This is a genomic window from Hymenobacter jeollabukensis (genome assembly GCF_005771675.1).
GTDB classification, from domain to species: domain Bacteria; phylum Bacteroidota; class Bacteroidia; order Cytophagales; family Hymenobacteraceae; genus Solirubrum; species Solirubrum jeollabukense.
Map to the genome: position 1 here is coordinate 1 of NZ_VAJM01000009.1, position 56,693 is coordinate 56,693.

General features: G+C 65.1%; 48 protein-coding genes, 2 tRNA genes and 1 riboswitch (1 of these 51 running past the window's edge). Of the genes, 29 read left to right on the plus strand and 21 right to left on the minus strand.

The genetic code is table 11. The features are described 5' to 3' along the window. Positions 1-823 (plus strand): T9SS type A sorting domain-containing protein (locus FDY95_RS16780; RefSeq protein ID WP_138079577.1); only part of this gene is annotated, 823 nt, incomplete at its 5' end. A 244-nt stretch (positions 824-1,067) separates the two neighbouring features. Here the strand turns inward: FDY95_RS16780 and FDY95_RS16785 are convergent. Continuing rightward, positions 1,068-2,480, minus strand: a complete 1,413-nt coding sequence (locus tag FDY95_RS16785; RefSeq protein WP_171025723.1) for a PQQ-dependent sugar dehydrogenase — start codon at positions 2,478-2,480, stop codon at positions 1,068-1,070. Positions 2,481-2,651: 171 nt separating this feature from the next. On the opposite strand from FDY95_RS16785, the gene FDY95_RS16790 reads away from it, so the two are divergent. The 3 genes from FDY95_RS16790 to FDY95_RS16800 all read left to right on the plus strand — a co-directional run bounded on the left by FDY95_RS16790 (position 2,652) and on the right by FDY95_RS16800 (position 7,934). Then, positions 2,652-4,292, plus strand: coding sequence for an amidase (locus FDY95_RS16790; protein WP_246074059.1), 1,641 nt, complete (start codon positions 2,652-2,654; stop codon positions 4,290-4,292). Positions 4,293-4,376: 84 nt separating this feature from the next. Next, complete coding sequence (locus FDY95_RS16795; protein WP_138079581.1) at positions 4,377-5,021, plus strand: HD domain-containing protein; 645 nt, start codon at positions 4,377-4,379, stop codon at positions 5,019-5,021. A 426-nt stretch (positions 5,022-5,447) separates the two neighbouring features. Further along, on the plus strand, positions 5,448-7,934 hold the full coding sequence (locus FDY95_RS16800) for a S9 family peptidase (RefSeq protein WP_138079583.1): 2,487 nt from the start codon (positions 5,448-5,450) through the stop codon (positions 7,932-7,934). Between the two features lie 21 nt (positions 7,935-7,955). On the opposite strand, the gene FDY95_RS16805 is transcribed toward FDY95_RS16800, so the two are convergent. Both FDY95_RS16805 and FDY95_RS16810 read right to left on the minus strand, forming a co-directional pair. Continuing rightward, complete coding sequence (locus FDY95_RS16805) at positions 7,956-9,350, minus strand: hypothetical protein (protein WP_138079585.1); 1,395 nt, start codon at positions 9,348-9,350, stop codon at positions 7,956-7,958. Between the two features lie 87 nt (positions 9,351-9,437). After that, on the minus strand, positions 9,438-10,268 hold the full coding sequence (locus tag FDY95_RS16810; protein ID WP_138079587.1) for a phosphatase PAP2 family protein: 831 nt from the start codon (positions 10,266-10,268) through the stop codon (positions 9,438-9,440). A 247-nt stretch (positions 10,269-10,515) separates the two neighbouring features. Between FDY95_RS16810 and metK the strand changes: the two genes are divergently transcribed. Further along, positions 10,516-11,781, plus strand: coding sequence for a methionine adenosyltransferase (gene metK / locus FDY95_RS16815; protein WP_138079589.1), 1,266 nt, complete (start codon positions 10,516-10,518; stop codon positions 11,779-11,781). Positions 11,782-11,877: 96 nt separating this feature from the next. On the opposite strand, the gene hpf is transcribed toward metK, so the two are convergent. The 4 genes from hpf to FDY95_RS16835 form a co-directional block, all read right to left on the minus strand. After that, positions 11,878-12,177, minus strand: a complete 300-nt coding sequence (hpf, locus tag FDY95_RS16820; protein WP_111478126.1) for a ribosome hibernation-promoting factor, HPF/YfiA family — start codon at positions 12,175-12,177, stop codon at positions 11,878-11,880. A 37-nt stretch (positions 12,178-12,214) separates the two neighbouring features. Beyond that, positions 12,215-13,102, minus strand: coding sequence for a tyrosine-type recombinase/integrase (locus tag FDY95_RS16825; protein ID WP_138079591.1), 888 nt, complete (start codon positions 13,100-13,102; stop codon positions 12,215-12,217). A 164-nt stretch (positions 13,103-13,266) separates the two neighbouring features. Next, positions 13,267-13,458, minus strand: coding sequence for a 30S ribosomal protein S21 (gene rpsU, locus FDY95_RS16830; protein WP_138079593.1), 192 nt, complete (start codon positions 13,456-13,458; stop codon positions 13,267-13,269). Between the two features lie 210 nt (positions 13,459-13,668). Then, on the minus strand, positions 13,669-14,808 hold the full coding sequence (locus tag FDY95_RS16835) for an acyl-CoA dehydrogenase (protein WP_138079595.1): 1,140 nt from the start codon (positions 14,806-14,808) through the stop codon (positions 13,669-13,671). A gap of 340 nt (positions 14,809-15,148) precedes the next feature. Here FDY95_RS16835 and FDY95_RS16840 point away from each other — a divergent pair, with 340 nt between their 5' ends. From FDY95_RS16840 to FDY95_RS16910, 15 genes are all read left to right on the plus strand, one after another. Further along, complete coding sequence (locus FDY95_RS16840) at positions 15,149-15,967, plus strand: polysaccharide biosynthesis/export family protein (RefSeq protein WP_171025724.1); 819 nt, start codon at positions 15,149-15,151, stop codon at positions 15,965-15,967. 50 nt (positions 15,968-16,017) lie between these two features. Next, positions 16,018-18,510: a polysaccharide biosynthesis tyrosine autokinase gene (locus FDY95_RS16845; RefSeq protein WP_138079599.1), complete on the plus strand. Its 2,493-nt coding sequence runs from the start codon at positions 16,018-16,020 to the stop codon at positions 18,508-18,510. A 12-nt stretch (positions 18,511-18,522) separates the two neighbouring features. Next, complete coding sequence (locus FDY95_RS16850; protein ID WP_138079601.1) at positions 18,523-19,278, plus strand: tyrosine-protein phosphatase; 756 nt, start codon at positions 18,523-18,525, stop codon at positions 19,276-19,278. 99 nt (positions 19,279-19,377) lie between these two features. Beyond that, positions 19,378-20,391, plus strand: coding sequence for an NAD-dependent epimerase/dehydratase family protein (locus tag FDY95_RS16855; RefSeq protein WP_138079603.1), 1,014 nt, complete (start codon positions 19,378-19,380; stop codon positions 20,389-20,391). A gap of 87 nt (positions 20,392-20,478) precedes the next feature. Continuing rightward, the gene (locus FDY95_RS16860; RefSeq protein ID WP_138079605.1) at positions 20,479-21,876 is read left to right on the plus strand and encodes a tetratricopeptide repeat protein; all 1,398 of its coding nucleotides are present in this window, start codon (positions 20,479-20,481) and stop codon (positions 21,874-21,876) included. A 140-nt stretch (positions 21,877-22,016) separates the two neighbouring features. Continuing rightward, a complete protein-coding gene (locus FDY95_RS16865; RefSeq protein ID WP_138079607.1) occupies positions 22,017-22,850 on the plus strand; it encodes a phosphosulfolactate synthase in 834 nt (277 codons plus the stop codon). A gap of 105 nt (positions 22,851-22,955) precedes the next feature. Beyond that, positions 22,956-23,861 (plus strand): SEL1-like repeat protein, encoded by a 906-nt coding sequence (locus FDY95_RS16870; RefSeq protein ID WP_138079609.1) that lies wholly within the window; start codon positions 22,956-22,958, stop codon positions 23,859-23,861. Positions 23,862-23,910: 49 nt separating this feature from the next. Further along, on the plus strand, positions 23,911-24,390 hold the full coding sequence (locus tag FDY95_RS16875; protein WP_138079611.1) for a hypothetical protein: 480 nt from the start codon (positions 23,911-23,913) through the stop codon (positions 24,388-24,390). A gap of 36 nt (positions 24,391-24,426) precedes the next feature. Next, positions 24,427-24,984: a GNAT family N-acetyltransferase gene (locus FDY95_RS16880; protein WP_138079613.1), complete on the plus strand. Its 558-nt coding sequence runs from the start codon at positions 24,427-24,429 to the stop codon at positions 24,982-24,984. A gap of 84 nt (positions 24,985-25,068) precedes the next feature. Further along, positions 25,069-26,001 carry an alpha/beta hydrolase gene (locus FDY95_RS16885; RefSeq protein WP_138079615.1) on the plus strand — a complete coding sequence of 311 codons (933 nt, stop codon included), beginning with the start codon at positions 25,069-25,071 and terminating at the stop codon, positions 25,999-26,001. 43 nt (positions 26,002-26,044) lie between these two features. Further along, the gene (locus FDY95_RS16890) at positions 26,045-26,683 is read left to right on the plus strand and encodes a hypothetical protein (protein ID WP_138079617.1); all 639 of its coding nucleotides are present in this window, start codon (positions 26,045-26,047) and stop codon (positions 26,681-26,683) included. Between the two features lie 61 nt (positions 26,684-26,744). Beyond that, positions 26,745-28,115, plus strand: a complete 1,371-nt coding sequence (locus tag FDY95_RS16895) for a PQQ-dependent sugar dehydrogenase (RefSeq protein ID WP_138079619.1) — start codon at positions 26,745-26,747, stop codon at positions 28,113-28,115. Between the two features lie 255 nt (positions 28,116-28,370). Further along, positions 28,371-28,565: riboswitch (cobalamin riboswitch) on the plus strand. A 159-nt stretch (positions 28,566-28,724) separates the two neighbouring features. Further along, positions 28,725-29,114 carry an acyl-CoA thioesterase gene (locus FDY95_RS16900; protein WP_138079621.1) on the plus strand — a complete coding sequence of 130 codons (390 nt, stop codon included), beginning with the start codon at positions 28,725-28,727 and terminating at the stop codon, positions 29,112-29,114. A 147-nt stretch (positions 29,115-29,261) separates the two neighbouring features. After that, positions 29,262-29,912 carry a DedA family protein gene (locus FDY95_RS16905; protein WP_138079623.1) on the plus strand — a complete coding sequence of 217 codons (651 nt, stop codon included), beginning with the start codon at positions 29,262-29,264 and terminating at the stop codon, positions 29,910-29,912. Positions 29,913-30,012: 100 nt separating this feature from the next. Beyond that, positions 30,013-30,756 carry a shikimate dehydrogenase family protein gene (locus FDY95_RS16910; protein ID WP_138079625.1) on the plus strand — a complete coding sequence of 248 codons (744 nt, stop codon included), beginning with the start codon at positions 30,013-30,015 and terminating at the stop codon, positions 30,754-30,756. Positions 30,757-30,962: 206 nt separating this feature from the next. Here the strand turns inward: FDY95_RS16910 and FDY95_RS16915 are convergent, their stop codons facing one another. The 5 genes from FDY95_RS16915 to FDY95_RS16935 all read right to left on the minus strand — a co-directional run bounded on the left by FDY95_RS16915 (position 30,963) and on the right by FDY95_RS16935 (position 38,914). Further along, positions 30,963-31,142 carry a hypothetical protein gene (locus FDY95_RS16915; RefSeq protein ID WP_138079627.1) on the minus strand — a complete coding sequence of 60 codons (180 nt, stop codon included), beginning with the start codon at positions 31,140-31,142 and terminating at the stop codon, positions 30,963-30,965. 328 nt (positions 31,143-31,470) lie between these two features. After that, entirely contained in the window at positions 31,471-33,972 is a 2,502-nt protein-coding gene (locus FDY95_RS16920; RefSeq protein WP_138079629.1) for a TonB-dependent receptor domain-containing protein, read from the minus strand. Positions 33,973-34,220: 248 nt separating this feature from the next. Beyond that, entirely contained in the window at positions 34,221-36,815 is a 2,595-nt protein-coding gene (locus FDY95_RS16925) for a TonB-dependent receptor domain-containing protein (protein WP_138079631.1), read from the minus strand. A gap of 354 nt (positions 36,816-37,169) precedes the next feature. Further along, a complete protein-coding gene (locus tag FDY95_RS16930; RefSeq protein ID WP_138079633.1) occupies positions 37,170-37,988 on the minus strand; it encodes an ABC transporter permease in 819 nt (272 codons plus the stop codon). Next, positions 37,988-38,914, minus strand: a complete 927-nt coding sequence (locus FDY95_RS16935) for an ABC transporter ATP-binding protein (RefSeq protein ID WP_138079635.1) — start codon at positions 38,912-38,914, stop codon at positions 37,988-37,990. Before FDY95_RS16935 ends, FDY95_RS16930 begins: the two co-directional genes overlap by 1 nt. A 256-nt stretch (positions 38,915-39,170) precedes the next feature. On the opposite strand from FDY95_RS16935, the gene FDY95_RS16940 reads away from it, so the two are divergent. Together FDY95_RS16940 and FDY95_RS16945 are read left to right on the plus strand one after the other, a co-directional pair. Beyond that, positions 39,171-40,316 (plus strand): sensor histidine kinase, encoded by a 1,146-nt coding sequence (locus FDY95_RS16940; RefSeq protein ID WP_171025725.1) that lies wholly within the window; start codon positions 39,171-39,173, stop codon positions 40,314-40,316. A gap of 59 nt (positions 40,317-40,375) precedes the next feature. Next, a complete protein-coding gene (locus FDY95_RS16945; protein ID WP_246074060.1) occupies positions 40,376-41,125 on the plus strand; it encodes a LytR/AlgR family response regulator transcription factor in 750 nt (249 codons plus the stop codon). 161 nt (positions 41,126-41,286) lie between these two features. Here the strand turns inward: FDY95_RS16945 and wrbA are convergent, their stop codons facing one another. Beyond that, positions 41,287-41,898, minus strand: coding sequence for an NAD(P)H:quinone oxidoreductase (wrbA, locus tag FDY95_RS16950; protein ID WP_138079639.1), 612 nt, complete (start codon positions 41,896-41,898; stop codon positions 41,287-41,289). A gap of 285 nt (positions 41,899-42,183) precedes the next feature. On the opposite strand from wrbA, the gene FDY95_RS16955 reads away from it, so the two are divergent. The 3 genes from FDY95_RS16955 to uvrB all read left to right on the plus strand — a co-directional run bounded on the left by FDY95_RS16955 (position 42,184) and on the right by uvrB (position 46,747). Continuing rightward, positions 42,184-42,870 (plus strand): RNA polymerase sigma factor, encoded by a 687-nt coding sequence (locus tag FDY95_RS16955; RefSeq protein WP_138079641.1) that lies wholly within the window; start codon positions 42,184-42,186, stop codon positions 42,868-42,870. Then, positions 42,851-44,509, plus strand: coding sequence for an outer membrane beta-barrel protein (locus tag FDY95_RS16960; protein ID WP_138079643.1), 1,659 nt, complete (start codon positions 42,851-42,853; stop codon positions 44,507-44,509). The genes FDY95_RS16955 and FDY95_RS16960 overlap by 20 nt, the downstream gene beginning before the upstream one ends. 198 nt (positions 44,510-44,707) lie before the next feature. Continuing rightward, positions 44,708-46,747, plus strand: a complete 2,040-nt coding sequence (gene uvrB, locus FDY95_RS16965; RefSeq protein WP_138079645.1) for an excinuclease ABC subunit UvrB — start codon at positions 44,708-44,710, stop codon at positions 46,745-46,747. Here uvrB and FDY95_RS16970 read toward each other — a convergent pair. Both FDY95_RS16970 and FDY95_RS16975 read right to left on the minus strand, forming a co-directional pair. Further along, the gene (locus FDY95_RS16970) at positions 46,744-47,196 is read right to left on the minus strand and encodes a hypothetical protein (protein WP_138079647.1); all 453 of its coding nucleotides are present in this window, start codon (positions 47,194-47,196) and stop codon (positions 46,744-46,746) included. The two genes, uvrB and FDY95_RS16970, sit on opposite strands and share 4 nt — an antisense overlap. 15 nt (positions 47,197-47,211) lie before the next feature. Continuing rightward, positions 47,212-47,736: a DUF421 domain-containing protein gene (locus FDY95_RS16975; protein WP_138079649.1), complete on the minus strand. Its 525-nt coding sequence runs from the start codon at positions 47,734-47,736 to the stop codon at positions 47,212-47,214. Between the two features lie 192 nt (positions 47,737-47,928). Here FDY95_RS16975 and FDY95_RS16980 point away from each other — a divergent pair, with 192 nt between their 5' ends. After that, positions 47,929-48,339 (plus strand): hypothetical protein, encoded by a 411-nt coding sequence (locus tag FDY95_RS16980; RefSeq protein WP_138079651.1) that lies wholly within the window; start codon positions 47,929-47,931, stop codon positions 48,337-48,339. Positions 48,340-48,455: 116 nt separating this feature from the next. Here the strand turns inward: FDY95_RS16980 and FDY95_RS26390 are convergent. From FDY95_RS26390 to FDY95_RS16995, 4 genes are all read right to left on the minus strand, one after another. Then, positions 48,456-48,569, minus strand: a tRNA-OTHER gene (locus tag FDY95_RS26390). Positions 48,570-48,743: 174 nt separating this feature from the next. Further along, a complete protein-coding gene (locus FDY95_RS16985; RefSeq protein ID WP_138079653.1) occupies positions 48,744-49,775 on the minus strand; it encodes a LacI family DNA-binding transcriptional regulator in 1,032 nt (343 codons plus the stop codon). Between the two features lie 444 nt (positions 49,776-50,219). Then, entirely contained in the window at positions 50,220-51,452 is a 1,233-nt protein-coding gene (locus tag FDY95_RS16990; protein ID WP_138079655.1) for an isocitrate dehydrogenase (NADP(+)), read from the minus strand. 262 nt (positions 51,453-51,714) lie between these two features. After that, a tRNA-Gly gene (locus FDY95_RS16995) sits at positions 51,715-51,787 on the minus strand. A gap of 156 nt (positions 51,788-51,943) precedes the next feature. On the opposite strand from FDY95_RS16995, the gene FDY95_RS17000 reads away from it, so the two are divergent. Genes FDY95_RS17000 through FDY95_RS17010 form a run of 3 tightly spaced genes read left to right on the plus strand, consistent with a single transcriptional unit; the run spans position 51,944 to position 53,842 of the window. Continuing rightward, positions 51,944-52,210 (plus strand): hypothetical protein, encoded by a 267-nt coding sequence (locus FDY95_RS17000; RefSeq protein ID WP_138079657.1) that lies wholly within the window; start codon positions 51,944-51,946, stop codon positions 52,208-52,210. 34 nt (positions 52,211-52,244) lie between these two features. Beyond that, positions 52,245-52,781: a GNAT family N-acetyltransferase gene (locus FDY95_RS17005; RefSeq protein ID WP_171025726.1), complete on the plus strand. Its 537-nt coding sequence runs from the start codon at positions 52,245-52,247 to the stop codon at positions 52,779-52,781. After that, positions 52,781-53,842 carry a hypothetical protein gene (locus tag FDY95_RS17010; protein ID WP_138079661.1) on the plus strand — a complete coding sequence of 354 codons (1,062 nt, stop codon included), beginning with the start codon at positions 52,781-52,783 and terminating at the stop codon, positions 53,840-53,842. The genes FDY95_RS17005 and FDY95_RS17010 overlap by 1 nt, the downstream gene beginning before the upstream one ends. A 9-nt stretch (positions 53,843-53,851) precedes the next feature. On the opposite strand, the gene FDY95_RS17015 is transcribed toward FDY95_RS17010, so the two are convergent. Continuing rightward, positions 53,852-56,167, minus strand: a complete 2,316-nt coding sequence (locus FDY95_RS17015; RefSeq protein ID WP_246074061.1) for a B12-binding domain-containing radical SAM protein — start codon at positions 56,165-56,167, stop codon at positions 53,852-53,854. Between the two features lie 343 nt (positions 56,168-56,510). Continuing rightward, positions 56,511-56,693: the 3' portion of a hypothetical protein gene (locus FDY95_RS17020; RefSeq protein WP_138079663.1), read on the minus strand. The gene runs 1,296 nt beyond the window's last position; the window shows 183 of its 1,479 coding nt (coding positions 1,297-1,479); its start codon lies beyond the right edge, outside the window; it ends in the stop codon at positions 56,511-56,513.

Below are 56,693 nucleotides of genomic sequence, written 5' to 3' on the forward strand. Positions count from 1 at the left end.
GACGAACCTGTCGCCCAACACGGGCTACTGCTTCTACGTCACGCAGGTGTGCTCGGCCACGGCCAACCCCAGCCCGGCGACCGGGCCGGTGTGCTTCACCACCACCGGCGCGGCCGGCCTGGCCAACGACGAACCCTGCAACGCCACCACGATGACGGTGGGCAGCACGTCGGCTTACGCTTCGGTGTCGGCGACGACGGTGGGGGCGACGACGACCACGCCCAACGGCTACCTGAACCCGGACTGCACCACGGCCGCCAACCCGCGCGACGTGTGGTTCAGCTTTACCGCACCGGGCAGCTCGGTGTGGCTGGCCACGACCGGCTCGGCGGCGGGCAACGTGCGCGTGTTCAGCGCCAGCGCCTGCGCCGGCCCCTTCACGCAACTCACCTGCCAGGCGGCGGCCAACAGCACCCAGTCGGTGGCCCAGTTCCAGGTGACGGGCCTGACGGCGGGCCAGCGCTACTACGTGCTGGTGGCGGGCCTGACCTCGGGCGCGGCCCAAGGCGCCTTCACCATCGGCGCTTCGAGCGTGCAGATGGTGCTGGCGGCTCGCTCCTCGTTTAGCGGGGAGTTGAGCGTGTACCCCAACCCGGTGGCGGGCGGCGCCTTCACGCTCAAGCTGAGCGGGGCGGGCAACGCCGCCGCGGCCGAGGCGGAGCTGCTCGACGCGGTGGGCCAGGTGGTGCGCCGCCAGACCCTGGCCCTGCGGGGCGGGGCCGGCGAGCAGGCCATCAGCACCCGCGGCCTGGCCGCGGGCCTCTACTCGCTGCGCCTGCGCGTGGGCGCGGAGCTGGTCGTGCGCAAGCTGGCTATTCAATAGCCCGCCCCGCGCCTGCCCGCACACAAAAAGCGGTGGTCCTCTCCGGACCACCGCTTTTTTTTGCCCCTGCCACAGCCGACAAAAAGCCAAGCACTATGTGTCTAAGCTGCTGAAATGACTAGTGCTAGGTGGAGAGTAAGCAATAGAATCTTGGCACTTCAACAAGCTCAGCAGGACAACTTAGAAGGCAACAGCCAACCATTTTGAGTTACCGTTTACAGATCCAGATTGAAAACGGAAAATATCAGCGTATAACCAGCCGGGCAGTTTGGGCAGTGCCACGTTCGTCGGATATCGTTAGAAAATAAAGGCCGGGTAACCAGCCAGCAACGGATAGTGTTGCGTCGGTCTGATTCGCCACAACCTGGGTAGTCAACACGTGCTGACCCATGGTATTCGTGACGCTGACATGGAACAGACGGGTGGTTTCGCTGCCAATTCTGACCAGAACCTGATCCGTAGCAGGGTTCGGAAACAACGTAGCTTGTGGCGAAGGCAGTCGGGTAGCGGCAGGCGTATAAGCCCGGTTTTCGAGCACGAAGACTCGGTCGTCGGTGGCGGCGGGGGCGCCGCGGCCGTCGCGGTTGGAAGTGGTGAGGTACACCCGGCCCTGGGGCGACACGCAGATGGCGCGTAGGCGGCCGTAGGTGCCGGCCCACAGGTCGGCCGGCGTGCCGAGCTGGTCCCCGCTGGCGTTGAGCGGCAGGGTGGTCAGGGCGCCGTCTTTCAGGCTGACGAGCAGCAGGGTATTGGCCCACTGCGGAATGGCCGGGTGGTTGTAGTAGGTCAGGCCGGCCACGGCGCGGGTGGGCGTCCAGGCTCTGAGGGGCTCCCGCACGTTGTTGGCCTGGCAGAAGGTTTGTTCGGCCGGCAGATTACAGAAGCCTTCCACGGTGGGCCAACCGTAGTTGCGGCCCGCCTCAATCAGGTTCAGCTCGTCGTCGTTGTTGGGGCCGTGCTCGGAGCTGTAGATGCGGCCTGTGGCGGCCACCCGCACCAGGCCCTGCGGATTGCGGTGGCCCAGCGTGTACACCAGGCTGCCGGCGGTGGGGTTGCTGGCCGGCACGGTGCCATCGAGGTTCAGGCGCAGGATTTTGCCGTTCAGGGCCTGCGGATTCTGGGCCAGGCTGGTGTTGGAGGCGTCGCCGGTGGTCATGAGCAGGGTACCGTCGGGCAGCAGGAGCAGGCGGGAGCCGCTGTGGACGTTAGCCGCGGGCAAGTCGCCGAGCAGCACCAGCGGGGCCGTCAGGCCAGTGGCGGGCAGGTAGCGGTAGCGCACCAGCTTTTCCTTCAGCGTGCCGGCGTTGGTGTAGTTGTAGACCACGTACACGGCCAGCTCGCCGGGCAGGGCTACGGGCGAGGGCCACGGGCCTACGGCTATGCCCAGCAGGCCGCTTTCCCCGGTCTGGGTGACGTCGGCAAGGGTGAGCAGCGGCAGCAGCTGCCCGGTACCGGGGTCGAGGCGGCTGATGCGGCCGCCGCGCTCGGTCAGCCACAGAAAGTCGTCGGGGCCCCAGAGCAGCTCCCAGGGCGTGTTCAGCCCGCTGGTGAGCGTGCTCAGCGTCAGGGTCGTGGTGCCTACCTGGTAAGTGGTCGGTTGCGCGACGACTTGGCTCCCGGCCAATAACAGGAGCATCATTGCGGCGAAACGTTTCATAAGCAAGGGGTTAAGGTTGGAAGCACGGATCAGTGGGTGTACGGAGGCGGGCCGCAGTTGGGTGAGGCTCGCAGAATGCGGATATTTCCGCCCGCCACTCCGCGCTGCCGCGGCCGGGCGCTGAGCTAGCCTTATGGAGTCACTGTATTCGTACCTGCTTAGCGGCGCGGCGTGTTTTGCGCTGGGGGCCCTCACCATGCGGGCCGCCGACGCGCCCGCCCCCATCACCGTGCCCGGGCTGCGGGCGGCCAGGAGCTGCTGGGTCTGCGCTTCACCGACGCCCAACTCGACTCGGCCCGCCGCGACGTGGGCGAAAACCGCGACAGTTACGAAGCCCTGCGCAAGCTGCCGCTGCCCAACAGCGTGGCCCCGGTGCTCGTCTTCGACCCGGTGCCGCTGCGCCTGCGCAACACCTACGCCAAGCACCGCATCGACGACAAGCTGCCCCGCATCGGCAAGGTGACGCTGCCCGCCAACCGCGCCGACCTCGCTTTCTACTCGGTGCGCCAGCTCGGGGAGTTGCTTCGCACCCGGCAAATCAGCTCCGAGGAGCTAACGAACTTCTTCCTGGCCCGCCTGAAAAAGTACGACCCCAAGCTGCTGTGCGTCACCACGCTCACCGAGGAGCTGGCCCTGCGCCAGGCCCGGCAGGCCGACGCCGACATCAAAGCCGGGCGCTACCAGGGGCCGCTGCACGGCGTCCCGTTCGGCGTGAAGTACCTCTTCAGCACCAAGGGCTACCGCACCACCTGGGGCTCGGTGCCCTACAAGGAGCAGACCCTCGACGAGGACGCGGCCGTGGTGACGCGCCTGCGCGACGCCGGCGCGGTGCTGGTGGCTAAATTCACCCTTGGCGAGCTGGCCATGGGCGACGTGTGGTACGGCGGCATGACGCGCAGCCCCTGGGACCCGACCAAGGGCAGCAGCGGCTCGTCGGCGGGCTCGGCTTCGGCGGTGGCGGCGGGGCTGGTGCCCTTCGCCATCGGCACCGAAACGCTGGGCTCCATCGTCAGCCCGAGCACGGCCTGCGGCACCACCGGGCTGCGGCCCACCTTCGGGCGGGTGAGCCGGGCCGGGGCCATGGCCCTGAGCTGGTCGATGGACAAGGCCGGGCCCATTGCGCGCTCGGCCGAGGACTGCGCGCTGGTGTTCAAGGCGCTGGCCGGCCGCGACCCGCGCGACCCGGCCACGCTGCTGGCCCGCGCCGACGAATTCTACTACGGATTCAACACCGACCTGAAAAAACTGCGCGTAGGTTATGTGAAGGCCGATTTTGACCGTAACTACCCCAGCAAAGCTAACGACCAGGCCAGCCTGGAAGCCCTGCGCAAGCTGGGTGTGCAGCTGGTGGAGCTGGAACTACCCAAGCTGCCCGCTTCGGACATGACCTTCCTGCTCACCGCCGAGGGCGCCGCAGCGTTCGACGACCTCACCCGCTCGGGCCGCGACGCGCTGCTGGTGAAGCAGGACCGCAACGCCTGGCCCAGTCTGTTCCGAGCCTCGCGCTTCGTGCCGGCCGTGGAGTACTTGCAGGCGCAGCGGGCCCGGCGCCTGCTCATCGAGGAGCTGGACGCCCGCATCAAGGACCTCGACGCCTACGTGGCGCCCTCGTTCGGCGGGCCCAACCTGGTCATCACCAACCTCACCGGGCACCCGGCCGTGGTGCTGCCCAACGGCATGCGCCCGAACGGGCTGCCGAGCACCATCACCTTCACCGGGCAGCTCTACGAGGAAGCCAAGCTGCTGGCCCTGGCCAAGGCTTTTCAGGACGCCACCGATTTCGACGAAAAGCACCCGCCACTGAATTTTTAAGCCGTCAGGCCGTTCTATTAAGTATACCCGCTGACGCGGGGCCTGCCCGGGCCCCGCCGTCCGCCGCCTTATTCGTTTGATTGCATGACTTTGACTTTGGAAGCGCGCTGGCAACAACTGCTGGCGCCGCTCACGCCTGATACCGACCTGCGCCGCCGCGGCTACCAGCAGCTGCACGACGCCTACTCGCAGTCGGGCCGGCACTACCACGCGCTGCCGCACATTCGCCAGATGCTGGAAGCCCTCGACGGCCGCCTCGCTACCCTGCAGGATGCGCCGGTGGTGCAGCTGGCCGTGTGGTTTCACGACGCGGTATACAGCCCCTTGCGCACCGACAACGAAGCCCGCAGCGCCGAGCTGGCCCGGCAGTTTCTGGCCCAGACCTCGCTGTCGGCCGCGCGCCGGGAGCGGGTCACCTTCCTGATCGAGCGTACCAAGGACCACACCCAGCCCCAGCCCGCCGCCGACACCGACCTGCACCTGCTGCTCGACGTGGACCTGCAGGTGCTGGGCGCGCCGGAGGCCGACTACTGGCGCTACGCCCGGCAGGTGCGGCAGGAGTACGCGCTGGTGCCCGACATCCTGTACCGCCGCGGTCGGCAGGAGGTGCTGCAGAAGTTTCTGGCCCTGCCCCGCGTGTACCAGACGGCCGAGTTCCAGCGGCTGGAAGCATCGGCCCGCCGTAACCTGGGTGCCGAGCTGGCGGCCTGGCAGCAAAACCGCTTTTAATGCGGAATTGAGCGTTTGAACTTCTTGCATATTTCCGCAGATTTCCCGGACCTAGCTGCCCCTGACCTGCGCTAAATTGTTGCTGACGTGGTCTTAGGACGTACTGACATGCTATAAATCTGTGCTGACGTGGTCTTAGGACGTACTGACGTGCTCTAAATCTGTGCTGACGTGGCCTTAGGGCTTGCTGACCAGGTCTAAATCGTCGCTGACGTGCTCTAAGCGGGCGCTGACTAGTTCTAACTACGTGCTGACGTGGTCTTAATGGTTGCTGGCGGCTGCTTAGGCGGAGCTGACCAGGGGGAAATCTGTGCTGACTGGGGCTGAAGATGGGGTGGGCGGCGGCGCAACGTGGCGGGCGGTGGGTGTGTCGTTGCGGGCCGGGTGCGTTACCTTGTGTGCCGCCTCTCCTGCTCATTCCCGTTCATGCGTTTTTACTCCGCTTTCCGTCTGCTGCCGTGCCTGTTGCCGGTAGCCGCCCTGGCCCAGAACGCGGCCGCGCCCGCCGCGCTGGCCCCGCTCACCGTCGATAAAATCATGCGCGAGCCGGCGCAGTGGCTCGGCGGGCTGCCCTCCAGCCCGTATTGGAGCGAGGACGGCAAGCGTATCTACTTCCAGTGGAACCCCGAAGGTGCCCGCCGCGACTCGCTCTACGAAACCACGCCCGGCGGCGGCACCCCGCGCAAGGTGAGTCTCGCGGCCCAGCGCCAGCTGCCCGCCCCGCGCGGGGAGTACGACGAGGCCCACGCCCGTAAGGTGTACGCCCAGGACGGGGACATCTACCTGCTCGACCTGAAATCGGGCCGGATTCGGCGGGTGACCAACACGGCTGAGCGCGAAACCGAGCCGGCATTTGCCCTGCAGGACCGCGTGCTGAGCTACACCCGCGGCGGCAACCTCTTCACCTGGGACCCGGCCACCGGCGAAACCGTGCAGCGCACCGATTTTCGGCGCGGGCAGCCGCTGCCGGGGCCGTCAGCAGATAAATCGGAGAAGTACCTGCGGGCCCAGCAGCTGGCCTTGTTCCAGGTGCTGCGCGGGCGCGAGCAGGACCGCCTGGCCCGGGAGCGGCAGCAAAAGGCCCTGGCCCGGCTGCGGCCCAAGGCCATTTACCTGGGCACCCAGACCGTGGAGAACCTGCAGCTCGCGCCCGATGGCCGCTACGTGACCTACTCGCTGGTGCAGGCCCCGGCCGCCGACAAGCAGGCCATGGTGCCGAACTTCGTCACCGCTTCGGGCTTCACCGAGGAGCTGAACACGCGCAACAAGGTGGGCGCCCCGCAGACGGCCTACCAGCTGGGCATTTACGACATCGGCCGCGACACCACCTTCGTACTCGGCTACAAGGAGCTAAAGGGCCTCGACGAGCAGCCCGCCTACCGGCAGGAGTACGCCCTGAAGGCCAAAGCGCCCACGCCCGCCCCGGAGGCCAAGCCGGCCGCCGACGGCAAAACCGCCAAGGAAAAGCCCGCCAATGAGCTGCGCCGCGTGGTGCCCTACGGCCCCTACTGGAACCGCGCGGGCGACCGGGCTTTCCTGGTCATCCGCTCGGCCGACAACAAGGACCGGTGGATTGTCAGCCTTGATCCGACCACGCAGAAAATCGGCCTGCTCGACCGGCAGCGCGACGAGGCCTGGATCAACGGGCCCGGCATCGGTTATGAGGCCGGCAACGTGGGCTGGCTGCCCGATGGGCGGCGCATTTGGTTCCAGAGCGAGGAAACCGGCTACTCCCACCTCTACACGGTGGACGTGCTGAGCGGGCAGAAAAAGGCCCTCACGAGCGGCAACTTCGAGGTGCAGCAGGCGCAGCTCTCGAAGGACCGGAAAACCTGGTTTATCACCGCCAACAAAACCCACCCCGGCGAGCAGCACTTCTACCGCCTGCCGGTGGAGGGCGGCCAGCTCACGCAGATTACCTCGCGGCCCGGCGCCCACGAAGTGGTGGTGTCGCCCGACGAGAAGACCCTGCTGGTGCGCTACAGCTACGCCAACAAGCCCTGGGAGCTGTTCGTGCTCGACAACAAGCCCGGCGCCAAGTACCGGCAGCTCACCCACTCTACCACCAAGGAGTTTGAAAGCTACCCCTGGCGCGACCCGGAAGTGGTGACCTTCCAGGCCCAGGACGGGGCCACCGTCTACGCCCGCCTGTACCGCCCCGCCCAGCCCGACCCGAGCCGTCCGGCCGTCATCTTCGTGCACGGCGCGGGCTATTTGCAGAACGCGCACAAGTGGTGGAGTCAGTACTTCCGCGAGTACATGTTCCACAACCTGCTGGCCGACCGCGGCTATACCGTGCTCGACGTGGACTACCGCGGCTCGGCCGGCTACGGCCGCGCCTGGCGCACCGGCATCTACCGCTATATGGGCGGCAAGGACCTTTCGGACCAGGTCGACGGGGCGAAGCTGCTGGTGGACAAGTACGGCGTCGACCCGCAGCGCATCGGCATCTACGGCGGCTCGTACGGCGGCTTTATCACCTTGATGGCCATGTTCACCCAGCCCGACGCCTTCCGGGCCGGCGCCGCCCTGCGCAGCGTCACCGACTGGGCCCACTACAACCACGGCTACACCGACAACATCCTCAACGAGCCCTACAACGACTCCCTGGCTTACGCCCGCTCCTCGCCCATCAACTACGCCGACGGGCTGAAGGGTGCCCTGCTCATGTGCCACGGCATGGTCGATACCAACGTGCACTTCCAGGACATCGTGCGCCTCTCGCAGCGGCTCATCGAGCTGAAAAAGGAAAACTGGGAGCTGGCCGTGTACCCCGTGGAAGACCACGGCTTCGTGGAGCCCGCCTCCTGGACCGACGAGTACAAGCGCATCCTGAAGCTGTTCGAAACCAACCTGCGCGGGCAGAGCGCCGCACCAGCCAGCGGGGCCGCCACCGGAGCGGGCAGCCGCTGACCGGCCGCGCCGGCAGCCGGGTTATTTGCGCTGGTCGGTGTCGCGGTTGAGCTGGTAGCTGACCACCAGCGCGGCGCTGATGGTGCGGGCCGTGTAGTCGTAGCCGAGGCTGTAGACCCGACCGCCCTGGGACTGGTTATGCAGCGTGGCCACCACCAGCGGGTCGTGGTAATACTCTTTGCCGTAGATGCGGCCGGTGAGCAGGACCGTCAGCCGTTCGCGCCGGATGCCGACTTCTACGTACGGCATTTTGGTGCTGGCAAAACCCAACTGGAAGGGTTGTTCGGTGCGCACCGATACGCCCCCGGCGGCCGGGCGCGAGGTTGTCGCGCCGGAACCATAGCGCAACGTGGCACCTCGTGCCCAGTACTGCGAAATTTCGGCGCCCGCACCCGCAAGCAAGGTATAATGCGTGCCTACCGGCAACAGGCCGCGCAGGCCCACTTGCCACACGGTAGCGGTGGCCCGCCAGTCCAGCGTACCGCGCCACTGCGCGGAGCCGTCGGGCGCGGCAATGTCCACCTTGCGGCCAACCTGGTAAGCGTACAGCGCCGTGTGTACGGCCAGGCGGCGGCCACCGTCCAGCAAGTCGAAGTACAGGCCTGGCTGCGGGTGCAGGCGGCCGTCGAGCTGCTGCCCGTCCAGGGTCCGGGGTTCCACGCCCGCCGGGTCGGTGGCCCGCACGAGCATGGAGGTGTAGCGCATGCCCAGCAGTGGCCCCACTTGCAGCTTAACGCGGCTGGCTTTGGGCGCTTCCACCTCAATTCGCCGGCCTGGCTGTCGGGTGGCCGAGCACCGCTCATTGTAGGCCTGCACCACCCCGATGATGTCCGGGGCTACGAATTTGGCCTGGCGGGCGGCCGTTAGGGCGGGGGTACAGTCGCCGAAATACAACCCCAGCTGGCCCTGGTAGTTGTTGCCGTCCCTGATCCGGACGTTGGGGACGTTGTTGTCGAGGTAGCGGCGCTCGGTCATCTCCAGCCAGGGGCGCTGTTCGCGCCGCACGAAGAAGTGCTGCACCTGGCCCCACACCACGCTCAGCAGCGTAGCTGGACCTTCCACCAGCACGTCGGCCAGCACCGAGTCGGGCTGCTGACGGATGATGAGGCCGTAGCCCAGCTGGCTGGCGTGCTTGACGGCCGAGTAGTCGATGGGCAGCAACTCACGCCGCAGCAGGCGCCCCGAGGTCAGCTGCACGGCCCGCAGCTGCGCCGCCCGGTACGAGGCCACCGCGGCCGTGGCCGCAGGGCGGAAGCGCACCGTTTTGGGCGGGTCGGTCCAGAAAGCGTTTTCCACTTCGCCGCGCAGAGTGTCGCCGCGGCTTAGTACTAAGTAGCCCGGCTCAAACACCTGGGCTCCGCACCACCGGCCCAAGGGACCGAGCAGCACCAACAACAGCAATACGCGGGAAATCAAACCTGGCATAAACAACGGCAGTAGCTAAATCAAAGCGCCAAAAATAGCAACTTGAACCGCTACTGCCGCAACGCCGGTCCGGGTGGGCTAGAGCTGCTTGCTCAGCAAGAATCCGCTGTACGCGTAGCCGTTCATGTTCACGCCCTGCAGCGGCACGAAGGACATGCGGCCGCCTTTGGCCTTGTGCAGCTGCGGCACCAAGATGCCCGATAGCGCCCCCACGGAATAGCCCACGATGTTGTCGGAGAGGAAGTGCTTGCCCGCCTGCATGCGGTTGTAGGCCACGGCGGCCGGCACCAGGGCCGCGGCCGTCCATACGTAGGGCTGGGCCGGCGAGTCGGGGTTGAAGTCGTGGAAGACCTTGGCGGCGAAGAACGTAGCCGCCGCCGTGTGCCCGGTATGCCCGGCGAAAAACGAGTTGGTGGCAATCTTGCTGCCGCGCTTGTTGGCCGGCCCCTTGTCGCCGTACACGAAGGGCCGGTAGCGGTACACGTTGCCCGCCGACAGCGTGAAGGCCGCATCGGACAAAGCCAGCGTCTGCACGTACAGCCCGAGCACCTGCCCGTAGCGGCCGCGTACGTTGTCGTTCAAGGCCAGCAGGCCCGGCGCGATGAGCAGGGTCGGGTAGCACAGCAGGTCACTGGCCAGCTGGGCGTTGTCGCTGTACTTGCCCGCCACCCACCGGTCGAACTTGGGAATGTCGTTTTTATCGAGAGCGGCCAGCTGGGCTTCGCTCAGGCCGTGCTTCTGCTGAATCAGGTAGAGCCCGGTGCCGGCCCCGGCGCCCAGGACGGCAGTAATGGGAAAGTCGACGGCAAAGCGGGTGCGGTAGGGCGAAGGCGCCTGCTGGGCCTGGGCGGCGGGCGCCAGCGTGGTCAGCAGCGTACCGGCAAAAAGGAGGGCGGAGGAGTGGTTCATGGCAAAATCCTAAGGCTCCTACAACGGCAGAGCTTGCGCGCGGGTTGGCGCGGGCCGGGCGGCGGATACGGCGACGCCGGAAAAGCTGAAAAATTACCGGGCATATAGCGGCGGAAAACCCACGGCAACCCGCCGGCGGCACAGACAACTGATAAGTAAAATCGTAGCTTTGTGCCCTACCTGTCACCGCTCTGCCGGGGCGTTTGGCGGGTACTGGTTTTCCGTAAACCGGCCCTAATTCAGCGCAATGCCCTATCTGTTTACTTCCGAATCGGTTTCGGAAGGCCACCCCGACAAAGTCGCCGACCAGATTTCCGACGCCATCCTCGACGAGTACCTGCGTCAGGACCCCACCGCGAAGGTTGCCTGTGAAACCCTGGTAACCACCGACTTCGCCATGGTCGCCGGTGAAATCAAATCCACGGCTCACGTCGAGCCCGAGCCCATCATCCGCGAGGTCATCCGCCGCATCGGCTACAACAAGCCCGAGTACCTCTTCAACGCCGACACCTGCGAAGTGATGAACCGCCTGCACGAGCAGTCGGCCGACATCAACCAGGGCGTGGAGCGCGCCAAGCCCGAGGAGCAGGGCGCCGGCGACCAGGGCATGATGTTCGGTTACGCCACCCGCGAAACCGAAAACTACATGCCCCTGGCCCTCGACCTCTCGCACCGCCTGCTGCGCGAGCTGGCCGCTATCCGCCGCGAAGGCAAGGAAATGACCTACCTGCGCCCCGACGCGAAAAGCCAGGTCACCATCCGCTACAGCGACGACCACCGCCCCGAAGCCATCGAAACCATCGTCGTCAGCACCCAGCACGACGACTTCGATGAGAACGAGCAGGTGATGCTCAAGCAAATCGAGCAGGACGTGAAGAGCATCCTGATTCCGCGCGTGAAAGCCCAGCTCAGCCAGGAGGTGCAGCAGCTCTTCACCGACGACATCAAGTACCACATCAACCCCACCGGCAAGTTTGTCATCGGCGGGCCCCACGGCGACTCCGGCCTCACCGGCCGCAAAATCATCGTGGATACCTACGGTGGCAAGGGCGCCCACGGCGGCGGCGCCTTCTCGGGCAAGGACTCCTCGAAAGTTGACCGCTCGGCCGCTTACGCCGCCCGCCACATTGCCAAAAACCTGGTAGCCGCCGGCGTGGCCGATCAGGCGCTGGTGCAGGTGGCCTACGCCATCGGCGTGGCCGAGCCCGTGGGCTTGTTCGTGACGACCTACGGCACCACCCACGTGAGCAACGGCAACGGCCAGAAGCTCACCGACGGCCAGATTGCCGAGAAAGTGCAGGGCCTGTTCGACCTGCGCCCCTACGCCATCGTGAAGCGCCTGGGCCTGCAGAATCCCATCTTCGCCGAATCGGCCGCTTACGGCCACATGGGCCGCCAGCCCGGCACAAAGGAAGTGAAAGCCGCCGACGGCTCGACCCGCACCGTCGAAACCTTCACCTGGGAAAAGCTCGACTACGTCGACCAGATCAAAAAGGCGTTCGGCCTGAACTAACAGGTAGCGCGAACTGAAATTTCGCGCTACAACGCCAAACGGCGCCCGTTCCAGCTGGAACGGGCGCCGTTTGCGTTACGGGGAAGTCAGCGGGCCTCAGTGTGCTACCTGCTTTTCCTTGTGGCGGATGATTTGCTTTTTGAGCTGGTCGGCGGCCGCGTCGGCGGCGGCTTCGAAACTGGCGGCGTCTTCCTGGCTGAAGAGGGTGGTACCCGGGACGAAGAGTTTGATTTCTACGGTTTTATTGTCAACGCCGTCGTTGTTGTTCAGGCGCATGATTACTTCGCCTTCCGTCACGCGGTCGTAAAACGTTTCCAATTTATCGAGGCGCTTCTGGATGAAGTCGAGCAACTTTTGATCGGCGGTGAAGTGCACCGATTGCATCTGTACTTTCATCGGTCGTAGGGGTTTGGGAGTAAGACAAAAATGGAACCTAGGCCTTTGGGTGGGCCTTTTCAAACACTGCTTTCAGTTTGTCGATGCTCAGGTGGGTGTACACCTGCGTAGCCGCCAGATTCGCGTGGCCCAGCAGCTCCTTGATGGCATTCAGGTCGGCGCCCTTGCCCAGCAAATGCGTGGCGAAGGAGTGGCGCAGCACGTGGGGGTGCTGCTGCCCGGGCGCCGAGGTAATCTGCCCGAGGTAATGCTTGACGGTGCGGTACACCAGCTGCGGATAAAGCGGCTTACCCTTATCCGTAACGAGCAGGGGCGCCGCGGCGTTGTCGGGCGCGCCGAACTCCTTGGCTTTCCGCTGCATATAATTGTCGAGCACCCCGATCAGCGAGGGGTTCAGCGGCACGATGCGCTGCTTGTTGCCCTTGCCCGTCACGCGCACGGTGCGCCCGGGCAGGCTCACGTCCTGGTGCCCGATGCCGATAAGCTCCGAGAGGCGGATGCCGGTGCCGTAGAGCATTTCCAGCATCAGCTGGTCGCGCCCGCCCGCGAAGTCTGGCGTGAATTCAAACGAGTCGAGCAAATGATTCAGCGGCTCCTCGGGCACGAAGTCGGGCAGTTTCTTGCTGGTCTTGGGCGCGGTGATGCGCAGCATGGGGTTGCGCGCTACCTGGCCGGTGTGCAGCAGAAACTTGTAGTAGGAGCGCAGGCAGGCAATCTTGCGGTTCACGGTGCGCGGGTCGCGCTGTTGCTCCATCAGGGTCACAATCCACGAGCGGATGAGCGTGTGGTCGGCCTCGGTCGGGTTGATTAGCTCATAGGTGGCCAGCAGGTAGTCGCCGAACTGCCGCAGGTCGGTTTCATACGAGAGGATGGTATGCGGGGAGTAGCGGCGCTCGAAGCGCAGGTAGTCGATGAAAGCTTCCATGCAAGGGAAGCCGCGGTGGCGGCGGGTGGATAGCCAATGTAGGAAACCCCGCCGATATTCAAAACATAAAAAAACGACCAGCCAGCCCACACGAAATGGGCTGGCTGGTCGTGAAGCTGATAGCGGGCTGAGCCTAAGCCCGCTCGCCTATCGGCGCGGCAGAACTAGTCCTGCTGGCCGTACATCGTCTGCTTGTAGGCAGCCTTGATCTTCTGCTTGCGCTTCGTAATCGAAGGCTTTTGGAAGAACGTGCGGCGGCGCAGCTCTTTCAGGACGCCCGTGCGCTCGAATTTCTTTTTGAAACGTTTCAGCGCGCGGTCAACCGACTCGTTCTCCTTGATTTGGACGATGAGCATAAAAAAGAAAGCGTGAGTTTCTGAGTTTTGAGGGCCGCAAAGATAGCCAGAGATTTTGACGAATGCACGGCTTGCGCCGTTTTTTTCGCTGCAACCACTTGGCAACCTGCCCAAAATGGCATCCGCGGCCGGGTGGCCGAACGATGATTACGGCCTTGCGACGGCGGCTGAAGCGGCCAATGCGGCCGAATCAGCCGCCGCCTGGGCACGTTATTTCAGGATGGTGCGGGCAATAACCAGCTTCTGAATCTCCGAGGTGCCCTCACCAATGGTGCACAACTTGGAGTCGCGGTAGAAGCGCTCGGCCGGGTAATCCTTGGTGTAGCCGTAGCCGCCGAAGATCTGCACGCCCTCGTTGGCCACGCGCACGCACACTTCCGAGGCGTAGAGCTTGGCCATGGCCGACTCGCGGTTCACGTTCAGGCCCTGGTCCTTCATATCGGCGGCGCGGTAGGTCAGCAGCGAGGCGGCTTCGATTTCGGTGGCCATATCGGCCAGCTTGAAGCTGATGCCCTGGAAGTTGCTGATGGGCTGGTTGAACTGGTGCCGCTCCTTGGAGTACTGCAGCGCGGCCTCAAAAGCGCCCTGAGCAATGCCCAGCGACAGCGCCGCGATGCTGATGCGGCCGCCGTCGAGCACCTTCAGCGCCTGCACGAACCCGTCGCCGACCTGGCCGATGACGTTTTCCTTGGGCACGCGGCAGTCGGTGAAAATCAGCTCGGTGGTTTCGGAGGCGCGCATGCCCAGCTTGTCTTCCTTGCGGCCGGCCTCGAAGCCCGGCGTGCCGCGCTCGATAATAAAGGCCGTCATGGCGCGGGAGTCGCCGACTTCGCCGGTGCGGGCAATGACCACGGCCACGTTGCCCGACTTGCCGTGGGTGATGAAGTTCTTGGCGCCGTTGAGCACGTAATGGTCGCCGTCGAGCACGGCGGTGGTGCGCATATTGCCCGCGTCGGAGCCGGTGTTGGGCTCAGTCAGGCCCCAGGCGCCGATCCACTCACCCGAAGCCAGCTTGGGCAGGTATTTCCGCTTTTGCTCTTCGGAAGCGTGCTGCAGGATGTGGCCGGTGCACAGCGAGTTATGCGCCGCCATCGAGAGACCGATGCTCGGGTCAATCTTCGACAGCTCGGCAATGGCCGTCACGTATTCCACGTAGCCAAACCCGGCGCCGCCGTATTCGGCGGGCACCAGCACGCCCATCAGGCCCAGCTCGCCCAGCTTGTGAAACACCGCCGCCGGAAATTCCTGGGTGTCATCCCATTCCCGCATGTGGGGCTTGATGTGGGCGGCACCGAAGTCGCGCACCATCTGGGCAATCATCGTCTGATTTTCAGTAGCTACCAGTTCCATGGCAGTAAAAGGGGTTGGTGGGAATGATGGGAAGAGCAGAACGAGAAAAACAAACGCTCGTTTGGGTTCGGCTAAGGTACGGATTTTGGCGGCTGCCCGGCACTGCCCGACCAGACCCAATTTTGAAAGCGCCCACGGATTGAGTTACTTTGAAGGTTTTTTAAGCGTTCTGACCTTGCCGAGCCGTACACCGTTGCGGTCCGTTTCTCCTTTCTTTCGGCTTATTCTAGCCTGCATGCACCCATCCGCTTCCCGTTGCCTGCGTCAGCTCTGGCTCCCGTGCCTACTCCTCGTTTTGGGCTTTTCCTCCTGCACCAATCGGGTTTACAACCAGCGGGTTATGTTTCGAACCGGCGAGGATGGGCAAATGGATACCACCAAGGTGCGCCGGGCCGTAAACCGGGCGAACCGGAACTATACCATTCAGAACAATGATTTACTGGCCGTGCGGGTGTATACCAATAACGGTGAGCGAATTATCGATCCGAACGGGGAGCTGCGCTTCGGCAGCCCGGCCGGGTTGCTCTCCACCGGCGCCAACGGCAGCCGGACGCTGAGCACCGTGGGCGGGCAGAGCAGCGGTACGGGCTCCGCGTCCTCGTCGGCCGGCGAATCGGAGTTTCTGGTGCAGACCGATGGCTACGTGAAGCTGCCGCTGGTGAACCGGGTGCGGGTGAAGGGGCTGACGCTGCTGCAGGCCGACAGCCTGTTGCAGGTACGCTACAGCGAATTTTATAAGGGCGTATTCGTGGCCACGCGGGTGACCAACAACCGCGTGGTGGTGCTGGGCTCGCCCGGCGGCAAAATCGTGCCGCTCGTCAACGACAACATGAACCTGCTGGAGGTGCTGGCCGCTGCCGGTGGCGTCGACGGGTCGGCGAGCGGTGCCGGCTCCCTGTACCGCTCGGGCGGCAAGGTGTCCAACATCCGTATTATTCGGGGTGACCTGAAAAACCCGCAGGTGGAGCAGGTCGACCTAACCACCATTGCCGGGATGCGCCGCGCCAACCTGCAGATGGAACCCAACGACATCGTATACATCGAACCGGTGCGGCGGCCCTTCTACGACGCACTTAATGACGCGGCCCCGGTGCTGGGCCTAGCAGGCCTGGTGCTCAACGCCAGCGCCATTCTCATTACCATCTTCCGCTTCAACTAGAACTGAACCGCGCGGAAGCATTCCTCTCTTGCATCGCATACCTGACCTAAATGGCCGTTAACGAAAACGCCGAACTGGAAGAACTCATTCGGAACGCCACCAGTGGCGGCGCGGCGCCGACGGCCCCGGCGGCCGAATCCGAAGACGACTCCGTGGGCGGCGGGCTGGACCTGCCCTTGCTGCTCTCGGTGGCGCGGCGCAGCCTGCCGTGGATGATTCTGCTGGTGCTGATCGGGCTGGCGGCCAGCTGGAGCTACCTGCGCTACACCAAGCCGCTGTACCGCTCCTCGTCCACCATCAAGATTGACGAGAAGCAGCAGGCCGGCGACCTGGGCTTGCTGTCCGCCGGCGCCCAGCCCGGCCAGCAGGGCATCAGTAAGCTGTCGGCCGAGGTGGCGCTGATTCAGTCAGACCTGATTTATACCCGGCTGCGCGATTCGCTGGAGCTGGACGTGAACTACTACACCGAGGGCACGGTGCTGGAAACGGAGCTGTACCGCACGGCCCCGTTCCGGGTGGAGTACACGGTGCGCGAGCCGCTGCAGTTCGGGCAGAAGTTCAACGTGGAAATCCTCGACCAGAACCGCTTCCGGCTGAGCTATGCCCAAGGGCAGGGTGAACAAGGCGGCGAGTACCGCTTCGGGGAGCCGCTGACCACGCCCGGCTTTACATTGAACCTGACGCGCACCCGCTTCTTCAACGAACAGACGCCGGAAACGAAGTATTTCTTCGTTGTCAATACGCCGGAAGCCATCAATAGCTACCTGGCGCAAAACCTGGCCGTGAGCATCATCAACCCCGATGCAAACACCATCGGTATTTCCTTTACTGACTACACGCCGACCAAAGCCCGCGACATCGTCAACAAGATTGACTCGGTGTACCAGCAAGTGAAGCTGGCGCGCAACTCGCAGAGCACGCAGCAGTCAATGGCCTTCCTCGACAGCCAGCTCAACGGCAACCGGGATTCGCTTCAAAAAGCGGAAAATGCCTTTCAGGCCGCCGTCAAGCGCAACCGCACCTACGATGCCAAAGGTGACCTGACCGCCATTACCACCCAGCTGCAGGAGCTGGCCAAGCAGCGCGAAGAGATTCAGCGCCGCCAGGGCGTGCTGCAGGAACTATCGCGGGTGGTGGAAAAGGACCGCGTGGTAGGCAGCGACGAGCTGACCGTGGAAGAAAGCATTCCGGGGCTGGCCGTGCTGCAGGACCCGCAGATCAGCCAGCAGCTGACGGCCCTCAACGAGCAGCAGCGCGAGCTGCGGCAGGTATTGCAGTCGTATCAGCCCACGACGACGGCGGTGCAGATTCGGCAAAGCCAGCTGGCCTTCACCAAGCGCAGCATCCGCCGCCTGATGCAGCAGACGCTGAAGCTCACCAACGACGAGCTGAACGCGCTGACGCGGCAGCAGCAGCAGCTGGCCGGTGAACTACAGTCGCTGCCGGGCAAGGAAACGGAGCTGGCCCGCCTGCGCCGGCCGGTGGAGCTGTACGTAAGCTCCTACATGCTGCTGATGCAGAAGAAAGTGGACTTCGGCATTCAGAAGGCCGGTACCATTGCCGATCTGCAGATTCTGTCGCCGGCCAGCCTGCCGGGTGAGCCGATTTCGCCCCAGAAGATGATGGTGTACGCCATCGGGCTGGCCCTGGGGGCGGTGCTGGGCCTGGGCCTGGTGGCCGGCCGCTACCTGCTGCACAACACCGTGACGAGCATTCGGGAGCTGGAGCGCAACACCGTGGCCCCGGTGCTGGGCGTGGTGCCTTCCTACGACAAGGAGAAGCTGGCCGTATCGAAGCTGATTGTGGATAAAAATCCCAAGTCAGCCATATCGGAGGCCATCCGCTCCATCCGGACCAACCTGGAATTCGTGGCCAACTCCCGGCAGAAGCGGCTGATTTCGGTGACGTCAACCATTTCGGGCGAGGGCAAAACCTTCGTGGCCGTGAACCTGGGCGGCATCATTGCCCTTTCGGAGCAGCGCGTCATCATCATCGACCTGGACATGCGCAAGCCGAAGGTGAACCTGGCCTTCGACGCAGAAAATACCAAGGGGGTCAGCACCATCCTGATTGACCGCCACACGGTGCAGGAGTGCATTCAGCGCACCAGCATTCCGTCGCTGGACTTTATTTCGGCCGGCCCCACGCCGCCCAACCCCTCGGAGTTGATCCTGCACCCGCAGTTCGACCAGATGCTGGAGGAGCTCAAGCGCACCTACGACGTCATCATCATCGACACCCCGCCGGTGGGCCTGGTGACCGACGGCGTGCTGATCATGCGCAAGGTGGACGTGCCGATTTACATCGTGCGGGCCGGCTACTCCAAGAAGGCCTTCCTGAAGAACATCAACAAGCTGGTGCGCGGCAGCGGCTTTGGCAAGCTCACCACCATCCTCAACGATGCCCAGGCCGGCGGCATGTACGGCTACGGCTACGGGTATGGCTACGGGTATGGCTACGGCTACGGCACGGGCTACGGCTACTACGAAGAAACCCAGGCCCCCAGCGGGCTGCTGGCCCGCCTGCGCCGCCGCTTTTCGTAAGTTGCCGCCTCTATGGCTTCTTTTTTCCAAAAGCTTTTCGGTCGGAGTGCGGCCGTCGCGCCGGCTACGCTGGCCTCGTTGGGCACCGACATGCACTCCCACCTGCTGCCCGGCCTCGACGACGGGGCCGAAACGCTGGAACAGTCGGTGGAGCTGCTGCGCCTGATGCAGACGCTGGGCTACCGCAAGCTGGTGATGACGCCCCACATCATGGGCGACTTTTACCGCAATACCCCCGAGGGCGTGCGCGGCGCGCTGGCCAGCCTGCAGCAGGCCGCCACCGCCGCCGGCATCGAGGTGGAGCTGGACTGCGCGGCGGAATATTACCTCGACGAGTTTTTTATGCGGCGCCTGGAAACCCGGGACGAGCTGCTGAGCTTCGGCGGCGACAAGCGCTACGTGCTCTTTGAGACGTCGTACATCAACGAGCCGTTCAACCTGCAGGAAGCGGTGTTCGGGCTGAAATCGGCGGGCTACCAACCAGTGCTGGCCCACCCGGAACGCTACACTTACCTGTACGGCCGCTTCCCGGAGCTGGAAAAAATCCGCGAAAACGGGGCCTTGCTGCAAGTCAACCTCAACTCCCTGGTGGGCTACTACTCCAGCGGCGCCAAGCGCGTGGCCGAGAAGCTCATCGACGCGGGCCTGGTCGACTTCGTGGGCACCGACGCGCACAACCTCAAGCACATGTCGGCGCTGAACCGGGTGCTGGAAAGCGAGTACCTGACCAAGCTGCTGCGCCTGCCGCTGCGCAACGCGGAACTGTAAATCAATGAGTGGATAAGCGACTGAGTGAATGAGTGATTCTCGTATGAACGTCCCTTCAACTCACTCATTCGCTCATTTACTCATTCACTCATTGAACCTATGATATTCGTTACCGGCGGCAGCGGCCTTGTGGGTTCCTACCTGATTCCGGCCTTGTTGGCGCGGGGGCTGAGCGTGCGGGCGCTGTACCGCCAGGCCGTGCCCCGGCACGTGCCCGGCCACGAGCGGGTGGAGTGGGTGGAGGGCGAGCTGCGCGACTCCGGCGTGCTGCTGGAGGCCCTGGCCGGCGTCACGCACGTGTTTCACTGCGCCGGCCTCGTGTCGTATGCGCCGCAGGATGCTGAGCTGCTGCGACAAGTAAACGTGGAAGGCACCGCGGCCGTGGTGGATGCCTGCCTGGCCCGGCCGGGCGTGCGGCTGTGCTACGTATCGTCGGTGGCGGCGCTGGGCGGGCTGCCCGAAACGGCCACCGGGCCCGAGCTGGACGAATCGGCCAAATGGGACCTGGGCGCGGCCCACGGCCACTACGCCACCAGCAAGTATCTGGGCGAGACGGAGGTGTGGCGCGGCGTGGCCGAAGGCCTGTCGGCCGTCATCGTGAATCCTTCCGTCATCCTCGGCGCCACCGACTGGGAGCGGAGCAGCACCCGACTATTTCGCTACGCCCACCAGCAGCATTCGTTTTACACGCCGGGAAGCGTTAATTTTGTAGATGTACGCGACGTGGTGGCAGCCATGCTGCGGCTGACTTTGGACCTTGCGGTGACGGGCGAACGGTACATCCTGAGTGCCGGCGCGCTGCCGCTGGGCGAGTTTTTCCGGCAGACCGCCGCTTGCTTCGGCAAGAAGCCCCCGACGGTGGAAGTGCCCGATTGGGCGGCCGAAGCCATCTGGCGGCTGGAGCACGTGCGCAGCCTGATCAGTGGTTCCCGGCCGCTGATTACCAAGGATACCGCCCGCGCCGGGCGGCGGCCGGTGGTGTATCAGGCCGGGAAGGTGCAGCAGGCTACCGGCCTGCGCTTCCGGCCGGTGGAGGAAACCATCCGCTGGGCCTGCGCGGCCCTGGCGGCCGGGCCGAACTCGCAGCCGGTTTCGGGGGTTGTAATACCCTAGGGGCTGTCTGCCAACGAAAGCGGCGCCGTACAGAGAAAAGACGCGGAGGCCGACCCCGGCCGCTGCGACCGTTGCTGATTAATGAGAATGAACGAACAGTCTGAGGAACGGGATGAGGTGTTGGCCACCGTGCGCCGCTTTGAGCGCATGCTGGCCGATGGCGAACCGGCGTTTTTTGATCTGGCCGATTTTGAAAGCATTATCGACCACTATACCCAATCCGCGCAATTTGATAAGGCCCTGCAGGCCTGCGAGGCGGCCGTGGCCCAATACCCCTTCAGCACCGAGCTGCTGATCGACCGGGCGCAGGTGCTGGCCATGCGCGGGGAATATCCCGAGGCGCTCAAGCAAATCGACGAAGTAGCCGAGCGCGACCCGGACAACGCCGACGTGGCCGTGACCCGCGGCATCGTCTCGACGCAGCAGGGCGACTACCCGGCGGCCGTGGCCTACTTTCAGCAGGGCGCCGAGCGCGCCCCCGACCGCGACGACATCTACTTCAATCTCGGCCTGGCTTACCAGCAGTGGCAGAAGTTTAAGAGCGCGGCCCGCAACTACAAGCAGAGCCTTAAGCTCAACCCCGACAACGACGCGGCGGTGCAGGAGCTGCTCTACTGCCTGGAAGTGTCGGGGCGGTTGGACAGCAATCTGGAGTTCTTCCGCCGCTTCACCGACGAAGACCCGTACTCGACCATTGCCTGGTACAACCTCGGGCAGGCCTACTACAAGGCCTTGCAGTACGGCAACGCCGCCCAGGCCTTCGACTACGCCATCGTCATCGACCCGAAGTTCTACGAGGCGCACGCCTACCTGGCCAGCTGCTTCGTGAGCATGGAGGAGTATTCGCGCGCCATCGAGGAGTTTCAGCTGAGCTACCCCGAAGGCGAACCGACGGCGGAGGCCTTCTGCAACATCGGGGAATGCTACGAGAAGCTGCGCCAGTGGGACCTTTCGCGGCGGCACTACCAGAAAGCCCTGGACCTCGACCCCGAAATGGACGAGGCCTGGTTTGGCATCGGCGTGATTCTGGACGCGCAGGAGCACTGGTTTCAGGCCCTGCACTACTACCGCAAGGCCGTGGGCCTCTACGCCGAGAGCGGGGAGTACTGGGTGGCCCTGGCCGGGGCCGAGTACCAGGTGGGCAACATCGTGTCGGCGCTGGAAGCCTACGAGAAGGCCACCGAAGTGCAGCCCGACATGCCCGAGGGCTGGATCAACTGGAGCGCCATCCTCTACGAGCAGGGCAACTACGACGCGGCCATCGACCTGATGAAGACGGCTACCGAGCTGCTGCCCGAAGACGCGGAGCTGCTTTACCGCCTCTGCGCCTACCAGCTGGCCGCCGGCCGCTACCGCCAGGCCTACGACGTACTCGAAAATGCCTTACTTTTGGACTTCGACAAGCACCGCCTGCTCTTCGAGTTCTTTCCGGAGCTGGAGCAGCAGCGCGCCCTCACCCGCTTGATCGAGCAATACCGGAAGTAAATGGCTGAATGGCTGACTTGTTAAAGGGCTGATACCAGGAATGGCTGTTTGGGCTACGGCGCCAAACGGCCATTCTTTTTTTGCCATTGCCAGGCCGGTCAGCCATTGGGCCATTGAGCCATTTGACCCCTCCAAACCAGATGAACTACACCCTCTCGCAAATCCCCGAACGCACCCAGAAACCGCGCGAACAAGGCTTTACCATGGTCATGGACAAGGGCCTGAGCGTGCGCGAAGTCGAAGACTTTCTGGAAGTCGGGGCCGACTACACCGACATCGTGAAGCTGGGCTGGGCCACTTCGTACGTGACCAGCAACCTGCAGCGCAAGCTCGACGCCTACAAGGAGGCCGGCATTCCGGTGTACTTCGGCGGCACCTTGTTCGAAGCCTTCATCATCCGCAACCAGTTCGATGACTACCGCCGCCTGCTCGACCAGTTCGGCATGGAGTACGCCGAGGTGTCGGACGGCTCCATCGAGCTGGACCACGACCGGAAGCTGGATTTTATTCGTCAGCTGTCGGGGCAGGTGAAGGTGCTGTCGGAAGTGGGCTCGAAGGACGCGGAGAAGATCATCCCGCCCTACAAGTGGATTGCCCAGATGCGCACCGAGCTGGAAGCCGGCGCCATCAAGGTTATCGGCGAGGCCCGCGAGGCCGGCAACGTGGGTTTGTTCCGCTCGACGGGCGAGGTGCGCTCGGGCCTGGTAGAAGAAATCCTGACCCAGATTCCCTTCGAGAAAATCCTCTGGGAAGCCCCGCAGAAAGCCCAGCAGGTGTGGTTTATCAAGATGCTGGGGGCCAACGTGAACCTGGGCAACATCGCCCCGAACGAGGTCATTTCGCTGGAAACCATTCGCCTCGGTTTGCGCGGCGACACGTTCTCGCACTTCCTCGACATGGACGCGGTGGACCCGATGTTCAAGCCCGTGGAAAAGCCGGGCAACAAGCCGGGCACCTCCATGCCGCGCGGGTAGACTTTCGGCGCGGTATGCTCGTTAATCACGCTGCCGTTGTTCCTGCGGGAACGACGGCAGCGTTTGTTTTTATCCGGATCTGAAGCCCTCACTATGAAGCCATTCATGTCACCTGCTCCCTCATCGTCGGCCATTTTCGGCTCCGGCGGTCTGCTGCTGGTCCTGAGTGTGCTGACGGGCTGCGCCAGCTCAGGGCCGGCTGCTCCCCAGGCCGCCGCCGACAACGCCAACAACGTCGTCATATCGAGCGGCGGCGGGGGTGGAGGCGGCAAGGTGATATTCAAGGGCCGCGACAACCTGCTGGAATCCAGCCAGCGTAACTCGACGCCGGCGCCGCCGGCCAACGACCAGAGCGTGCTCATCATCGAGGGCAGCCAGAACCACCTGAGCTACTCCGCCGATGGCGTGACTGCGCCCGCGCGCCCGGCGGCGGCCCACGGCCCGGATACGACCATCATCAAGGCCAATGGACTGCGGCAGGACGTGCGGCTAACCGGCCCCAACGCCGGTAAGAAAGCAGCCCTACCCAAAACGGCGGTGCCCAAGGTGCCGCCGCCCACCGCCGCGCCGCCCGCAAACGTGGTGCAGTGGCAAAACGAAGTGGTGGACGTGGCCCACGACGCGGCCCAGGCGGCGGCCAACTACGACGAGCGGGAAGTGCTGGTGTCCGCCCTCAAGGGCTACGTGCCCGTCGGCGAGGCGCTGCAGCACTACGCCCGGCTGGCGCAGCAGGGGCAGGTGGAGGCCCTGTACCAGATGGCGCTGATTTACCGCAGCAGCGCCGCGCTGGCGGAGCAGAAGAAAGCGGTGGACTACCTGGAAGCCGCCGCCCGCAAAAGCCACGGCTCGGCCGCTCTGGAGCTGGCGGAGCTGTACGAGCAAGGGCTGCGCGGCTGGGGCGGCACCGTGCTGGAGCCCAACCGGCAGAAAGCCAAGTACTACTACCTGCTGGGCTTGAAAAACGGCGGGCAGCTGTCGGAAAGCAAGGTGCAGGAAATCAACCGCTGGTAGCCGGTCGGTTGTGTATACTCGCGCTGAACTTTTCACGACTTACCCCCTCATGCCACACCGCCACTATCCCACGTACCCGCCCGCTCGTGGCAATGTGCTGCTGTTGAGCTGCATGGATTTGCGCCTGCTCGACGACATCGTGCACTTCATGGAGCACGACAACCTGACCAACCGCTACGACCAGTTTATCCTGGCCGGGGCCGCGCTGGGGGCCGCGCACAACGGGCATTGGGGCCAGGCCTTTTTCGAGCACCTGGAAGTGGCCTGCCAGCTGCACGACGTGCGCGACGTGTACATCCTGGAGCACCGCAACTGCGGGGCCTACCGGGTGTTTCTGGGTGAGCAGGGCACTTTCACCGACTCGGCGCACGACCACGACGCCGAGCACACGCTGCACAACCAGTACGCCCAGCAGCTGGCCGATAAGATCCGGGCCTGGAGCCAGGCGCATCCGCAGTACCCGCTGCACGTGCGCTGCTTCCTGATGGATTTGCGCGGCGGGGTGGAGATGCTGGAAGCCAAGGCCTAGAATCGCGTATTTTGCCGGCTCATTTTTCTGCCCCTTATGCTCGATTTACAGCTGCTGCCCCTCGCCGAGCTGCGCACCCCACGCCTCGTGTTGCGCCGCATCACCCCGGCTGACGCCCCGGCGCTGTTTGCCCTCCGCACCGATGCCCAGGTGCTAACCTACCTGGACCGGGAGCCCGAAAACTCGCTGGCCGACATCGAGGCGCTGATCGGCCGCATCGACGAAAACCTGGCCAGCAACACCGGTGTCAACTGGGCGGTGGCGCGGGCGGAGGACGAGGCGCAGCTGATCGGTACCTGCGGCCTGTGGCGCCTGATACCCGAGCACCACCGCGGCGAAATCGGCTACATGCTCAGCCCGGCGGCCTGGGGAGCGGGCCTGATGGCCGAAGCCGCCGCCGCCGTGTGCCGTTACGGCTTCGAGCAGCTGAAGCTGCACAGCATCGAGGGCAACGTGAACCCGCACAACGCCGCTTCTATTCGGCTGCTGGAGCAGCTGGGCTTCGTGCGGGAGGCGTATTTCCGCGAGAACTACTACTGCCGCGGGCAGTTTCTCGACTCGGCCATTTACTCCCTGCTGGCGCCGCGTCAGTAAGCATCGGGAGGCGGAGTCGGCCCGTGGTTGCGCCGGCTGCCCCTTGTTTCGCTGGCCAAACCCTGGCTTTTCTTCCGCATTTCCATGCTTTTTCGCCTGCCTTTCCGCCTGCGCCGGGCTCCGCTGCTGCTGGCCGCGGCCCTGAGCCTGGCCGCCTTCCGCGCCGACGACCCGCGCGACCCGGGCCGGGTGGAGCACCTGGCCGATTTTCCGTCGAAGTTCGTCAAGCCCCGGCACGTGGACGTGTGGCTGCCCGCCGACTACCCCCGGCCCGGCCGCCGCTACGCCGTGCTCTACCTGCACGACGGGCAGAACCTCTTCCACCCGGCCAGCAGCTACGGCGGCGTGGCCTGGGAAGTCGACAGCACGCTGGCCCGGCTGCAGCAGCGCGGCGCGGTGCGCCCCGACGTCATCGTGGTGGGCGTGTGGAATACCGACCGGCGCTTCCACGAGTATTGCCCGGCCAAGCCCTATCAGCTGCTGAGCGCCGCCCGCAAGACGCAGCTGGCGCAGGAAGGCCTGCTGCCGGACGCGCCGCAGTCCGACGAGTACCTGCGCTTCCTGGTGCAGGAGCTGAAGCCCTACGTCAACGGGCACTACCAGACCGATAAGCGGCGGCAAAGCACCTTTATCGGCGGCAGCAGCATGGGCGGGCTGATTTCGCTCTACGCCGCCGTGGAGTACCCCAAAGTGTTCGGCGGGGCGGCCTGCCTCTCCACGCACTGGCCGCTGAGCCTACAGGACAACACCCCGGACTTCACCAACGCCTGCCTGCGCTACCTGGACGAGCACCTGCCCGCCAAGAACCCGCGCCCGCGCCTGTATTTTGACTTCGGCACTGCCACCCTCGATGCGCGCTACGAGCAGCACCAGCGCCGCATCGACAGCCTGCTGCAAGCCAAGGGCTACACCGGCCGGGACTGGCTGACGCGCAAGTACGAGGGCGCGGCGCACAGCGAGGCCAGCTGGAAAAAGCGCTTCGAGGTGCCGGCCCGCTTCCTGTTGAAGGTGAAGTAGCTACCAGCGCCGTTGCCGGTACTTTCGCGCTATGTCTCCACTGATGATAGTCCGCTTTTTGGGTCGGGTGCTCCTACACGTGCTGCTGGTTTTTGCGGCCGCGGTGGGCCTGCTGGTACTGTTCGTCGGCGTTAACGCTTACCTGGCGGTGCGCGAGGTCGAGCGGCTGGGGTTGCGGCGGGACGTAGCGCCCGGGGTGACGACGGCCGGCGTGCAGCGGGTGCGGGCCGGAATGGGCGTCGAAGAAGTGACGCGGGAGCTTGGGCGGCCTTACGAAGTGAGCGTGGAGATGAGCATGGGGCACAACCTGAACTGCCCCGGGCCGATGACGCCGGAATCAGCGCCGGTCGGCTCTGCAACCAGCCTGCCCAGGGTGCTGGATCAGCTGCGGGCCGATACGCTACGGTATTGTTGCCCGGCCTACCGCCACAACCGGCAGGACTACATCTACTTCAAGCTGGAATACTCCCACCCGGTACCGGCGGCGGGCGAATACCCGATGGTGAGCGTGTCGTTGGACGACTGCGGGCAGGTTTACGGCGTGCACGTAGGCCATTACCGGCATCAGGTGGCCTTCTGGGATGATAATTACCTGCCGGTGTACTTGTATTCCTGCTGCGAGGGTGGAAAGGAGCAACGGTTTGTGTTGCTGGAAAGCCTGCGCCGCTTGCTCGGAAAGTAAGCCGGGCAACCCTACCGCCGTCCGGCAGTAAGAAGGCAGGTACATCCATTAGCTGCCATCCATGAAAAAACTGCCGCTGCTGCTGCCCGCTGCCCTGTTGCTGCTGGCCGCGTGCAATCAGAACGCTAAAACTGCCGAAACATCCACGCCTGCTCCGCCGCCGCCCGCCACGGCCGATACGGCCGCCGCCACCGGCAGCCGCGTGGAGCTGCCCCCGCCCAACGCCACCAAGTCCGTCACCAAGCGCGTCGACATCATCGACTGGCCGGCCGGCAAGACGCCCGTAGCCCCGGCCGGCTTCACCGTCACCAAGTATGCCGACGGCTTCGAGGGCCCGCGCTGGCTGTACGTGCTGCCCAACGGCGACGTGCTGGTGGCCGAAGCCAGCACCATCCCGATGGGCGTCAAGAAGAAAATTGCCGCCGAGCTGAACCTCGACAAGTCGCGCGCCCTGCGCGAGAGCAGCGCCAACCGCATCACCCTGCTGCGCGACGCCAACAAGGACGGCCAGCCCGAGGTGCGCGAAACCTTCCTGACGGCCGCCAACGGCCTCAACCAGCCCTTCGGCATGCTGCTGATCGGCGACTATTTCTACGTGGCCAACACCGACGGCGTGCTGCGCTTCCCCTACCAGGCCGGGCAGACCAGGCTCGGCGGTCAGGGCCAGAAAATCATGACCCTGCCCAAGGGCGGCTACAACAACCACTGGACCCGCAACCTGCTGGCCGGGCCCGATGGCAAGCAGATTTACGTGTCCGTCGGCTCGGGCTCCAACGTGCAGGAGCACGGCCCGGCCAACGAAATCCGCCGGGCCAACATTCTGCGCATCAATGCCGACGGCTCGGGCGAGCAGGTGTACGCCAGCGGCCTGCGCAACCCCGTGGGCATGGCCTGGAACCCCGCGACCAAGCAGCTCTGGACGGCCGTCAACGAGCGCGACGAGCTGGGCGACGACCTCGTGCCCGACTACCTGACCAGCGTGCGGGAGGGCGGCTTCTACGGCTGGCCCTACGCCTACTTTGGCCCGCACGAAGACCCGCGCCGCCAGGGCGAGCGGCCCGAGCTGGTGCAGAAAACCATCGTGCCCGACGTGCCGCTGGGCCCGCACACCGCCTCGCTCGGCCTGGCGTTCTACGACGCCAAAGCCTTTCCTGCCAAGTACCAGGGCGGCGCCTTTATCGGCCAGCACGGCTCCTGGAACCGCTCGGCCTACTCGGGCTACAAGGTGGTATTCGTACCCTTCAGCGGCGGCAAGCCCAGCGGCCCGCCCGAAGACTTCCTGACCGGCTTCCTGGCCGGCGGCGAAAAAGCTTACGGCCGCCCCGTCGGCACTTTCGTCGCCCCCGACGGCGCCCTGCTCGTCACCGACGACGCGGCCAACACCATCTGGCGCGTGGCGGCCAGCAGCGGCACGGCCGCCGGCAGCCGGTAAGAGCGCCCAAACAAGCCCGTCATCCTGAGCAACGCGAAGGACCTTCCTCAAGCCTCGCACCAACCGAAAAGCGCAGCCACCAACGCCCTACTTTTGGGCAAGGTGGCTGCGCTTCTTGGTTAGTTTCCGTTGCCGAAAAAGCGTCTGCTCATTGTCGGTTGCGGCAGTGCAGGGTGTGAGGAAGGTCCTTTGCGTTGCTCAGGATGACGTTCTGTTTCGGCAGGCGGTGCTACCTTGCACCCCGTTCTTTGCCATCCGCAATTGCCGTAGAAAGGTGCCGGGCTCCCGAGTTCGGCTGAAAAAGGAACCGTGTGTGATTCACGGGCTGACGCGCAACTGTAAGTAACACTACCCCGGGCAGCCCCCGCAGGCCATTGCTTCGTGCCCCGAAGCGAGAAGGCCGGCCGCCCCGTTACGAGCCAGGAGACTTGCCTACCTACGACGTGACGCGCGCTTCCGCGACCTGAAGCTGCCGTCGGGCCAATTGATGCCGCACTGCCGCTGCCGGGGCCACGCTGCCCGGGCCGGGGCGGGCGCGTCCGTATGGGTCCGGGGCGGAGTAGGGCAAGGGAGGAGCGCGGCCGTTGCGGCTTCATCCTCCTTTTTCGCATGACTCCGGACCTCGCCCCGCGCATTGCCGCCGCCGAAACCCGCCTGTTCAAGGCCGTGTTTCCGAACACCACCAACCACTACGACACGCTTTTCGGCGGCACGGCCATGCAGCTCATGGACGAAGTGGCCTTCATTGCCGCCACTCGCTTCAGCCGCAAGCGCATGGTCACCGTTTCCTCCGACCGTATCAACTTCCGCATGCCCATTCCGGCCGGTACCATTGTGGAGCTGGTGGGCCGCATTGCGCGCATCGGCACCAAGAGCCTAGACGTGACGGTGGACATTCACATCGAGGAAATGTACTCCGACGTGCGCCTGCACGCCGTGTCGGGCACCTTCACCTTCGTGGCCATCGACGAGCACAAGGTGCCCGTCAGCGTACTCTAAGCCCGGGCCGCCCCGGCCAATGCGCGGGCCGGAGCCCGCTCAGGCGGAAAGGAGCTTCGGCCCTGGGCTTTTTTTAGTCCGGGCCGGCTGGCTGGGTGCGCTTTGCCGCCGAGGCCGTAGCTTTGCGGATCAATCTTTTGCGCCCGCATGGAAATCATCAAGCACCTCATCGATTTTATTCTTCACCTCGATAAGCACTTGCTGGATCTGGTGCAGGATTACGGCGTCTGGACGTACGCCATCCTGTTTCTGATCATCTTCGTGGAAACCGGCGTGGTGGTGCTGCCCTTCCTGCCCGGCGACTCGCTGCTGTTTGCCGCCGGTTCGCTGGCTGCCCTGCCCAACAGCCCGCTGAACGTGGGCCTGCTCATCCTGCTGCTCATCGTGGCCGCCGTGCTCGGCGACGCGCTCAACTACCACATCGGCGACTATATCGGGCCGCGGGTGTTCCGGCGCGACTACCGTTTCCTGAAGCGGGAACACCTGTTGCGCACCCAGCAATTCTACGAGAAGCACGGCGCCAAAACCATCATCATTGCCCGCTTTATCCCCATTATCCGCACCTTCGCGCCCTTTATTGCCGGCGTGGGCACCATGAGCTACAGCCGCTTTCTGGCCTACAACCTAGTCGGTGCGGTGCTGTGGGTGTCGCTGCTGACCGGCGCCGGTTACTTCCTGGGGCAGCTGCAGTGGATTCAGCAGCACTTCGGGCTATTCACCCTGCTGATTATCGGCGTGTCGGTGCTGCCGGTGGTGTTCGAGTTCATCAAGGCGCGCTTCACTCCCGCCACGCGCTAACTGGTATTTGGACAATAGAAAGTTGCAGTCCGCCCCGAGCCGCTTTGGCCGGGGCGGATTTTTTTGTTTGTTCGGCTCCGAAACCAACCAGCAAGGGCGCATGAACCGGGAATTTGGCCTGATCGGGCGGACACTGACGCATTCATTTTCGCCCACCTACTTCCAGCGCAAGTTCGAGCACCTCGGGCTGGACGATTGTACTTACGACGCCTTCGAGCTGGCCGACATCCAGCAGCTGCCTGCTCTGCTGGCCGCCCACCCGCAGCTGCGGGGCCTGAACGTGACCATTCCCTACAAGGAGCAGATCATCCCCTACCTCGACGAGCTGGCGCCCTCGGCCGGCCGCGTGGGCGCCGTCAACACCGTGCAGTTCGGGCCCGAGGGGCGGCTGATTGGCCACAACACCGACTACGCCGGCTTCCGCGACTCGCTGCGGCGCTTCTACCCGTTGCGCGGGGCGGCGGCCGGAGCGCTGGTGCTCGGTACCGGCGGCGCGGCCAAGGCCGTGGAAGTAGCCCTGCGCGAGCTGGACATCCGCTACTGGCTGGTCTCGCGCGACCCGCTCAGCCGCGGCCTCACCTACGCCGACCTCACGCCCCGCCTGCTGGCCGAGCACACGCTTATCATCAACACCACGCCGCTGGGCACCTATCCGCAGGTGGAGAGCTACCCCGACATCCCGTACGCGCTGCTCACCCCCCAGCACTACCTCTTCGACCTGGTATACAACCCGCGTGAAACCGAGTTTCTGCGCCGGGGCCGGGAACTAGGCACCCACACCCAGAACGGCTTCGAAATGCTCTGCCTGCAAGCCGAAGCTGCCTGGGTTATCTGGAACCAGTGAGGTGGTGAAATGGTGAGGTGGTGAAATGGTGAGTGCCGTTCTGGCTGCGCAAGCTGTGCAGTTCCGTGCCTTCCAAACATCAACCTCACTATTTCACCACTCACCATTTCACCAATGAAAAAAGCCCACCGGCGGTGTGTCAGACCGGTGGGCTTTTCAAGCAGGTGTGGTAGTAAGCGCAGCGGGTAGCTGCGGCGGCGCGGAAATTATTTCTGGAAGATCCAGCGGCAGCCGGGCTGGTACTTCTTGTATACCGGGCGGTGCATCCCCGTCTTGCCGCGGCGGCCGAAGTTGGCCGGCCGGGCCGCAGCAGCCTCCAGCGAAGGCAGCAGCAGGGCAACAACCAGGAAGAACGAAGCGAGGCGGGCGAGGAGGGAAGCTTTCATGATCTTGACAGAGAAGAGTTTCGGGAGGAGCGTGCGGGCCGTTGTGCCCGTTCGACATGACAAAGGTGCAGCGGCCGGCCCCCTGCCCGCCGGGAGTTTCGGCGAGCCAAGCGTTCTGCTGTGCGAACGGCTCCCCCGCCGCGCCGAGGGTATCGGCGCGGCTTCGGGCTGTTGGTCGCCGCCCACGACCCCACCGCCCTGGCCCATCAAAAAAACGGCCGGCACTTCCGCAGAAATGCCGGCCGCCCTGATACCCCAGGCACTCAACCAAGTATGCCCTAACTCCTAACTCCTAACTCCTAACTCCTAACTCCTAACTCCTAACTCCTCAGTTTCCTCCGCCCTTGCTGCCGCCGCCTTTCTGGTCGTCGTTGCTGATGCTGCGGCGCTGGCGCTGCGGGGCGCCGCTATCCACCTTGCCGAAGCGGTAGCTCAGCGAAAGGCGCACCGAGCGTTGGGCGTTGTAGTAGGCGCTGCGGGTTTCGAACTGCGGCGTGACGGTGCTGGAGCGGAACACGCGGTAGGTCTGCAGGAAGTTCGAGGCGTTGAGCGTCAGGTCCAGCTTCTCCTTGAGCAGGCTGCGCTTCAGGCCCAGGGAGTAGTAGCCGCCGCCGCCGTAGCGCGTCTGCAGGCCCACGCCGCCCGTCCAGAAGCCGCCGTAGCCCTGCACCGTGTAGCCCTTGCCGAAGCGCCAGGAGGAGTTCAGGTTGCCGTTGAACTGCAGGCGGCTGGTGGTGCGGTTCAGGGCCGCGCTGCGCAGCTGAGAGTACGTGCCGTCGAGGTTCACGCCCACCTGCCACTTGGGCAGGGGCTTGAGGTTGGTATTCACGCTCAGGCCGTAGCCGCTGTTGCGGGCGATGTTGCGGTAGGTGCTTTCGGCCCGCGCCAGCTCGGTGTTGTAAAAATTGATTTCCTCGATGGCGTTGCCGGTGAGGCGGGTGTAGGCCGAGGCGTTGACGGAGCCGGCCTTGCCGAAGGTGCTGTAGGTCAGCTCGTAGTTATCGGTGACTTCCGGGGCCAGCTCGGGGTTGCCGTAGCTGATGTTGCGCGGGTCGGTCTGCTGGATGAAGGGGTTCAGGTACCAGATGCCCGGCCGCTGAATGCGCCGGGAGTAGCTCAGGCGCAGCGTCTGACCGGGCTGCTTGAGGGTGCGGGTGGCGCTCAGGCTGGGCAGCAGGTTGGTGTAGTCGTTGGCAAAGCGCCCGTTTTCCACCTGAAACTCGCCGCGGATGTTGGTGTATTCCAGGCGCGTGCCCAGGCTGAAGGTGTACTTCTTGCCCAGCCCGAAGTTGTAGGTGCCGTAGGCCGCCGCCACGTCCTGCTGATAATCAAACGCGTTGGAGCGACGCGGGCTGCGGGCAAAGTCCGACTGCCGGCTCACCAGCAGGGTGTCGATGCTGTAGTCGCTGCCCACGAGGCGGCGGATGACCTTGGCCCCGGTTTCCACCGACACGCCTTCCTTGAACGGGTGCACGTAGTCGGTTTGCAGGGTGGTTTCGCGGTTCAGGGAGTTGTTGCGGCTCCGCTCACGGTATTCCAGCGGACCCATAAACAGGTCGGCCGCAGCGTACTGGTCCAGGTCGTAGTCCTGGTTGCCGTGGTTGCGCGAGCGTTGGACCAGCACGCTCCACTCGCGGCCTTCGTGTGCCTTGAAGGTGCGGGTATATCCCCCGCTCAGGTCGAAGTTCTGGTAGAGGTAGTTCTGCCGGTTTTCGCGGCTGTAAAGCGTGTCACGGTCGGGCCCGCCGCCCGTGTACTGGTTATAGAAGTGCTGCGGCTGCCGGCCCGAGTAGGCGTTACCGGTGAAGCTGAGCTGGAAGCCGTGCTCGGGCGAGGGGTCGAAGGTCAGGCCGGCTTCGCCCCAGCCGCTGCGGCCCCGGCTGACGGCCTCCATGCGCTGGCTAAGGCGGCCGATTTGCCCGTCGGGCAAAAAGTCGGTGCGCTCGGTGCGGTTGCGGTAGGGGTAGCGGTTGCGGTTTAGGCTCAGGCTGGCGTTGGTGCCCAACTGGCCGCGCCGGGCGTTGATGGCCCCATTCAGGCTCTGGCCCCGGTTGCCGCCGCTGGCGCCCACATTGCCGTTCACGCCCTGCAGGCTGTTCTTCTTCAGCACGATGTTGATAACCCCGCCCGAACCCTCGCCGTCGTACTTGGCTGAGGGCGCCGTCAGCACCTCCACGGCCTTGATCTGGTCGGCCGGAATCTGCTTGAGCGCGTCGGCTAGGTTGCCCGAGAGCAGGGCCGAAGGCTTGTTGTTGATCAGGATACGCGGGTTGGCGGAGCCGCGCAGCTGCACGTTGCCGTCGGCGTCCACGTTCAGCAGCGGGGTTTTGCGCAGTACGTCGGCCGCGGTGCCGCCGGTGTTGGTCACGTCGCGCTCGGCGTTGTACACCAGCCGATCGGGCTTGTTCTCCACGATTTCCCGCTCGCCGGTCACCGTCACCTCGCCCAGTTGCTTGCTGGCCGCCGTCAGTTCCAGCGTGCCCAGGTCCTGGGCCTCGTTGGTCACTGTTACGGGCAGGATGCGCGGGGCGTAGCCCACGAAGCTCAGCATGAGCCGGTAGGCGCCCGCCGGCAGGTCGGTGAGGCGGAAGCGGCCCTGCTCGTCGGCGGCGGTGCCGGTCAGCGGCTTGTCGCCGGTGGCGGGCAGCAGGGCCACGGTGGCAAATTCGACGGGCTTCTTGGTGGCCGCATCCACCACCACGCCCGCGAGGCGGCCGGTGCCGCGCGGAGCCGGGGCGGTGCTGGCGGGGGAGGCGGGTGGCGCGGTTTGGGCCAAGGCGGCCGTAGTGGATAGGCAGGCCCACAGGGCCAGGGGTACACGGTGGGGCATTCGGCGAACGGGTAAATCGAAAGCAATAGCGCGAGGCGTCGGCCTCAGCCAAACAAGGGCACTCTAATGCGGTGGCCGGGCCAACCGGCTACAAACTAACGCAGCCCCCGGCCGCCGATTGCAAGGCGGCCGGACATTTGTCGGCCGGTGGCCGGCAAACAAAAACAGCAGGCGCCCTAGAAGAGGCGCCTGCTGTCCGGAAGAGGGGCGTAAGGGCACTCACTCACCAAGAGGCCCCAAGTCCGTGTTTAGTTGCCACCCTGGCCGCCGTCACCCGATTTCTGGTCGTCGTTGCGGATGGAGCGGCTGGGGCGCTTGGGCTTGTTCTCCAGCTTGCCGAAGCGGTAGTTGAAGGCCAGGCGCACGCCGCGCTGGTAGATGTTGGTGGTGTTGCGCTGATCCGACTGCACCAGCGAGGGGTCGTCGAAGTAGCGGGTGCGGAAGTTGTTTTCCAGGCGGCGGAACTTGGTGAACGGGTTGTCGGCGTTCAGCGTCAGGTCGCCCTTGCCCTTAAAGAGGTCCTTGCGCACCCCGATGGCGTACATGCTCCAGGCCGAAGACGTGCCCTGCAGCTGAATGCGGCGCGAGTTCAGCATGCCGAAGAACTGCAGGCTCAGGCCCTTGTCGAATTTGTAGCCCGAGTTGATGTTGGCCGAGTACATCAGGCCCGAGTTGCTGGTCTGCAGGGCCTGGCTTTTCAAGTACACGTACGACACGTTCACGTTGCCGCTCACGTCCCACTTCGGCAGGGGCTTCACCGAGCCGAAGGCGTTCAGGCCGAAGGTCTGGTTGCGGGCCACGTTGCCGTAGGTGCCGGTCAGAATCTGCCGCGTCACGCCGTTCACCAAAGTGTCGCGCGTGGTGCGCACGGCCTCGATGGCGTTGTTGGTGATGCGGGCGTAGCCGGTCAGGTTAATCACCGAGCCCTTCACGAATGTGTTCCAGTTCAGTTCGTAGTTGTCGGCAAACTCCGCGTTCAGGCTCGGGTTGCCGCGCTGAATGTTGAATGGGTCGATGCGGTTGACGTAAGGGTTCAGGAAGAAGATGCTCGGGCGCTGAATGCGGCGCGTGTAGCTGGCCCGGATGGTGGAGCCCTGCTGCTTGAGGTTACGCGTCAGGCTCACGTTGGGCAGCGCGTTGGTGTAGCCCAGCGTGAAGCGGCCCGCGTCGCCCTGGAAGTTGCCCTCGATGTCGGTGCGCTCCACGCGGCCGCCCAGGCGTACGTTGTACTTCTTGCCCAGCGGCGTGGCGTAGGTGGCGTAGCCGGCCGTCACGTTCTGGGTGTAGTCGAAGATGTTGGTCAGGCTGGCGTTCTGCCCGAACACCCCGCGCGTGCCGGCCGTGTCCACGTAGTAGTTGCTGTACACGTCGCGCAGAATCATCTTGGCGCCCACTTCCACCGTCTGCTTGTCCGACAGCGGGTGCACGTAGTCGGTCTGCAGCGTCGTTTCCACGTTGCGGGCCCGGTTCAGGCTCGATTCCTGGTAGAAGGGCGACAAGTGCTCCTGGTACAGCTCGTACTGGTCAATGTCATATTCGCGGCGGTTGGTGTTGCGCGAGTGCTGCCCCAGCACCGACCACTCCCGGCGGCTCTGCTGCCCGAACGAGCGGGTGTAGGAGCCCGTCAGGTCGAAGTTCTGGTTGCGGAATTTCTGCTCCAGCTCCCGGTCGTAGTTGCTGCGGCGGTCGTTGCCGGGCGTGAAGGTCTGGCTCACGTCGGCGTTGTTGCCGTTGCGAAACAGGTTGCCGTTCAGCGTCAGGTTCAGCGCGTGGTTGGGGGCCGGCTCGTAGTCCACGCCCAGGCGCAGGTTGCCGCCGCCCCCGCCGCCGCGGCCCTCGTTGCGCTGCGTGAGCGTGCTGATGAGCTTGCCGGCGCGGTCATAGGTGTTGCGGTCCACGGCCTGCACGCCGGGGGCGTAGAAGGCCCAGCCGTTCAGGGCCGAGTTGAAGCCCACCTTGCCCTTGCGGGCGTTCAGGTTGAAGTTGGCGTTGGAGTTGCGGGTGCCCGCGGCCAGCCCCACGCTGCCGTTCACGCCTTGCAGATTATTCTCCTTCAGCACGATGTTGATGATACCGGCCGAGCCCTCCGAGTCGTACTTCGCCGAGGGATTGGTAATCACCTCCACGTTCTTGATCTGGTCGGCGGGCAGCTGTTTCAGGGCCTGGGCCACGTCGTTGGCCACGATGGCCGAGGGCTTGCCGTTGATGAGTACGCGCACGTTGCCCGAGCCGCGCAGCTGCAGGTTGCCGTCGGGGTCCACCGACACCATCGGGGCCTTGCGCAGCACGTCGGCGGCGGTGCCGCCCTTGTTGGTGGCGTCCTGGGCGGCGTTGTACACGAGGCGGTCGGGCTTGCTTTCCACCACCGGCCGCTCGCCGGTTACCTGCACCTCGCCCAGCTGCTTGGTCTGGCTCTGCAGCGCCACCGAGCCCAGGTCCACGCTCATCTTGCCCTCGGCCAGCGTGACGGGCTGCACCACCGCCCCGCAGCCGATAAAGCTGACGGACAGGCGGTAGGAACCGGGCGCGAGGCCTTTCAGGGAGAAACGGCCCTTGTCGTCGGCCACGGCCCCGTCGAGGGGCTGTTCGCCGGTGGCGGGCAGCAGGGCCACGGTGGCAAACTCCACGGGCTGCTTGGTGGTGGCGTCGAGCACGGTGCCCGAGATGCGGCCGTTGCCGCGCGGGGCAGCAGGCAGGATGGCGGCCTGGGGGCTGGCGCCGCCCGGGGCGCCGGTGGGCGCGCCGCTGGCGGGGGCGGCAGGGCGGGTGGCAGGGGCCTGAGCGGCTGCTTCGGTGGCAAGCAAGCCCGCGGAAGCGAGCAGCAGGAGTAAGGAATTCTTCATGAGTAAAGGGAGGGCGGAGGAGGGACGCTACTACAGAAAGGCTGCGGAAGTAGCCGCGCTGCCGGACGCCGAAAGCGGCTCCGGCGAGGCAGCGCCGTGAACTGTAAGCGGAAACGGTGGGCGGCGGGCAGCGGGCGCCCGCGGCGCGTAAGGGGAGGTGGGTGCCGCCGGTAAGCAGGTCTATTTCAGGGCAAAGGACCGGCAGAATTCGTCGTCAGACAATCACTCGATTATGTGATAAGCGGTAGCACAAGCCAGTCTTTTAGGAGCATTTGGGACAAGGGTCGGGTCGATTCGGGGCGGGGTTGCATTTCCGGCAGACAAAATTGTGGTCAGGATATATAGCTCAGGCACTTAGCGGGCGGCGCCCTCGTGGCGGCGGCCCAGCAGCGCGTAGCCCAGCAGCAGCGTGGCGGCGGCCCAGCCCAGGGCCAGCAGCCCCGAGGTCGACAGCGCCCAGCCCACGTTCAAGCCCTTGCCCACGGCTTTCAGGCTGAGCAGCGGCGCGGCGTAGGGCACCCAGTCGATGAATTCCCAGCGCATCAGGGTGAGGGCGGCAATGGTGCAGGCCATGCCCACGGCCACCGGGGCCGCGAAGCTGCGCCACCACAGCGCCGCCACGTACTGCAACGCCAGGATGCCGAGCGTGGCCGCGAAGGTGTGCCAGAGCAGGGGCACGATGGCGCCCAGCGGCGCGGCAAAGTCGGCGAAGTGCAGCGCGGGGCGCAGCACGCCCAGCAGCCAGCCCGAGGCCACCAGCAGCACCGCGTACACCACCTGCGCCAGCAGATTCAGCCCCAGCAGCACCAGCAGCTTGCTGCCGAACACGGCGGCGCGGCTCAGGGGCTGGGCGTAGAGGTGCTTCCAGGCCAGGGCCTTGTTTTCGGTGTGGAGCACCAGGCTGCTGAGCAGCACCACGAACAGCGGCAGCAGCAGGCCGGTGGCCGTTTGCCAACTCTGCAGGATGTAGGCCGGCCAGGGGTTCTGGCCCGGCTTGAGCAGGAACTGGCCCTTGAAGAAGAAAATTAGGCCGAAGAGCAGCACCGGCAGCGCACCGCTGCCCAACGTCAGCCACAGGGCCGGGGTGTGCTTGAGCTTGAGCACATCGGCTGAAAGGGAGCGGCGCAGCTGCGTGAGCAGGCCGGGCTGGGCGAAAGTCAGGGCGGTTTCCATTAAGCTACGGCGGGTTCGGTGAGATGCAGGAAGGCTTGCTCCAGCGTGGGCTGCTGGCAATGCAGGGCATACACGGGCTGCCCGGCCAGCACCAGCTGCTGGGCCAGGTAGGCCATCTGCTCGGCCGACTGGTAAGGCACGCCCAGCCGCCCCGGACCCAGCACGGTGGCCCCGCCCAAGTCCACCGGCAGCAGCAGCTGGCAGCGGGCGGCGTCGTCGGTGTCGATGACGACCTGGGCGTGGCCCTGCTGCCGGCGCTGCAGCTCGGCCACGCTGCCCTGGAAGGCCAGCCGGCCCTGCTGCAACACGCCCACGTGGGTGGCCACGCGCTCAATCTCGCTGATGAGGTGGCTGGAGAGCAGAATGGTCTTGCCGTGCTCCCGCTGCAGCGTCTGCAGCAAAGCGCGCATTTCGATAATGCCGTTCGGGTCGAGGCCGTTGGTGGGCTCGTCGAGGATGAGCAGCTCGGGGTCGGGCAGCAGGGCCAGGGCCAGGCCGAGGCGCTGGCGCATACCCAACGAGTACTCGCGGGCGGGGCGGTGGGCGTCGGCCGTGAGGCCCACGGTGGCCAGCACGTCGGCGGTGCGGCCGGCTGGCAGCCCGCGCAGGCGGCGCGTCACCTCCAGGTTATCGAGGCCGCTGAGGTGGTCGTAGAGCGAAGGCATTTCGATGAGCGCGCCCACCTGCCCGAGCGCGGCGAGGCGGTGGCGGGCCAGCTCGTGGCCGAAGAGGTGCACCGTGCCGGCCGGGGCAGGCAGCAGGCCCAGCAGCAGGCGCAGGGTGGTGCTTTTGCCGGCCCCGTTCGGGCCCAGAAAGCCGTAGATGCTGCCCGCGGGCACCTGCAGATCGAGCTGGTGCAGCACCGGCCGCGGCCCGAAGCCGAAGGACAGGGCCCGCGTTTCAACGAGTAAGGAGTTGGTTTTCATAGGTCAGAAGGCGTCAGTGCTGGCAAACGTATTGGCCGCTTCTGACTCCGTTCCGACAAATCCACCAAACCCACTGTACCTGGGTCGAACGCCGCTTTTGCCGTGGCGAATTGCCGCGTTTCGGCCCCTCAACGGGCTGCCCGGCGGTTGGCGGCGGCCGGCGGGTGGTTGGGGGGCAGTCCGGGCGGGTTCGTTGAAAAAAAGCCCCGTTGGCGGCCCGCCGGCCCTAGCTTGCCGGAGCTTTTATCCCGGACCCATGCCCACCCTACTCGCCCGCGCCTTTTCGCCGTTGTTTGGCTCCGCCCCCTGGCCGGCGGCCGAGCCCGTCACCTCGCGCCGGGTGCCGCTGTGGGCCCACGCCGTACTCTGGAGCGTACTGCTGCTCACCGACGCGCTGCAAATCCGGCAGATGCTCAGCACCCTCGACCACACCGACGTTCAATCCTGGGCGCTGTGGCAGAACGTGCTGCTGCGCAGCTTCAGTACCGATGCGCTTTACGCCGCCATCTTCTACCTGAACTGGCGCGAGTTGATTCCGCGGTTGCTGGCCCGCGGCCGGGTAGCCTGGTACGCGCTGGGCGTACTGCTGCTGCTGACGGTATTCGTGGGGTTACGGGTAGGGGCTTCGCGCTGGGTTTACAGCACGCCCGCGGATATGCCGCCGCCCGAGCTGGAGCGGCAGGTTATTCCCTACGCGCTGACGGGCCTGATGATGATTTTCCTTAGCTCGGCCCTGCGCGTTACTGGCGACTACCTGCAGGAGCGCCACAACCGCCGGGAGCTGGAACGCCGGCAGCTGCTCACCGAGCTGTCGTTGCTGAAAATGCAGGTCAACCCGCACTTCCTCTTCAACACGCTCAACAACATCTACGCCCTGGCCAGCCAGAAATCCGACCGCGCCCCCGAAGCCGTGCTGCGCTTGGCCGAAATCATGCGCTACATGCTCTACGAGTCGGCTGCCGACACCGTGCCGCTCAGCCAGGAGCTGCAGCACCTGCGCAGCTTTCTGGCCCTGCAGCAGCTGCGCCTGCCCGCCACCGGCGCCGCCGCCATCGTGTTCGACGACGCCGACCTGCCCGCCGCGGCCGAGTGGCCCGTGGCGCCCATGCTGCTGCTGCCCTTGGTCGAAAACGCCTTCAAGCACGGCGACCTGACGGCCCGCCCCGCCGTGCAGATCCGCCTGGGCCTGACCGCCGCCGGCGCCCTGCAGCTGGTGGTCGACAACGCCGTGGCGCCGGAGCCCGGCGGGGCGGCGCTGGAGGCATCCGGCGGCGTGGGCCTGGTGAATCTGCGCCGCCGTCTGGAGCTGCTTTACCCCGGCCGGCACGAGCTGCGACTTGAAACCCCACCCGGCCACTACCGCGCCGCCCTCACGCTGCTGCCCGGCCCTGTGCTCGGCTGATTCAGCGGCGGCACGCCTCGCCTTATTCTATGTTGACTTGATCTGACTACTTTTCCCGCATGGAAGCTCTTTCTGGCCGCAAGCTGCGCTGCGTGCTCATCGATGACGAGCCGCTGGCCCTCGACGTGCTGGCCGGCTACTGCGCGCAGGTGCCGTTTCTGGAGCTGTGCGGGCAGTTTCACGACGCGCTGCAGGCCCTGGCCTTCGTGCAGGACCACCCCGTCGATGTCATTTTCCTCGACATTCACATGCCGCGCATCACCGGCCTGCAGTTCGTGCAGCTGCTGCCGCAACCGGCCCCGCGCGTGGTCTTCACCACGGCTTACGCCCAGTACGCCGTGCAGAGCTACGACCTCGCGGCTACCGATTACCTGCTCAAACCCATTGCCTTTGAGCGGTTTCTGCAGGCCGTCGGTAAGCTGCGCGCCCCGGCCGCACCCGCCGCTTCACAACCGCCCGCCGCGCAGCCAGAAACGCCCGTGGCGGCCGACGCCATGTTCGTCAAGAACGAGCACCGGCTGCAGCGCGTGGCCTTCGACGACATCCTCTACATCGAGGGCATGAAGGAGTACCTGATGATCTATACCGCCGAAAGCGGCAAAATCCTCACCCTGCAGTCCTTCCGCCGCGTCGAGGAGGTGCTGCCGCCGCAGCGTTTCGCCCGCATCCATAAGTCATTCTTAGTGGCCCTGAACCGCATCGAACACGTGGAGCGCGGCAAGGTGCAGATTGCCGGCCGCCTGCTCCCCGTCGGCGACAGTTACCGCGACGCCTTCATGGGCCTGATCCGGACGCACAACCAACTGTGAGATGGGGAAAGGGTGAGTGAGTCGATGTTCTGACCGCGCCAAATGCGTAAGCGGCCCCGGCACGTTGCCGGGGCCGCTTGATTTATGGCCGGATAGCTTGGTGAACTGGAGCCGCCAGAACGACACTCACCAGTTCTCCATCTCACCATCTCACCATTTCACTATTTCGCCAGCTTGCTGGCAATTTCGGCCGTGTGTTTGCCCTGGTAGCGGGCCCCGGCCAGTTCGTTCTCGCTGGGCTGCCGCTCGCCCTTGCCGCCGGCAATGGTGCTGGCGCCGTAGGGCGAGCCGCCCGTTATTTCGTCGATACGCATCTGGCCCTGCCAGGCGTAGGGCAGCCCCACGATGATTAGGCCGTGGTGCAGCAGCGCCGTGTGGGCCGTGCGAATGGTGGTTTCCTGCCCGCCGTGCTGAGTGGCCGTGCTCACGAAAGCCCCCCCGACTTTGCCCACCAAGGCGCCTTTAGCCCATAGCGGCCCCGTCGCGTCCAGAAACGCCTGGATTTGCCCGCACAGACTGCCGTAGCGCGTGGGCACACCCAGAATGATGGCGTCGTAGTCCGGCAGCTCCTCCACCGTGGCTACCGGGACGTGGGCAAAGGCTTTCTGCGCCTCGGTGGCCCCAATCTGGTCGAGCAGCTCTTTGGGCAGGGTTTCGGGCACGCGCTTGACGCTGACCTCGTTGCCGCCGACTTCGCGGGCGCCCTCGGCTACGGCTTCGGCCATTTTCCAGATGTGGCCATACGTGGAGTAAAATAGAATAAGGGTTTTCATGGGCGCGGAGCAAGGTCAGAAAGCATCGGCCTGCGTGGCTCGACCTGAGTAGGTACCCGAAAGACGGTGGCAAGGTTGAGTCTGGGCCGACACAAAAAAATATCCGAGCTTGCAACCAAGAGGCCCCGCTGCTACTCATCCCCATACCGCCGCCGAATGGCCGGCTTCGTTTTGTTCGTTCGTGGCCCTTTAGCCCATGAGACATCCGCTACCTGTTACCAACACCTCCCGCCGCGCCGCCGCGCCGGGCAATGGCGCCCCCGGCCGCACCCGCCGGGCCCGTATATGAGCGCCCTGGCCGCTGCCTTTGGCGGCAGCCTCGGCCGGCTCGTCGGCGGTATGTCGGCTGCCTCGGCCGAAGCCACGGAAGTGGCCCCGGCTCCGCCTGCCGCCACGCGGCCCCTCACGCCGGCCAGCCGCTGGAGCGAAGCCGAGCTGATCGACGCCTGCCTCGACGGCAGCCGCGTGGCCCAGAAGGAGCTGTACACGCGCTACGCCGGCCGCATGTTGGCCGTCTGCTCGCGCTACTCCCAAACGACTTTCGAGGCCGAGGACGTGCTGCAGGAAGGCTTCGTGACGGTGTTCAGCAACCTGCGCCTGTTCCGGCGCGAGTGTCCGCTGGAGTTCTGGATTCGGCGCATCATGATCAACGCCGCCCTGCGCCAGCACCGCCGCAACGCCCCCATGCTGGCCGTGACGGAAAACGAATACCCCGAAGCCGTGGCCGACGAGGAGCTGATCCTGTCGAACTACAACTTCACCGAATTACTCAAGATGGTTCAGGACCTGGCCCCGCGCTACCGCATGGTGTTCAACCTGTTTGCCATCGAAGGCTACGGCCACAAAGAAATTGGCGAGATGCTCGGCATTTCGGAGGGTACCAGCAAGTCGCAGTACTCCCGCGCCCGCGCTATTCTGAAAGCCAAGCTTGAAAGACTCGACCAGCATTACAATGACACCCGTTTCCAATAATAATAACGACCACCGGCCACCCACCGGCAATCTGGAGGAGCTATTCCGCCAGAAGATGGCCGAGGCTGAGCTGACGCCCCGCGCCGACGTGTGGGACCGGCTCGACCACGAGCTGCTGCTGCGCGAAAACCAGGGCTACCGCCGCCGGCTGGTGGGCTACCGCCGCGCCGCCGCCGCGGCCGTGGCCGTGGCCACACTAGGCCTTGGAGGCTGGCTGACCCAGCGTACCCTGGCGCCCGCCCCCGGCACCGAAATAGCCGTGGTCGACAGCAATGCCGCCGCCCGCAGTGCCGCCGCTCGTCTGGGCCAGGCCGCGCAGCCTTCAGCTGAAGCTGCTGCCCGCGGTGCCGCAACTGCCAGCACTGCTGCCAGCTCTACTCGCTCGGGCTTCTCGGATGAGCAGGCCAGCGCGGCTGATGCCTCGGCTGCCAGCTCCGGCGCCGCCACGCAATCCGAGGCAGGACTGCTGGCCAGCACCGATGCTGCTACTACCGCCGCTTCTGCCACGACGTCGAACCCGGTAGAGAACCTGCGGGAGTCGTTTGGTGCCCGCCGCTCGGCTGCCAGCCGGGCCGACCAACCCAGCCTGCTGAACCGCGCCGTAGCGGCCATCCGCCAGACCTTCGGCGGTGCTGCCTCGCCCGCCGTGCGCGGTGGCTCGCTGATGCCGGCCAACCCGGTGCTGGCCCCGCGCGGCAATGCCAGTGCTACTCTGGTAGCCGGCGTCGCGCCCACGGGGGCTCGTAGCGCTGCCGTTGCGCCGTCGGCCACTGGTGGGACCGAATTAGAGTACATGTCGGCCATTGCCAGCCGGCTACGCCGCGCCAACCTGAGTGCCAATGTGCCCGACTCGCTGAAGCCCGCGTTGCTCAGCACGCCTGCGCTGCTGGCGGCTCAGGCTACCGCGGCTCAGGAGCAGGACGACAAAAAAGCATCGGCCAGCAGCCACTGGCGCTGGCGCGGCAGCTTCGGCGCCCAGCGCTTCGCCCCGAACGTGAGCAGCGTGGTGGGCAGCGGTATGGCCTTCAGCGCCATGCCCACGCCGACGACGGTGGCCCAGCGCGCCCCCGTGCCCGAAGAGCCTACCCGGTTGCAGCCCGGGCTGGCCCAGCGCGGCATGTTTGGGGTGGCCGTGCCGCTCAGCAAAAAGCACTGGACGCTGCTGACCGGCGCCGAAGTGGCCGTTATGTCGGGCCGTACGGGCCGCGAAGTGCCGCAGACCCTGCTGAACAACAACGCCGCCGACGAGAAATTCCAGACTGGCCGCTACCAGCTCACCACCGTGGGCGTGCCCATGCAGGTGCGCTACGAAAGCCACAAGCAGGGCTGGGGCGTGTACGCCGCCGTAGGCGCTGCCGTCAACGTGCTGCTGCGCAACCGCACGGCCGTAGGCACCCAGGCCACCACCGACGACTCCTCGTACCGCCGCGTGCTGGCTACCACCCGCGGCAGCGCCGGGGTGCGCTTCTCGCCCGCCAGCGGCAACTGGCAGCTTAACCTGGGGCCCGAAGCCGAAGCCGGCCTGAATACGCTCAATGCCAATCCCTCCGAAAAATGGAGCCAGCGCACCCGCCCCTACGCCCTGGGCTTGTCGGCCAGCATGGAGTTTGGCGGCGGCAAAGCCGAGCTGGCGCCCTGATTTCGATGACAGCTTAACCCATTCACTCACCTGGGTCCGAACCCCGCGGCTGGTTTCCGGTCGTGGGGTTTTTCTTTGGTGGGCGGGCCCGGTAGTTGCCTGGTGCGCGGCAGCAGGTTTCTTTGCGGCGGTGGAAACCCCGGCCGCCCGCCTGCGGTTAAGAAGGGTTATCTTTTCCGCTCTCCGACTTCTCCCTGCATGGAGTACCAACTGACCTCTGAATTCAAGCCCACCGGCGACCAGCCCAAAGCCATTGCCCAGCTCGTGGCGGGCATCGAAAACGGTGACCCGGCCCAGGTGCTGCTGGGCGCTACCGGCACCGGCAAGACGTTCACCATGGCCAACGTCATTGCCCAGACGGGCAAACCGGCGCTGATTCTGGCTCACAACAAAACGCTGGCGGCCCAGCTCTACGGCGAGTTCAAGCAGTTTTTCCCGAACAACTCCGTCGAGTACTACATCAGCTACTACGACTACTATCAGCCCGAGGCCTACATTGCCTCGACGGACGTGTTCATCGAGAAGGACCTGGCCATCAACCAGGAAATCGAGAAGCTGCGGCTGCACACCACGTCGGCACTGTTGAGCGGGCGGCGCGACGTCATCGTCATTGCCTCGGTGTCGTGCATCTACGGCATCGGCAACCCGGAGGAGTTCGGCAAGAACATGATTCTGCTGAAGCCGGGGCTGAAATTCTCGCGCAACGCCCTGCTCTACCAGTTCGTGCAGATTCTGTACTCGCGCACCGAGCAGGAGTTTACCCGCGGCACCTTCCGCGTGAAGGGCGACACCGTCGACATCTACCCCGCCTACCTCGACTACGCCTACCGCATCTACTTCTTCGGCGACGAAATTGAGGCCCTGCACCGCATCGACCCGGAAAGCGGCAAGAAGCTGAGCGAGGAAAAGGACGTGGCCTTGTTTCCGGCCAACCTGTTCGTGACCGGCAAGGACACCCTGCAGCAGGCCATCAAGGAAATTCAGTACGACATGATGCAGCAGCACGCCTACTTCGAGAAGGAGGGGCGCGACGCCGAGGCCAAGCGCATCATGGAGCGCACCGAGTTCGACCTGGAGATGATCCGGGAGCTGGGCTACTGCTCGGGCATCGAGAACTACTCGCGCTACTTCGACGGCCGGGCACCCGGCTCCCGCCCGTTCTGCCTGCTCGACTACTTCCCCGACGACTACCTGCTGGTGGTGGACGAAAGCCACGCCACCATGCCCCAGATACGGGCCATGTGGGGCGGCGACCGAAGCCGCAAAACCGCGCTGGTGGAGTACGGCTTCCGCCTGCCGAGTGCCATGGACAACCGCCCGCTGACCTTCAACGAGTTCGAGAGCATGTTCCGGCAGGCCGTGTACGTATCGGCCACGCCGGCCGACTACGAGCTGGAGCGGGCCGGCGGCGTGGTAGTCGAGCAGATCATCCGCCCCACGGGCCTGCTCGACCCCGAAATCGAAATCCGGCCGAGCGTCAACCAGATCGACGATTTGCTGGACGAGGTGGACAACCGGGTGAAGATGGGCGACCGGGTGCTGGTGACCACGCTGACCAAGCGCATGGCCGAGGAGCTGACCAAGTACATGGAGCGGCTCAACATCAAGGTCAGCTACGTGCACAGCGACGTGAAGACCCTGGACCGGGTGGAAATCCTGCGGCAGCTGCGCCTGGGCGAAATCGACGTGCTCATCGGCGTGAACCTGCTGCGCGAGGGCCTGGACTTGCCGGAAGTCTCGCTGGTAGCCATTCTGGATGCCGACAAGGAAGGCTTCCTGCGTGACCAGCGCAGCCTGATTCAGACTATGGGCCGCGCCGCCCGTAACGACCGGGGCAAAGTCATCATGTACGCCGACCGCATTACCGGCTCGATGCAGCGCGCCATGGACGAGACGAACCGCCGCCGCGCCACCCAGCTGGCCTACAACGAGGAGCACGGCATCACGCCGCGCACCGTGCGCAAGTCGCGCGAGGCCATCATGGAGCAGACGTCCCTCTCCGACTACCGCGTGCCGGAGCAGCCCCAGGCCTACGCCGGCCCCGACGAGGACGGCGGGCTGGCCATTGCGGCCGAGCCGGTGGTGGCTATGATGAGCAAAGCCGATCTGGAAAAGCTCATCAAGCAGACCGAAAAGCAGATGGAAGCCGCTGCCAAAGAGCTGGACTTCCTGCAGGCCGCCAAGTTCCGCGACGAGCTGGCTTCGCTGCGCAACCTGCTGAAAACCAAGCGCGACTAGCGGGCCGGCGGTAGCGCGGCGTCGATGGCCTCGCGGATCAACCGTTCGGTGGGGAGCAGCACCGCGCAGCCCGGCAAACCGGGCTGCGGCGCGGTGCCCGTCACGCTGTGGCCGGCTACCAGCACCGTAGGCGAGCTGTAGCCGCTCAGCCGGACCGGCAGGCTGCTATCGGCCGGGAACGGATAGCCGTTGAGCCGGACGGTAGCCGGCGTAGGCAGGGCGTTTTCGGGTACCCGCCATCGATTGACCCGGAGCTGGGCCCGCTTTGCCCCCGGCCGGGTGCCCCAATCAGCCTGTATTTTTTGCAGGGTGCGGTAGGCCGCGGCCGAATTGGGGCAGGTCGGCCCGTAGATCAGGTCGACCGTAACCGTGGGGGGCGGCTGGCTGGGGCCCGACTGGCAGGCGGCGGTCAGCAGCAGGAGCAAGGCGGCGTGTTTGGGCAGAAACATAGCGGTAAGATCTGGTTATTCGCGGTCGGGGATGGTGGTGCCCGGTTTCAGCACCACGCTGATGCGGCCGTCGCGCTCCAGGCGGGCCGTCTGAATGGCGTTGAGGTCGTCGGTCTGGCCGGCTTCGCGCAGGCCCTGCAGCAGGTCGCGGCGGCTGAGGTTGTTGCGGCGCAGGTTGCCGTGCATAATGCGGCCCTCCTGCACCAGCACGTAGGAGCTGCCCTTGATGACGCGCCCCACGAAGTGGCTGCGGTGGGCGGCCCAGGCCAGCAGGCGGTGCAGGGCCGCCAGCACCGCGCAGGCCGCTAGGGTGCCGCCCAGCGGCGAGGCCGCCACCACCGCCCGGCTCAGCACCGCCCCGAAAATGACCTGGATAACCACGTCGAAGGGGCTGTTGCTGCCGAAAGTGCGCTTGCCCGACAGCCGCAGCAGCGCCAGCGCCACGAAAAACACCAGCACCGCCCGCGCCGCCATCTGGTAAGCTTCGATGGTGCGCGAATCGGCCCGCAGGCCCAGCAGCTGGTCGAGGAAGGAGAGCATGGAAGAGCTTACGGAAAGAGTACTGCCGGAATATACCCGTGCCACCGCCCCCGCGTTGCCGGGGCCTGCTCGGGGGCAAATCGGGGCGGGGCATACAACCATTCCGGGCCGGTTTGTCACATCATCATGCATTGCGGGGCCGCTAGGCCCCGGCTATTTTTGCCCGCCTCAAACCCCTTCATTCCAAGCTACATGCGTGCTCAGCTTTTCCTCCGCTTCTTTCCCGGCCTGTTGTTGTTGTTACTGCCGCTGCTGCCCCAGCGTGGTCTGGCGCAGGTGTCTAAAGCCGGCTCCTACCAGTTCATGCAGATGACCACCATTGAATCCGTCGTGGCCGGCGGGCTGGGCCGCTCGCGCATCACCTTCACGCCGGAATTCAAGGGCACCAAGGAGGCGCAGATGGAAAACCTCTTCAGCCTCACCGGTATCAACATGCAGAACGTGCGCGCCAACGAGGAAACCATCATTCGCACCCTGCAGGACGTGCAGAATGAGGGCTGGGACCTGGTGCAGGTCACCCCGCTCACGCAGACCCTGCAGAGCGGCGGCTCCACCGGCCAGGGCATTTTCATGACGCGCTACCTGTTTCGCAAAGCCAAATAACCCCGGCACTCCGTAGCCCCGAAAGCAAAGCGCCCCGCAGACCATATCTGCGGGGCGCTTTGTCGTAAGCGGCGGTCATCAGGCCACCCCGACGGCGGGGCTGACGAGCCTGGGTGCTGTAGAAGAAGGATTCGAACCTCCACGGAGTAGTTAGCCAGAGTCCCCCCGGTTTTTCCCAAACCTCCACCCTCGAGACAGGAGGGCATGTCTGCCAGTTTCATCATTCTACAGGATGAGCGGGTCGGCTACCCGTACGTGGCCGTAAGCATACGGACCACCTGCCGCAATACCAAATGTTTTTTTTGGCTAATGCACTGAACGAACGTGCGTTAGTCAAAGCGGTGTTTTGACTAACGCAGCCTATCTGCTCGGGGAATGGCTCGAAAAGGCTGGCCGCCGGACGCTCACTGGCGCTGCGAAGAAGCGCGCACCAGCAGCTCGGGCGTCAGCACTACGGGCGGCAGCGGCGCGCTGCCAGGGGCATCGAGCAGGCGCAGCAGCTGCTGCACGGCCGTGACGCCCATCAGGTGGCAGCGCTGATCCACCGAGCTGATGGTGGGCTCGGTGAGGGCGGTGAAGGCCTCGTTGCTGAAGCCCACCACGGCCACGTCGGCGGGAATGCGTAGGCCGTGGGCCTTGAGCACCTGCATGGCGCCCACGGCCGCCAGGTCGTTGGACGAAAACACCGCGTCGGGCGGCTCCGGCAGCTGCAGCAGCTGCCGCATGCCCTGGCTACCGGTTTCCTGGTTGAGGTCGGCCACGAACACCAGCTCCTCGCGCACGGGCAGGCCGTGGTCCCGCAGCGCGTCGAGGTAGCCCTGGTGGCGGTTGCGGTGGATGTTCAGGTGCAGCGGGCCCGAGAAGTGCGCGATGCGGCGGTAGCCCTGCCCAGCCAGGTGGGCCACGGCCGCGTAGGCGCCAGCGTGGTCGTCGAGCACCACGGCGCTTGTGTAGGGGCCGGCCATGTCCTCCACGATGCGGTCGAAGAACACCAGCGGCACGCCGGCGCTGCGCACGGCGTCGAAGTGGCTGAAATCCTGGGTGGTGCTGGCCAGCGACACCAGAATGCCTTCCACCTGCGCGTTCAGCAGCAGCTCGATGTTGCGCTGCTCCTGCCGCACGTCCTCGTTCGACTGGCAGATCATCACGTTGTGCCCCGTGCGGCTGGCTTCGAGGGCAATGCCGTTGACGACTTCGGGGAAGAAGTGCCCGGTGATGTAGGGCACCAGCACCCCGATGGTGTTGCTGCGCCCGCGGCGCAGGGCCGCCGCCAGCTGGTTGGGCTGAAAGTGCAGCTGATCGGCCAGCTCGCGCACCCGCTGCTTGGTGGCCTCGCTCACCTGCGGGTGCCCCGTCAGGGCCCTTGACACGGTGGAGGGCGAGAGGTTCAGGGCCCGGGCCAGGTCGGTGATGGAAGTCCGGTGAGGTGCCTTCATGCGAGTAATAAACCCCGTTGGTGCGGCGGAAGCACGAATGGAGCGGGCGGGAAAAGGTGGGGCAGTAAGCGGGCGCGCAGGTCATACGCGAGTAGTAAACATAAGCACGAACCGCCATTCCCGCCACGACTGACCGGGTCGCTGCCGGGTCAGTACCTTGCCGAGGGCAGCGAGGAACCCGCGTGTATTCCGGTGATTGGCGGAGCGGGTGGCTTGTCGAGGCCAGGCGGGCCGCTCATCTTTCCGGGTTCGGCCGCTGCGTGCCCACCATCAGCAAGGCCCTCGGCTTGTTGCTGCATCACCCGCCCCTTGAGGCGCTACCCTAGGCCCAACGGCGCCTTGCTGGCCGCCAAAATGCGGCACGACTAGCTCGGGGGCGTGCCTTGAACAGAAAAAGCCCATCTGGAAGTCAGATGGGCTTTTTCTGTTCGAGGCACGCCGGGCTTACTTGCCGAGCTTCGCTTTCAGGTTGGTGTCCAGGGCTTCCAGGAATTCCTCGGTGTAGAGGTAGTCGCGGCCGTGCTCCACTTTGTTGCCGTGGATGCAGACGGCCAGGTCCTTGGTCATCTTGCCGCTTTCCACGGTTTCGATGCACACGGCTTCGAGGGCTTTGCAGAAGTCGATGAGCTCCTGGTTGCCGTCGAGGATGCCGCGGAACTCCAGGCCGCGCGTCCAGGCGAAGATGCTGGCAATCGGGTTGGTGGAGGTGGGCTTGCCCTTCTGATGGTCGCGGTAGTGGCGCGTCACGGTGCCGTGGGCCGCTTCGGCTTCCATCGTTTTGCCGTCGGGCGTCACCAGCGTCGAGGTCATCAGGCCCAGGGAGCCAAAGCCCTGCGCCACGGTGTCGCTCTGCACGTCGCCGTCGTAGTTTTTGCAGGCCCACACGAAGTTGCCGTTCCACTTCAGCGCCGAGGCCACCATGTCGTCGATCAGGCGATGCTCGTAGGTGATGCCGGCAGCTTTGAATTTCTCCAGGTAGTCCTGCTCGTAGATTTCCTGGAAGATGTCCTTGAAGCGGCCGTCGTACTTCTTCAGGATGGTGTTTTTCGTCGAGAGGTACAGCGGCCAGCCCTTCATCAGGGCCTGGTTGAAGCAGGCGTGCGCGAAGCCGCGGATGGACTCGTCGGTGTTGTACATGGCCAGGGCCACGCCGTCGCTCTTGAAGTTGAACACCTCGAACGACTGCGCCTCGCCGCCGTCCTCGGGCTGGAAGGTGATGGTGAGCTTGCCCTTGCCCTTGGTCACGAAGTCGGTGGCGCGGTACTGGTCGCCGAAGGCGTGGCGGCCGATGCAGATGGGCGCGGTCCAGTTCGGCACCAGGCGCGGCACGTTCTGCATCACGATAGGTTCGCGGAACACGGTGCCATCGAGGATGTTGCGGATGGTGCCGTTCGGCGACTTCCACATCTGCTTCAGGCCAAACTCCTTCACCCGCTCTTCGTCGGGGGTGATGGTGGCGCACTTGATGCCCACGCCGTACTGCTTGATGGCGTTGGCCGCATCGATGGTCACCTGGTCGTTGGTTTCATCGCGGTACTCAATTCCGAGGTCGTAGTACTTGATGTCCAGCTCCAGGTACGGGGTGATGAGCTTGTCTTTGATGAACTTCCAGATGATGCGCGTCATTTCGTCGCCATCCAGCTCCACTACGGGATTTGCTACCTTGATTTTGGTCATTTCTGAGAGTGTAGGTTTGTTTTTTCTTGTTTGCGTCAACGAAATCGGCCACCGTTTCGACTCCGGCGCGCGGAGCATTCGGGACCGTTTCCGAAGTTAAACTTAAAGCAGATTTGCCAGCCAGCCGCGGCTTGGCCAGCCGGCAGTCCTGAGTGGCTGTGAATAAGAAGCTTAGAGATAATGTAGCTTAAGTGACAACCGCTATGTAAACCCAAAGCAAATCAGCCACCCAGACTATCGTCTAAGTGGCTGATTCTGAATGAGCGGGAAACGAGGCTCGAACTCGCGACCCTCAGCTTGGGAAGCTGATGCTCTACCAACTGAGCTACTCCCGCTGATGATTTGGTAGGGCAAAAATACACAGCGGCAGCGAATATCCAACACCAAGGAGCCGCCGCCGGGCACCTGTTGCGGCAATGAGGACGCGGTTTAGTAAGCCGCTATTGCGGCGGTGCTGGCAACGCCTCACGGAATATTGCGTTGATTTACTAATGGCTACTTCTCTTTCTCCGGCAACCCGCCGCATAGTCGGGCTGATGCTGATTGTGGCGGGCGGGCTGTTGGTCGCGGCGCAGATATTGCGGTTTGGCGTATCGGCGGCCGAATGGCAGCAGGGCGGCTGGGACGCCGTGCAAACGACTTATCTGGTACTGTCGGTGCTGATGCTGAGCATCGGCGTGCTTATTATTCGCTATGGCTGGCGGATGCGACAGGACGGGCGCATCTCCGACGAGCCCGGCGGCGGCCGCGTGTCGTGACGAACGGCTGCGCGTTTCGTTTCTTTGCCGGGCTATGCCGTCACCGCTCCGTATTGTTTCGGCCAAACGAACCGCCGCCGTTGCGGCCCAACTCGCCGAGTTCGGCCGTCAGACGTTTCAAGATACTTATGCTGCTCAGAACTCGGCCGAGGATATGGCCCAGTACCTGGCCGAGCATTTCGGCCCGGAGCAGCAGCTGGCTGAGTTGCAGGACCCGAATACCGTTTTCTTCCTGGCGCTGATGCAGCAGCAGCTCGTGGGCTACGCCAAGCTCACCGTCGGCTCGACCCTCGGTGCCGAGCCCGGTGCTGACGTGAGCAACCGGGCTGAGTTGCAGCGCCTCTACGTGCAGGAGGATTGGCAGGGCACCGGCCTGGGGGCCACGCTGCTGCGGCGCTGCCTCGACGAGGCCCGGCAGCGCGGCTGCCGCTCCCTGCTGCTGTGCGTGTGGGAAAAAAATACGCAGGCCCAGGAGTTTTACCGGCGTAAAGGCTTCAAGCAGATCGGCGAAACCGAGTACCGCGTGGGCCACGACGTGCAGAACGACTTCATCCTGCGCAAAGGACTGTGATGATGCGGCGGTTCGGCGTGCGCGGGATGTGGACAGTGGGCTTGGGGCTGAGCCTGCTGGCCGCCTGCTCGCCTGCGGCCGAGCAGCAGCGCGCCGCACCCGTGGGGCGCTACGAAGGCTCGCTCACGTACCGGGGCGCCGAATTGCCGGTGGTGCTCAACGTTTATCAGGACTCGGCCAGCCGGGTAGTGCAGGTGCAGCTGCGCACTCCGGGGGCGCCAGTGTACGCCCGCTGGTTCGACAGCGTGGCTTACCAAGCACCTTCCCTGGCGGGCCGATTGCCCGGCGGTGGCCGGCTGGCCCTGCGCGAAGAGCCGAATTTTCTGACTGGAACCGTGTGGCTGCACGACACGCTGCGGGCGGAACTGGTGGCCGTGCGCCGCGGCCCAGCCGCCCTGCCGACCTATACCGTGACGCGTCAGGCCGCCACGAACGGCGCTCCAGCCATGCTCCGCTACGAACCGCGCGACACCGCGCGCCGCCGGCCAGCCTTGCTGTACTGGTCCGCCGCAGGAGCCGCCGGCACGGCCTACGGCTGGGCCGACTGGCTGGTCGGTCAGGGCGTGGTAGTGGCCGTGGCTGCCCCAGCTGCCGCCCCCGACTCGGTGGCCGCGCAGCAGCTGGCGGCCGCTTTGCAGCGCCTGCGGGCTGATGCCGGAGTCGATTCCGCGCGCGTGGGCGTGTGGGCCGTTGGGCCGGGTGGCCGGGCGGCGGCTTTGGCGGCGGCTCAATTGCCTGGTCCGCCACGCTATATGCTGGTGCAGGGTGCCGCCTTCAGCAAGACTGACCGGGTGTGGCTGCGGCAGTTGGGGCGGCAGCGGGTAGCCGTGCTGGGGCTCTACGGCGCCCTCGATACCACGCTCAGCGTGCCGGAGAGCAGCCAGCTGCTGCGCGCTGCGGTGCGGCGGCGCGGCTCGGGCGTGAAGGTGTACGAGGGCGCTAATCAGGCCCTGTTGCTGATCCGGCCCGAAAAGCCCGATTCGGTGCGGCACTGGCCCGGGCCGCCGGCCGATCTGGCGCCCAGCCTCCAGGAATGGCTGGGCAATCAGCTGCGGCGGTAGCGGCGGGGCTTATACCAGCAACAGGCCTTTTTCGCGCAGCAGCAGCCAAGTGGGCGAAATCAGCCAGGCCTCGAACGACAGGCCGGCCTCGGCGGCGGGGAAGGCCGCGGCGGCTTCTTTGAGCAGCACTTTGGTGTCGTAATCGGCCGAAAGCCGGGTGAGCAGGTTGGTCAGCCAGCGGCCGATGACGGGCGTAGTTTTCAGCTCGAAGTCCTCGGCCTGCTCGTAGAACGTGAGCACGGCCTGCTCGGTGGCGCGGCCTTTCTTGTGGCGGGTTTCCAGGCGCAGCTCGGGCGCGTTGCCCAGCCAAAACAGGCGCAGGTTCTGCTTGGCCAGGTCGGGCTTGCCGGGCTCCGTCAGGGCCGACTCGATGAGCTGGCGCGGGACGGTGGTGCGCGGTACCCGCAGTTCATCGAACCAGAACTGCAGCGGCTCGGTGAGGGCCACGCCGTGCATGTAGTTGTAGAGCGCCTTGGCCAGGCCGGGGCCGAACCGCTCGTGGTCGGCGCCGGTGGGGTCGTCGTGCCAGAGGTCGTTCCAGGCAAAGTCGCCGGGCTCGGGGCCGATGGGCTGCACTTTGTATTTCGCCGGGTTCTGGCCCACGGGTGAGTGGGCCGTCATGGCGAAGCGGTGCCAGTAGCCCGACTGCACGATGCCGGCCTGGAACAGCTGGCGCACCACTTCCAGCGAATCCACGGTTTCCTGGGCAGTTTCGGTGGGGAAGCCGTACATCAAATACGCGTGTACCATGATGCCAGCCTGGGTGAAGCCCTCCGTCACGCGGGCCACCTGGGCAATGGTGACGCCCTTTTCCATCAGCGCCAGCAGCCGGTCCGAAGCCACTTCCAGCCCGCCTGACACGGCAATGCAGCCCGCGGCGGCCAGCAGCCGGCAGAGGTCAGGTGTGAAGGTTTTCTCGAAGCGGATGTTGCCCCACCAGGTGATGCTCACGCGGCGGCGCAGCAGCTCGATGGCCAGGTCGCGCAGGGCCAGGGGCGGCGCGGCCTCGTCCACGAAGTGGAAGCCCGTCTGCCCGGTTTGCCGCACGATTTGCTCGATACGGTCGACCAGCAGGGTGCTCGGGGCGGTTTCGTAGCGGCGGATGTAGTCCAGCGTCACGTCACAGAAGCTGCAGCGCTTCCAGTAGCAGCCGTGGGCCACGGTGAGCTTGTTCCAGCGCCCGTCGCTCCAGAGCCGGTGCATGGGGTTCAGCACCTCAATCACCGAGAGGTAGTCCCGGATCGGCAGCCCGTCGTAGTCCGGCGTCCCGACTTCGGTGTGCGGAATGTCGGCCGTGGTGGCTTCGTTGTGGTATTCCACCTGGCCGGTGGCGGGGTTGCGCAGGAAGGTGCGCTGGTATCGCGGTTCCACTAGAACGTCATGCTGAGCTTGCCGAAGCATCTCTACCGCTGACGTGGGATAAAAATTACTATCAGCCGAAGCGGTAGAGATGCTTCGACTGCGCTCAGCATGACATTCTTTTTCCTCGCCCAGGTACGCCAGCAGCCGCAGCCAGGGGCCTTCGCCGTCGTCGAGGGTGAGGTAGTCGATGTAGTCGAAGAAGCGCGGCTCCTTGATGCCGCGCAGCTCGGTGTTGGGGTAGCCGCCGCCCATCAGCGTGCGGATTTCGGGGCGCTGCTGCTTGGCAAACTGGGCCAGGCGCAGGGCGCCGTAGAGGTTGCCGGGGAAGGGCACCGTGAAGCCGATGAGGTCGGGCTGCTCGCGCTCCAGCACTTCGGCGAAGCACTCCAGCATGAACTCGTCTACCAGGTTCGGGGCCGTTTGCAGCGCGTCGTGGAGCTCATCGAAGCTGGTAGCGGTGAGGCCCAGGTGCTCAGCGTAGCGCGAGAAGCCGAACTGCGGGCCGACGGTTTCCTTGAGCAGGTCGGCCAGGTCTTCGAGGTAGAGCGTGGCCAGGTGGCGGGCCTGGTCGGTGAGGCCCATGGTGCCGAAGGCCGATTCGAGGTCGGCCACGTTGTCGAAGCGGGCCGCTTCGGGCAGGAAACGGCCGTGGCAGATGCGCGGGGCTAGCGTCAGGTCCTTGTTCTGCAGAAAGCGAATGACCGGCTCCACCGTGCTTTCGTAGCGGTGGCGCAGGCGCAGCATCCGCCGGGAGTTGTCCGTCAGCTCGAATCCTCCTCGCTCGATGGCATCGAACACCCGGCGCAGTCCGGCGGCCGAAAACAGCCGTAGCACCAGCTCAATGCCGATATCGGCCTGGGCGGCGTGGTAGCCGCGCCCGCGCAGAAAGCCCGTGAGGTAGGCCGTGGCCGGGTACGGGGTGTTCAGCTGCGTGAGCGGCGGGGTGATGAGGAGGATGCGCAAGGGCGTCGTAGATGTCGTCGGCACGGGGCAACAACCGCCACGCGGCGGCAAAGGTGCCCGCAAAGGTAGACCACGGATTACTGCGGATTTTTTCGGATGCCACGGATTTTGTGGACGGCCCGGGTCTGCCGGGCAGCCGGCCTCAAGCCGGCCGCCCGTTGTGGTGCCGAAAACAAGCGTGCTGGCGTGGAAACGGCAGCCGTTATCGGGTCTGCAGGCGTAAAAGACTCCTCTTGGGCCAGCCCGAAAACTACCCGTTGACGTTCGACGTGCCGGCCCGCATTCTGAGCAACACCGGCCGGCTGGACCACCACGATAAATGCCCGGCGCAGCCTGATTGAACTTACATCTTCATCCCGCCGCCCATACGCATCAGCGGCGCATTCAGGCGCAGGTACACCTCGGCCGATACCGGCGTCTTGCCATAGTAGCCGCGCAATTCCGAATCCGGGCGGTACACCGAGCCCTGCGCGCCCAGGTGCAGCTCAGGGCCTTTGGCGCCAAGCTGGGTGAGGCGGTAGCTGGT

Bases quoted from the DNA above. Each gene is read 5' to 3' on its own strand.
- FDY95_RS16980 (WP_138079651.1), top strand. From the start codon at position 47,929: ATGCGTGCTCAGCTTTTCCTCCGCTTCTTTCCCGGCCTGTTGTTGTTG.
- FDY95_RS16895 (WP_138079619.1), top strand. From the start codon at position 26,745: ATGAAAAAACTGCCGCTGCTGCTGCCCGCTGCCCTGTTGCTGCTGGCC.
- FDY95_RS16900 (WP_138079621.1), top strand. From the start codon at position 28,725: ATGACTCCGGACCTCGCCCCGCGCATTGCCGCCGCCGAAACCCGCCTG.
- FDY95_RS16880 (WP_138079613.1), top strand. From the start codon at position 24,427: ATGCTCGATTTACAGCTGCTGCCCCTCGCCGAGCTGCGCACCCCACGC.
- FDY95_RS16975 (WP_138079649.1), bottom strand. From the start codon at position 47,736: ATGCTCTCCTTCCTCGACCAGCTGCTGGGCCTGCGGGCCGATTCGCGC.
- uvrB (WP_138079645.1), top strand. From the start codon at position 44,708: ATGGAGTACCAACTGACCTCTGAATTCAAGCCCACCGGCGACCAGCCC.
- FDY95_RS16985 (WP_138079653.1), bottom strand. From the start codon at position 49,775: ATGAAGGCACCTCACCGGACTTCCATCACCGACCTGGCCCGGGCCCTG.
- FDY95_RS16955 (WP_138079641.1), top strand. From the start codon at position 42,184: ATGAGCGCCCTGGCCGCTGCCTTTGGCGGCAGCCTCGGCCGGCTCGTC.
- FDY95_RS16970 (WP_138079647.1), bottom strand. From the start codon at position 47,196: ATGTTTCTGCCCAAACACGCCGCCTTGCTCCTGCTGCTGACCGCCGCC.
- FDY95_RS16915 (WP_138079627.1), bottom strand. From the start codon at position 31,142: ATGAAAGCTTCCCTCCTCGCCCGCCTCGCTTCGTTCTTCCTGGTTGTT.
- FDY95_RS16860 (WP_138079605.1), top strand. From the start codon at position 20,479: ATGAACGAACAGTCTGAGGAACGGGATGAGGTGTTGGCCACCGTGCGC.
- FDY95_RS16785 (WP_171025723.1), bottom strand. From the start codon at position 2,480: ATGAAACGTTTCGCCGCAATGATGCTCCTGTTATTGGCCGGGAGCCAA.
- FDY95_RS16835 (WP_138079595.1), bottom strand. From the start codon at position 14,808: ATGGAACTGGTAGCTACTGAAAATCAGACGATGATTGCCCAGATGGTG.
- FDY95_RS16890 (WP_138079617.1), top strand. From the start codon at position 26,045: ATGATAGTCCGCTTTTTGGGTCGGGTGCTCCTACACGTGCTGCTGGTT.
- FDY95_RS16960 (WP_138079643.1), top strand. From the start codon at position 42,851: ATGACACCCGTTTCCAATAATAATAACGACCACCGGCCACCCACCGGC.
- FDY95_RS16885 (WP_138079615.1), top strand. From the start codon at position 25,069: ATGCTTTTTCGCCTGCCTTTCCGCCTGCGCCGGGCTCCGCTGCTGCTG.
- FDY95_RS16840 (WP_171025724.1), top strand. From the start codon at position 15,149: ATGTTTCGAACCGGCGAGGATGGGCAAATGGATACCACCAAGGTGCGC.
- FDY95_RS16875 (WP_138079611.1), top strand. From the start codon at position 23,911: ATGCCACACCGCCACTATCCCACGTACCCGCCCGCTCGTGGCAATGTG.
- FDY95_RS17005 (WP_171025726.1), top strand. From the start codon at position 52,245: ATGCCGTCACCGCTCCGTATTGTTTCGGCCAAACGAACCGCCGCCGTT.
- FDY95_RS16800 (WP_138079583.1), top strand. From the start codon at position 5,448: ATGCGTTTTTACTCCGCTTTCCGTCTGCTGCCGTGCCTGTTGCCGGTA.
- FDY95_RS16850 (WP_138079601.1), top strand. From the start codon at position 18,523: ATGGCTTCTTTTTTCCAAAAGCTTTTCGGTCGGAGTGCGGCCGTCGCG.
- FDY95_RS16935 (WP_138079635.1), bottom strand. From the start codon at position 38,914: ATGAAAACCAACTCCTTACTCGTTGAAACGCGGGCCCTGTCCTTCGGC.
- FDY95_RS16920 (WP_138079629.1), bottom strand. From the start codon at position 33,972: ATGCCCCACCGTGTACCCCTGGCCCTGTGGGCCTGCCTATCCACTACG.
- FDY95_RS16845 (WP_138079599.1), top strand. From the start codon at position 16,018: ATGGCCGTTAACGAAAACGCCGAACTGGAAGAACTCATTCGGAACGCC.
- FDY95_RS16910 (WP_138079625.1), top strand. From the start codon at position 30,013: ATGAACCGGGAATTTGGCCTGATCGGGCGGACACTGACGCATTCATTT.
- FDY95_RS16930 (WP_138079633.1), bottom strand. From the start codon at position 37,988: ATGGAAACCGCCCTGACTTTCGCCCAGCCCGGCCTGCTCACGCAGCTG.
- FDY95_RS16825 (WP_138079591.1), bottom strand. From the start codon at position 13,102: ATGGAAGCTTTCATCGACTACCTGCGCTTCGAGCGCCGCTACTCCCCG.
- metK (WP_138079589.1), top strand. From the start codon at position 10,516: ATGCCCTATCTGTTTACTTCCGAATCGGTTTCGGAAGGCCACCCCGAC.
- FDY95_RS16940 (WP_171025725.1), top strand. From the start codon at position 39,171: ATGCCCACCCTACTCGCCCGCGCCTTTTCGCCGTTGTTTGGCTCCGCC.
- FDY95_RS17010 (WP_138079661.1), top strand. From the start codon at position 52,781: ATGATGCGGCGGTTCGGCGTGCGCGGGATGTGGACAGTGGGCTTGGGG.
- FDY95_RS16925 (WP_138079631.1), bottom strand. From the start codon at position 36,815: ATGAAGAATTCCTTACTCCTGCTGCTCGCTTCCGCGGGCTTGCTTGCC.
- rpsU (WP_138079593.1), bottom strand. From the start codon at position 13,458: ATGCTCATCGTCCAAATCAAGGAGAACGAGTCGGTTGACCGCGCGCTG.
- FDY95_RS16795 (WP_138079581.1), top strand. From the start codon at position 4,377: ATGACTTTGACTTTGGAAGCGCGCTGGCAACAACTGCTGGCGCCGCTC.
- FDY95_RS16855 (WP_138079603.1), top strand. From the start codon at position 19,378: ATGATATTCGTTACCGGCGGCAGCGGCCTTGTGGGTTCCTACCTGATT.
- FDY95_RS16945 (WP_246074060.1), top strand. From the start codon at position 40,376: ATGGAAGCTCTTTCTGGCCGCAAGCTGCGCTGCGTGCTCATCGATGAC.
- FDY95_RS16905 (WP_138079623.1), top strand. From the start codon at position 29,262: ATGGAAATCATCAAGCACCTCATCGATTTTATTCTTCACCTCGATAAG.
- FDY95_RS17000 (WP_138079657.1), top strand. From the start codon at position 51,944: ATGGCTACTTCTCTTTCTCCGGCAACCCGCCGCATAGTCGGGCTGATG.
- FDY95_RS16990 (WP_138079655.1), bottom strand. From the start codon at position 51,452: ATGACCAAAATCAAGGTAGCAAATCCCGTAGTGGAGCTGGATGGCGAC.
- FDY95_RS16870 (WP_138079609.1), top strand. From the start codon at position 22,956: ATGTCACCTGCTCCCTCATCGTCGGCCATTTTCGGCTCCGGCGGTCTG.
- hpf (WP_111478126.1), bottom strand. From the start codon at position 12,177: ATGAAAGTACAGATGCAATCGGTGCACTTCACCGCCGATCAAAAGTTG.
- FDY95_RS16865 (WP_138079607.1), top strand. From the start codon at position 22,017: ATGAACTACACCCTCTCGCAAATCCCCGAACGCACCCAGAAACCGCGC.
- FDY95_RS16810 (WP_138079587.1), bottom strand. From the start codon at position 10,268: ATGAACCACTCCTCCGCCCTCCTTTTTGCCGGTACGCTGCTGACCACG.
- wrbA (WP_138079639.1), bottom strand. From the start codon at position 41,898: ATGAAAACCCTTATTCTATTTTACTCCACGTATGGCCACATCTGGAAA.